Raw genomic sequence first — 57531 nt, 5'->3', positions numbered from 1 at the left:
CTCGCCCGGCAGCACGCGGTCGCGCGAGGAGACGAGCGTCACCCGGGAGCCCAGCGCCTGGTAGGCGCCGGCGAACTCGGCGCCGGTGACGCCGGAGCCGACCACGATCAGCTCCTCGGGCTGCTCCTCCAGGTCGTAGACCTGCGTCCAGTTCAGGATGCGCTCGCCGTCCGGGCGGGCGTCGGGCAGCTCGCGGGGCCGTCCGCCGGTGGCGACGAGGACGGCGTCCGCGGTCAGGACCTCCTCCTCGCCGCCGGCCGTCTCCACGACGACCCGGCGGGAGCCGTCGGGGGCCTGGTGCGGCTCCAGCCGGCCGCGGCCGCGCAGGACGCGGGCGCCGGCGCGGGTGACGGAGGCGGTGATGTCGTGGGACTGGGCGAGCGCCAGGCGCTTCACGCGGCGGTTGACCTTGCCCAGGTCGACGCCGACGACGCGGGCGGGCCGGTCGGGGTCGGGGGTGCCGTCCTCGACGATGATGCCCAGCTCCTCGTAGGAGGAGTCGAAGTTCGTCATCACCTCGGCCGTGGCGATGAGGGTCTTGGAGGGGACGCAGTCGGTCAGCACCGACGCGCCGCCCAGACCGTCCCGGTCGACGACGGTCACTTCCGCTCCGAGCTGGGCGGCCACCAGTGCCGCCTCGTAGCCGCCGGGCCCACCACCGATGATCACGATCCGAGTCACGTACTCCAGTCTCGCACGCGCCCCCGCCGTGCCCGCCACCACCTGCCGGTGCCCGCACGCCCCCGCCCCGGCCCCCGCACCCGTCCTCCCCGCCCCCCGCGCGGACGTGCCGCTACCCTCGTCGCATGTCGCTCTACGCCGCGTACGCCGGAAACCTCGACGCCCGGCTGATGTCCCGCAGGGCCCCGCACTCCCCGCTGCGCGGCACCGGGTGGCTCAGCGGCTGGCGGCTCACCTTCGGCGGCGAGCACATGGGCTGGGAGGGCTCCCTGGCCACCCTGGTCGAGGCCCCGGGGTCGACGGTCTTCGTGGCGCTGTACGACATCGCACCCATGGACGAGGACTCCCTGGACCGCTGGGAGGGGGTCGGCATGGGCATCTACCGCCGCACCCGTATGCGGGCGCACACCCTGGACGGCGACGTGGCGGCGTGGTGCTACGTGCTCAACGGCTACGAGGGCGGTCTGCCCTCGGCCCGCTACCTGGGCGAGATCGCCGACGCGGCGGAGTCGGCCGGAGCGCCCCACGACTACGTCACGGAGCTGCGCAAGCGCCCCTGCTGAGGAGGCGCGCGGCGGCGCCTCCGCGCCACGTCGCACACGCCATCTACGCGCGTAGGCAATTTGCGGTTACCCTCATCGCGTGAACGCATCTGCCACCACGGACTTCTCCGCCGACCCGTACGCCGCCGCCGACGCCGCCGCGGCCCGCCTGCGCGACCTGACCGGCGCGGAGAGCCACGACGTCGTCCTGGTCATGGGGTCGGGCTGGGTGCCGGCCGCCGACGCCCTCGGGGAACCGGACCACGAGTTCCCGGTCACCGACCTCCCCGGTTTCCCGCCGCCGGCGGTCGAGGGCCACGCCGGGCGGGTCCGCTCCTACCGCGTCGGCGACCGGCGGGCACTGGTCTTCCTCGGCCGCACGCACTACTACGAGGGCCGCGGGGTCGCCTCCGTCGCCCACGGCGTCCGCTCGGCCGTGGCCGCGGGCTGCAAGACGGTCGTGCTGACCAACGGCTGCGGCGGCCTGCGCCCCGGGATGCGCCCCGGCCAGCCGGTCCTGATCCGCGACCACATCAACCTCACCGGCGTGTCGCCGATCGTGGGCGCCAACTTCGTCGACCTGACCGACCTGTACTCGCCGCGGCTGCGCGCGCTGTGCCAGGAGGTGGACCCCTCCCTGGAGGAGGGCGTCTACGTGCAGTTCCCCGGCCCGCACTACGAGACGCCGGCCGAGATCGGCATGGTCCGGGCGATCGGCGGGGACCTGGTGGGCATGTCCACCGTCCTGGAGGCCATCGCCGCCCGCGAGGCGGGCGCCGAGGTGCTGGGCATCTCGCTGGTCACCAACCTGGCCGCGGGCATGACGGGCGAGCCGCTCAACCACGAGGAGGTCCTCCAGGCCGGCCGCGACTCGGCCGCCCGGATGGGCGGCCTGCTGGCCCGGGTCCTCGAACGCATCTGAGCCGGCGGACACCGGCCGCCGGCCGGTCCTCCCCCTCCCCCGGGCGTCCCGGCCGCCGCCCGGCGTGCGCCGCGCGCCCCGTCCGGCGCACGCCGGGCGGTGACCGCGGGCGTCCCGGGTAGGGGTGGGTCCGGAGGCGGAACGCGCCCCGCGCCGGATGCGGGGCACCGAGAGCGAGACGGGGCGGCGCGGCACGCCGCCCGTGAGCGACACGCGAGAGGCGGAGAGAGAGCGTGGCAACCGTGCAGCACGAGGAGCTGACCGCGCGGGCGAGGGCCTGGCTGGCCGAGGACCCGGACCCGCAGACCCGCGAGGAGCTGTCCCGGCTGATCGAGGCGGGGGACACCGAGGAGCTGGCCGACCGCTTCTCCGGCACCCTCCGGTTCGGCACCGCCGGGCTGCGCGGGGAGCTGGGCGCCGGCCCGATGCGGATGAACCGCGCGGTCGTGATCCGGGCCGCCGCCGGACTCGCGGCGTACCTGCGCGGGCACGGGCACGGCGGCGGACTGGTCGTCGTCGGCTATGACGCCCGCCACAAGAGCGCCGACTTCGCCCGCGACACCGCCGCCGTGATGGTCGGCGCCGGCCTGCGGGCGGCCCTGCTGCCCCGCCCGCTGCCCACGCCCGTGCTGGCCTTCGCCATCCGCCGGCTGGGGGCCGTCGCGGGCGTCACCGTCACCGCCAGCCACAACCCGCCGCGCGACAACGGCTACAAGGTCTACCTCGGCGGCGGCTCGCAGATCGTGCCGCCGGCCGACGCCGAGATCGCCGGCGAGATCGCCTCGATCGGCTCGCTGGCGGACGTGCCGCGCGCGGAGTCCGGCTGGGAGACGCTCGGCGAGGAGGTCGTCGACGCCTACCTGGAGCGGGCCGCCTCCGTCCTCACCCCGGGCTCGCCCCGGGACGTGAAGGTGGTGCACACCGCGCTGCACGGCGTGGGCGGCGCCACCCTCGCCGCCGCCTTCGAGCGCGCGGGCCTGCCCGCCCCGATCCCCGTCGCCGAACAGGCCGAGCCCGACCCCGACTTCCCCACCGTCGCCTTCCCCAACCCCGAGGAGCCCGGGGCGATGGACCTGGCGTTCGCCACGGCCCGCGCGCACCGGTCCGAGGGCGTGGACCTGGTCATCGCCAACGACCCCGACGCCGACCGCTGCGCGGTGGCCGTCCCCGACCCGGACGCGGAAGCGGGCTGGCGGATGCTGCGCGGCGACGAGGTGGGCGCGCTGCTGGCCACCCACCTGGTGCACAAGCGGGCCCGGGGCACCTTCGCCACCACGATCGTCTCCTCGTCCCTGCTGGCGAGGATCGCCCGGGCGGCGGACCTGCCGTACGCCGAGACGCTGACCGGCTTCAAGTGGCTGGCCCCCGTGGACGGCCTGCGCTACGCCTACGAGGAGGCGCTGGGCTACTGCGTGGACCCCGAGGGCGTCCGCGACAAGGACGGCATCACGGCCGCGCTGCTCGTCGCGGAGCTGGCCGCCGAGCTGAAGGCGGGCGGCCGCTCCCTGACGGAGCTGCTGGACGACATCGCCGTGGAGTACGGGCTGCACGCCACCGACCAGCTCTCGGTGCGGGTGGAGGACCTGTCGGTGATCGGCGACGCGATGCGGCGGCTGCGCGAGGCGCCGCCGGCGAAGCTGGCCGGTCTGACCGTGCTGTCGGCCGAGGACCTCTCCCGGGGCACCGAGGGCCTCCCGCCCACCGATGGGCTGCGCTACCGGCTGGCCGGCGACGCCGGGCGGGTCTCGGAGGCCCGGGTCGTCGTCCGCCCCAGCGGCACGGAGCCGAAGCTGAAGTGCTACCTGGAGGCGGTCGTCCCCGTGGCGGACGCCTCCGCTCTGGCCGCCGCCCGCGCCACGGCGCGGGAGGTGCTGGACTCCCTCAGGGCGGACCTGGCCGCGGCCGCGGGGATCTGACCGCGGCCGCGGGGGCTCCGGGTCCCGGTCGCGCGGCGGTTCCGCCGTGCCGGGCGGCCGGGGCGGCGGAACCGGGGGCGCGTCAGCCCAGGACGGTCAGGAGCAGCAGGGCCGCCCCGCCGGCCGCCGCCGGGACGAGGATCTCGTAGGCCCAGCGCACGCTCGGCGCGCCCTGCGCCGCCTCGTCGGCGGAGTGGCGCCCGGACAGCTCCAGGATCTCCTCCACCGCCTGGTCGGCCTGCGGCCGGGAGTCGCCGCCCCGGCCGCCGGGCACCGGGGCGGCGCCGGGCCGGGGCGGGACGAGCGGGGCCCGGCCGCCCCCGCTCTGGCGCAGCGCCTTCTTGCGCTGGCGCAGCGAGACGGGGATCGCCCACATCTGGTACTTGCGGCCGTCCGCGAAGACCTCGGTGGAGTACCCGGCCCGCACGTCGTCGACGGCGGCCCAGGGCAGCGTGATGGTGCGGAACGGGTTGCGCACCCGCAGCCGCTCCCGTCCCGCGTACACGGCGGGCCGCAGGGAGAAGGCAGTGATCAGCGGGGCGAGGAACAGGAGCCCGGCCGCCGAGAGCCAGCGGACGCGGCCTTCCCCGTTGACGATCCCGTCGCCGCACAGCAGCACCACGAGTGCCAGCAGCAGGGCGCCTCCCACCAGCGCCGATCCGGATCGGTAGACGTGGTCGGCGTAACCGGGCTGCTCGCTCATGACCCCGATTCTGCCCGATCCCCCCTCCTCCGCAGCCCGCCGGCCGGGGCCGATACGGAACCGGAATCCGGCCTACCGGTCGCGGGGGAGGGGATGACAGGTTGCTACGCGCGTAGATATGCTCCTCTGGTGACCATGCCTGCCACGTCTCCCACCACGCCCGCCGCATCGCCCCCCGCGCCGGCGGACGTCACCGCGTCCGACGCCGCGCTGCGCCGCTTCCTGCACGGCCTGCCCGGGGTCGACGCGGTCGGCCTCGAAGCCCGTGCGGCACAGCTCGGCACCCGCTCGATCAAGACCACGGCGAAGGCGTACGCCATCGACCTGGCCATCTCCATGATCGACCTGACGACCCTGGAGGGCGCCGACACCCCGGGCAAGGTCCGGGCCCTGTGCGCCAAGGGCGTCCGCCCCGACCCCACCGACCGCTCCGTGCCGAAGGTCGCCGCGATCTGCGTCTACCCGGACATGGTGGCCACCGCCAAGGAGGCCCTGGCCGCCGCCGGCGGCCGGGACGTCAAGGTCGCCTCCGTCGCCACCGCCTTCCCCTCCGGCCGCGCCGCGCTGGACGTGAAGCTGGCGGACACCCGCGACGCGGTGCTGGCCGGCGCCGACGAGATCGACATGGTGATCGACCGGGGCGCCTTCCTCTCCGGCCGCTACCTGCAGGTCTTCGAGGAGATCAGGGCCGTGAAGGAGGCGTGCGCCCGCACCGGCGGCGAGGACGCGCACCTGAAGGTGATCTTCGAGAACGGCGAGCTGTCCACGTACGACAACATCCGCCGCGCCTCCTGGCTGGCGATGCTCGCCGGGGCCGACGTCATCAAGACCTCCACCGGCAAGGTCGCGGTCAACGCCACCCCGGCGAACACCCTGGTGATGCTGGAGGCCGTGCGCGACTTCCGCGCCGCCACCGGCACGCAGGTCGGCGTCAAGCCCGCGGGCGGCATCCGCACCACCAAGGACGCGATCCGGTACCTGGTGATGGTGAACGAGGTCCTGGGCGACGACTGGCTGCACCCCGACTGGTTCCGCTTCGGCGCCTCCAGTCTCCTGAACGACCTGCTGATGCAGCGCCAGAAGCTGACCACCGGGCGCTACTCCGGGCCCGACTACGTGACGGTGGACTGATCGAGATGAGCCCCATGTTCGAGTACGCGCCCGCTCCCGAGTCCCGCGCGGTGGTGGACATCGCGCCCTCCTACGGCCTCTTCGTCGACGGCGAGTTCCGCGAGGCCGCCGACGGCCGGGTCTTCAAGACGGTCTCGCCCTCCACCGAGGAGGTCCTGGCCGAGGTCGCCCACGCCGGCGCCGAGGACGTGGACGCCGCCGTGGCCGCCGCCCGCCGCGCCTTCGGCCCCTGGTCGGCGCTGCCCGGCGCCGAGCGCGCCAAGTACCTGTTCCGGATCGCCCGGATCATCCAGGAGCGCTCGCGCGAGCTGGCCGTCCTGGAGACCCTGGACAACGGCAAGCCGATCCGCGAGACCCGCGACACCGACCTGCCGCTGGTCGCCGCGCACTTCTTCTACTACGCGGGCTGGGCCGACAAGCTCGCCCACGCCGGCTTCGGCCCGGACCCGCGCCCGCTGGGCGTGGCCGGCCAGGTCATCCCGTGGAACTTCCCGCTGCTGATGCTGGCCTGGAAGGTCGCCCCGGCCCTGGCCTGCGGCAACACCGTGGTCCTCAAGCCCGCCGAGACGACCCCGCTGTCGGCGCTGTTCTTCGCGGACGTCTGCCGCCAGGCCGGGCTGCCCGCGGGCGTCGTCAACATCCTCACCGGCGACGGCTCCACCGGTGCCGCGCTGGTGGCCCACGACGGCATCGACAAGGTCGCCTTCACCGGCTCCACGGCGGTCGGCCGGCAGATCGCCCGGACGGTCGCCGGCACGGCCAAGAAGCTCACCCTGGAGCTGGGCGGCAAGGGCGCCAACATCGTCTTCGAGGACGCGCCGATCGACCAGGCCGTCGAGGGCATCGTGAACGGCATCTACTTCAACCAGGGCCAGGTCTGCTGCGCGGGCTCCCGGCTGCTGGTCCAGGAGTCGGTGCAGGACGAGGTGCTGGACGCCCTCAAGCGCCGCCTGGCCACCCTGCGGGTCGGCGACCCGCTGGACAAGAACACCGACGTGGGGGCCGTCAACTCCGCCGAGCAGCTCGCCCGCATCACCGAACTGGCCGACAGCGGCGAGGCCGAGGGAGCCGAGCGCTGGTCGGCGCCGTGCGACCTGCCCGAGCGGGGGTACTGGTTCGCCCCGACCGTCTTCACCGGCGTCACCCAGGCCCACCGGATCGCCCGCGAGGAGATCTTCGGCCCCGTGCTGTCGGTGCTGACCTTCCGCACCCCCGACGAGGCCGTGGCCAAGGCCAACAACTCGCAGTACGGCCTGTCGGCGGGCGTGTGGACGGAGAAGGGGTCGCGCATCCTGGCGATGGCGAGCAGGCTCCGGGCCGGCGTGGTGTGGGCCAACACGTTCAACAAGTTCGACCCGACCTCGCCGTTCGGCGGTTACAAGGAGTCGGGCTTCGGCCGCGAGGGCGGCCGTCACGGTCTGGAGGCGTACCTCGATGTCTGACAGCACCGCTCGGCCGCGGCTGGGCGTTCCCAAGACCTACAAGCTGTTCGTCGGGGGGAAGTTCCCCCGGTCCGAGAGCGGACGGGTGTACGAGGTGACCGACACACGCGGCAACCGGCTCGCCAACGCCCCGCTGGCCTCCCGCAAGGACGCCCGGGACGCCGTCGTCGCCGCCCGCAGGGCGTTCGGCGCCTGGTCGGGCGCGACGGCCTACAACCGCGGCCAGATCCTCTACCGGATCGCCGAGATGCTGGAGGGCCGCCGCGACCAGTTCGCCGCCGAGGTGGCCGCCGCCGAGGGCCTGTCGAGGGCGAAGGCCGCCGCCCAGGTGGACGCCGCGGTCGACCGCTGGGTGTGGTACGCGGGCTGGTCCGACAAGGTCGCCCAGGTGGCGGGCGGCGCCAACCCCGTCGCCGGTCCCTACTTCAACCTCTCCACCCCCGAGCCGACCGGCGTGGTGGCCGTGCTGGCCCCGCAGGAATCGTCCTTCCTCGGCCTGGTCTCGGTGCTCGCCCCGGTGATCGTCACCGGCAACACGGCCGTCGCCGTCGCCGCCGAGCGCGCCCCCCTGCCCGCCCTGTCGCTGGCCGAGGTGCTGGCCACCTCCGACCTGCCCGGCGGCGTGGTCAACATCCTCTCCGGACGGACGGCGGAGATCGCCGCGCCGCTCGCCGCCCACCAGGACGTCAACGCGATCGACCTGGCGGGCGCGGACCCGGAGCTGGCGAAGGAACTGGAGACGGCCGCCGCGGAGAACCTCAAGCGGGTGCTCCGCCCGGCGGACGCGACCTCCGACTGGTCCGCCGACCCCGGCACCCGGCGGATGCTGGCCTTCCTGGAGACCAAGACCGTCTGGCACCCCATCGGCGTCTGACGCCCCCGCCCGCGGCTCCCGGCGGCCCCGCCGCCGGGAGCCGCGGCGGACGCGCGCCCGGCTCAGCCCGGCAGCGCCCCCAGCACCCCTCCCGCCACGGGCAGTTCGCGCAGCGAGCCGCCGCCGGAGAACAGCCCCGTGACCGCACCGGTGCCCACCGGGCGGAAGTCGGCGACCCGAGTGCCCACGGAGTTGTCCAGCGGGTCCACCGGCGTGCCGGCCAGCGGATGCAGCCGCTGGTCCTTCGCCGGGCGCAGCGCCCCGGCCGTCGCGACGTCCGCCGCCCCCAGCGCCGCGACCGCGCCGTCCACGCCCGGCTGGACCGACTGCGGCGAGAGCGGGGCGGCCGGGCCCGGTGCCGCGGACTCCGCCGCGGCGGCCGCCGTCGCCCCTCCGGTCACCGCGGCCCCGACGGCCGAGAACGTCAACCCGACCTGCAGCAGGGCGCGCGGGACGCCGGCCCGCCCCGTGCGCGTTTGCCTCTCCCGTGCGTGCCGACGGCGCTGAGCGGTCATGGGACACCTACCAAGGGAAGTCGATGTGCGTGTTCGTACGGTGACGCAGCGTATACGAGCCCGGCGTTCCGCGCACACGTGCACCGGACCGGCCGCGGATGGCGGACAATGGTCTCCCGTGACCTCTCCCGATCCCGCCCGCGTGATACTCCTGACCGGACCCTCCGGTTCGGGGAAGTCCTCGCTCGCCGCCCGCACCGGGCTGCCCGTGCTGCGTCTGGACGACTTCTACAAGGAGGCGGGGGACCCGTCCCTGCCCCTGCTCCCCGGCAGCGGCCTGGTGGACTGGGACGACCCCGCCTCCTGGGACGCCGGGGCGGCCGTCGCCGCGATCGCCGCCCTGTGCGAGCACGGCCGCGCCACCGTGCCGGTGTACGACATCTCCGCCAGCGCGCGCGCCGGCGTGGAGGAGCTGGTGCTGGACGGCGCGCGCCTGTTCGTCGCCGAGGGCATCTTCGCCGCCGAGATCGTCGCCCACTGCCGGGAGGCCGGGCTGCTGGCCGACGCGCTGTGCCTGCGCGGCCGCCCCTTCACCACCTTCCGGCGGCGGCTGGTCCGCGACGTGCGCGAGGGACGCAAGTCGCTGCCCGTCCTGGTGCGCCGCGGCTGGACCCTGATGCGCGCGGAGGGCGCGATCGTCGCCCGCCACGTCTCCCTGGGCGCCCACGCCTGCGGCCGCGACGAGGCACGGGAGCGGATCGCGGCCCTCCGCACCCCGTCGGCCGTGCACGCGTGAGGAGCGGGTCCGGTCGGACCCCCCGGCCGACCGGACCCGCTCCTCCTCCCCCGTGTTCCCCCGTCCCCCCGTTCTCCCGGTTCCCCCTCGGGTTCCTCCCCCGCTTCACCCACGTCCCGCGCGGGTCCCCCCGTCCCCGGGGACGGCCGCCCGTCAGGCGACCAGTTCCCCGAAGCTCTCCTCCAGGTCGCGGCCGAAGCTGAGCGACTCGTCGTCGCGCAGCCGGCGCAGGGAGCGCCAGATGCTGCTCTTGACCGTGCCGACGCTGATGTTCAGGATGTCCGCGATCTCCGGGTCGGTGCGGCCCTCGTAGTAGCGCAGGACCAGCATGGTGCGCTGGAGTTCGGGCAGCCGGGCCAGCGCCTGCCACAGCACGGCGCGCAGCTCGGTGCCGCGCATCGCGTCGCTCTCGCCCGCCGACTCCGGCAGCTCCTCGGTCGGGTACTCGTTGAGCTTGCGGCGGCGCCAGGCGCTGATGTGCAGGTTGGTCATGGTGCGGCGCAGGTACCCGCCGACGGCCGCCTTGTCGCTGATCCGCTCCCAGGCGCGGTAGGTGGAGAACAGCGCGCTCTGCAGCAGGTCCTCGGCCTCGTGGCGGTCGCCGGTGAGGTGGTAGGCGGTGGCGTACAGGGAGGCGCGGCGCTCCCGCACGTAGGCGGTGAACTCCGCCTCCGACACCCCCTGGCGCCGCTCCCCCGGCGCCTCCCCGTACACCGCCTCCCCCGCCGGGCCGCTCCCGCGGGCCGGCTCCTCCACGGCCGCGATGTGCACCGGCCGCCTGCGCCCGCCGCCCCGGACGCACGCTCCCCCCTGCTTCTCCGCGGGGCCCCGGTCGGGAACCGCAGGGGCGTGCGGGCGCGTGTGGATAACTGCGCTGGTGATGGTGCGGTGCAGTGTGTTCATCTCGCGCCCCCCTCTGGAGCCGGCCCGTGCGCTTGCTCGTGCCGAATACCTTGCCGGGGCAGTTTCATGGCGGGATCCCCCGACTGTCACAGGGGTGTCACAGGGGCGGGAGCGCGCGTGACCGCCCCCGCGGCCCCGGCCCGCACCGGCAGGTCGAAGTCCGGCCGCGCGATGGGCCAGAATGGCGCCCGTGCCTTTCCTGTTGCTGATCGAGGACGACGAAGCCGTCCGCACCGCCCTGGAGATGGGCCTGACCCGGCAGGGCCACCGCGTGGCGACGGCCGCCTCGGGCGAGGACGGCCTCAGGATGCTGCGCGAGCAGCGGCCGGACCTGATCGTGCTGGACGTCATGCTGCCCGGCATCGACGGTTTCGAGGTCTGCCGCCGCATCCGGCGCACGGACCAGCTGCCGATCATCCTGCTGACCGCGCGCAGCGACGACATCGACGTCGTGGTCGGCCTGGAGTCGGGGGCGGACGACTACGTGGTCAAGCCGGTGCAGGGCAGGGTGCTGGACGCCCGCATCCGCGCGGTGATGCGGCGCGGCGAGCGGGAGGCCAACGACTCGGCGACGTTCGGGGCCCTGGTCATCGACCGCTCGGCGATGACGGTGACCAAGAACGGCCGGGACCTCCAGCTGACCCCGACGGAGCTGCGGCTGCTGCTGGAGCTGAGCCGCCGCCCCGGTCAGGCGCTGTCGCGGCAGCAGCTGCTGCGGCTGGTGTGGGAGCACGACTACCTGGGCGACTCCCGCCTGGTCGACGCGTGCGTGCAGCGGCTGCGCGCGAAGGTCGAGGACGTCCCGTCCTCCCCGACGCTGATCCGCACGGTGCGGGGCGTCGGCTACCGGCTGGACCCGCCCGCGTGAGGCGGGCGGCGAGGAACGCCGGGGAGCGCCCGGCGGCGATACCCGCGGCATCGGCGGCCGCGCGCGGCGGGACGCACGGGGAGGCACGGTGAACGGCGGCGCGCAGCGGGAGCGCGGGGCGGACGCACCGCCGCAGGAGCGCGCGGCCGGCGCGGAGGAGGCGCCCGCGGACGAGCCGCGCGGGGAGCGCGAGGCGCCCGCCAGGTTCGCCGGGGCGCTGCGGCTGTCGAGTCTGCGGCTGCGGCTGGTGGTGGTCTTCGCGCTGGTCGCGCTGGTCTCCGCGGTGGCCGTCTCCGGCATCGCGTACTGGATCAACCGCGACGCCGTCCTCACCCGGGCGCAGAACGCCGCGCTCAACGACTTCCGCGAGTCGCTGGGCGAGAACGCCGGCGCGCTGCCGCGCACGCCCGCCTGCGACGCGGTGCAGGGCGCGGCCGACACCATGGCGGGCAGCACCCAGCGCTACGAGGTGGTGCTGACCGCCGGCCAGCGCGACGGATCGGTGTGCACGGCCTCGTCCGACCCGGAGTTCTCGCTGGGCGACGTGCCCGACGCGCTGCGCGCCGCGGTGGCCAGGAAGCGCCCGCTGAAGGGCCCCAACAAGGCCGAGTACCACATGTACTGGCAGCGGATCACGCTGGAGGGCGAGCCGTACCTGGTGAGCGGCGCGAAGGTGATCGGCGGGGGCCCGACGGGCTACATGTTCAAGTCGCTGGCGCCCGAGCGCGACGACCTCAACTCCCTGGCCTGGTCGCTGGCGATCGCCACCGCGCTGGCGCTGATCGGCTCCGCCCTGCTGGCGCAGGCCGCCGCCACGACGGTGCTGCGGCCCGTGCAGCGGCTGGGGGACGCGGCGCGGCGGCTGGGCGAGGGGAAGCTGGACACCCGGCTGCGGGTGTCGGGCACCGACGAACTGGCCGAGCTGTCCAGGACGTTCAACGACGCCGCCGCGGCGCTGGAGAAGCGGGTCGCCGAGCTGAGCGCCCGCGAGGAGTCCAGCCGCCGCTTCGTGGCGGACATGTCCCACGAGCTGCGCACCCCGATGACCGCGATCACCGCGGTGACGGAGGTGCTGGAGGAGGAGGCCGACTCGCTCGACCCCATGATCGCGCCCGCGGTCAAGCTGGTCGTCAGCGAGACCCGGCGGCTGAACGACCTGGTGGAGAACCTGATGGAGGTCACCCGCTTCGACGCGGGCACGGCCCGGCTGGTGCTGGACGACGTCGACGTGGCGGACCAGGTGACGGCCTGCATCGACGCGCGCGCCTGGCTGGACGCGGTGGAGCTGGACGCCGACCGCGGCGTCATGGCGCGGCTGGACCCGCGCCGGCTGGACGTGATCCTGGCCAACCTGATCGGCAACGCGCTCAAGCACGGCGGCTCGCCGGTCCGGGTGTCGGTGCGCACCGGCACGTCCGCGGCGGGCGAGGAGGAGCTGGTGGTGCGGGTGGCGGACAACGGGCCGGGCATCCCCGAGGAGGTGCTGCCGCACGTCTTCGACCGCTTCTACAAGGCGAGCGCGTCCCGGCCCCGCTCGGAGGGCAGCGGGCTCGGGCTCTCGATCGCGCAGGAGAACGCCCACATCCACGGGGGCGGGATCACCGCGGAGAACGCCCCCGGGGGCGGCGCGGTGTTCACGCTGCGGCTGCCGCGCGACGCCGGGCGTCCGGCACCGGAAGGGGACGGCGGCGACGCGGACGGCGGGAGCGGCCGCACCGGCCCGGACGGCGGCGCCGACGACGGGGAGGCGGGCCGATGACGGCAGTGCACCGCGGCGCCCGCGTCCCCCGCGCCGCCACGGCCGCCGCCCTGGCGGTGCTCGTGCTCGGCGGCTGCGGCATACGCTCCACCCCCGTGCCGGTGGACGCCGGCGAGGCGCCCTCCCGGGTGCCGTGCTCGGCGCCCGGTGCCGAGGGGGAGCCGCACCCGGGTGACGGGACCGTGCAGGCGGACGTCTACCTGGTCTGCGGCGGCGGGCTGGCCTCCGTGGAGCGCTCCGTGCCCGTGGACGGCAGCGGGACGGGCGCGCGGGTGCGGCTGGCGACGGCCCGCGCGCTGCTGGACGAGCTCCGGCGGACCCCCTCGCGCACCGAGCGGGACGCGGGCTTCAGCACCTCCGTCCCCAAGGGGCTGGAGGTGGCCGGCCCCGGCGCCGGCGACCCGGCGGAGGTGCTGCGGCTGAACAGGGACCCGGGCGGGCTGCCGCCCTTCGCGCTGGCCCAGATCGCGTGCACGTTCGCGGGCACGGCCGCCGCCGGGCAGCAGGCGTCGGTGGTGCTCGCCGGCCCGGAGGGCGGGGACGGCCGGCCGCTGGCCTACTCGTGCACCTCCGAGCTGCGCGGCAGTCCGGAGGCAGCGAGGACGGCGGGCGTCCCGCTGCCGTGAGGGAGGCCCGCGGGGGCGGGCGGGAACGGGCGGAACCGCCGCCCGTTCCGCGTGCGTCTCCGACGCCGTGCAGCGTCATCACCGCGGCGGCTCGGCCGTCCACCGCATCCGTACGGCGGGGCTCGTACTCCTGTGCTGCCATCTGCTCCTCGTCGGATGGCTGACGCTGCGTCCCCTGTCCGTGCCGTGGGTCGCCCCGGCGAACCTGCGGCCGTTCGCCTCCATCCACGCCGATCTGGCGGGCGGGCCCCGGGCGGCGCTGGAGGGCATCGGCGGGGGCCTGGCGCTGCTGGCGCCGCTGGGGGTGCTGCTGCCGATGGCGGCGGGGCGGCTGACGTCGCGGCTGGGTTCGTGGGCGCGCACGGTCTTCGCCGCGGCGATGATCTCGCTGGGCATCGAGCTGGTGCAGCCCACCGTGCCGGGGCAGGTCGCCGACGTGGACGCGCTGCTGCTCAACACCACCGGAGCGGCCGTGGCGCACCTGGTCTGCTACCCGGTGGTGCGCTCCCGGCTGCGCGCCGCGGCGCGGCACGGGGAGGCGTCCGGGCGGCTCCGGCGCTCCGGGGACGCGGATCGGGGCACGACCCCGAGAACTCCCAGGGTCGGAATGGCACCGTAGACCGACGCTTTGCCCGTATCGCTCTCCTACGGTGGATTTGAAGTCGTTGATCCGCGGTATCCGGAAGGGACACCCGGACCACCGGAAGCCACGCCGAGCGAAGGAGCCCCACCATGGCCGCACTTGTCCGTCCCAGCGACAACCGGATGATCGGCGGCGTGTGCGCCGGCCTCGCCCGCCGGTTCGGCTACTCCGCGACCACGGTGCGGGCGGTCTTCCTCGCCTCGTGCCTGCTGCCGGGCCCGCAGTTCCTGCTCTACCTCGTCCTGTGGGCCGCGCTGCCGGACGAGCGGAAGGCCCACCGCGCCGGCGGCTGGTGATCCGGCCGCGGCGGGGCGGGGCGGGGTACCGCGCGCCGAACGGGCCGCGCACCGGGATCGGTCCCCGGTGCGCGGCCCGTTCGTGTCCCCGGCGGGGAGGAGGCGGGAGACGAGGGTGCCGCGGGGCGGCGGGCGGCTTCGGGGGTGTCAGCCCAGGAGCCCGCCGACGGGCAGGGAGCCGGTGAGGTTGCCGGCCGGCGCGTTGAGCGCCGTCAGCTTCTCCGCCGCGCCGAGCGGCAGACCGCCGAGCAGGGATCCGACCGGGCTCTTGGGAGCGGACGGGCTCTTGCCGTTCTGCTCGGCGGGGAGCGTCCTGGCCTGCTCGCCCGGGGCGGGCAGCGTCCGGGCGGCCTCCTGGACGGGCAGGGTCTTCAGCAGGCCGCCGGCGGTCTTCCCGGCCGCCAGGGGCTGGGCCGCGCCGGCGCTTCCGGTGCCGACGGCGGCGAAGGCCGCGCCGAGCACGGCGATGCCGATCATCTTCTTCGTTCGCTGCTTCATGGTCTGGCACGTCCTCGTGTGGGTGGCTTGAGCGGCCTCGCGAACGTAGCCAGGGCCCCGCACCGCCCGCAAACATCCCGCGGCGGCCGCGCGTCCGGCGCCGAGCTGTCCGCGGACACCCCGCCCTTTCCCCCGCCGGTCGACGGAACCGCAGGTCACAGCCCCTTGCCGGAGGCCTCCCGGAAGAGCCACTCGGACTTCAGTTCGGCGTAGCCGGGCTTGATCACGTCATTGATCATGGCCAGACGTTCATCGAAAGGGATGAACGCCGACTTCATCGCATTGACGGTGAACCACTGCATGTCGTCGAGGGTGTAGCCGAACGTCTCCACCAGGTGCCCGAACTCGCGGCTCATGCTGGTGCCGCTCATCAGCCGGTTGTCGGTGTTGACCGTGACCCGGAAGCGGAGCCTGCGGAGCAGGCCGATGGGGTGCTCGGCGTAGGAGGGCGCCGCCCCGGTCTGGATGTTGGAGGTGGGGCACAGCTCCAGCGGGATCCGCTTGTCCCGCACGTACGCCGCCAGCCGCCCCAGTTCGACGGTGCCGTCCCCGGCGACGCGGATGTCGTCGATGATCCGCACACCGTGGCCGAGCCGGTCGGCGCCGCACCACTGGAGCGCCTGCCAGATGGAGGGCAGGCCGAAGGCCTCGCCGGCGTGGATGGTGAAGTGGTTGTTCTCGCGCTTGAGGTACTCGAAGGCGTCCAGGTGCCGGGTGGGCGGGTGGCCCGCCTCCGCCCCGGCGATGTCGAAGCCGACGACGCCCGCGTCGCGGTGCCGGTTGGCCAGTTCGGCGATCTCCAGCGAGCGCGCGGCGTGCCGCATGGCGGTGAGCAGGACGCCGACGCGGATGCGCCCGCCCCGCTCGCGGACGCGGCGCTCGCCCTCGCGGAAGCCCTCGTTGACGGCCTCGACCACCTGCTCCAGGGTCAGCCCGCCCTCCAGGTGCTGCTCGGGGGCGTACCGCACCTCGGCGTAGACCACGCCGTCGGCCGCCAGGTCCTCCGCGCACTCGGCGGCGACCCTCACCAGCGCCTCGCGGGTCTGCATCACGGCGCAGGTGTGGGCGAAGGTCTCCAGGTAGCGCTCCAGGGAGCCGGAGTCGGCCGCCTCGCGGAACCAGGTGCCCAGCGCCTCGGGGTCGGTCTCGGGCAGGCCGTCGTAACCGCACTCGCGGGCGAGTTCGGCGACGGTGGCCGGACGGAGGCCCCCGTCGAGGTGGTCGTGCAGGAGCACCTTGGGAGCGCGGCGGATCTGGTCCGCGGTGGGGACGGTGGTGACAGTCTCGCTCGTCATTGCCGCACTCTAGCGCCTACGCGCGTAGATATCACCCCGTCCCCGTCTCGCGTACCGCTCCCGGGCCGCCTCGGGCGACGGTCCACGCCCTTCGATACGCAATGGTGACCGCACGGCACCGCCCGTACACCCCGGCTTCTGTCATCGTTCTGCCATGGCTCAGCAGGCGTTGCCGCGCCGGGACGCGCGGCTGGGGCGGACGTTCGGTGAGGACCACGCGGTGCAGGGGGTGGTCCTGCTGCTTCCCGGAGGGCTGCCGAGGAGCACGCGCCGCCGCTCCTCCCGGGCCGCGGCGGCGGTGCTGCCGCTGGCCCGGCGGCTGGTGCGGGCGGGCGCGTCGCCCGCGGGGCACCCCCGGGGCGGCCCGGGAGCGGCGCGGCGCGGGGAGGCGCTGGTGGCGCACGTCGTCCACTACCGCTACCGGGGCTGGAACGGCGCCGAGGCCCATCCGGTGCGGGACGCCGAGTGGGCGCTGGAGGAGGTCCGGCGGCGCTACGGCGACGTCCCGGTCTGCCTGGCCGGCTGGGACATGGGCGCCCGGGCCGCGCTGCGGGCCGCGGGCCACCCGTCCGTCGCCTCCGTGCTGGCGCTGGCGCCCTGGCTGCCGGCGGTCGCCGAGGACGGCGGCGCCGAGCCGGTGCGGCAGCTGGTGGGGCGGCGGGTGCTGCTGGTGCACGGCACGGACGACGAGCACACCGACCCCGACCTGTCGTACCGCCTGGCCGCCCGGGCCAAGAAGATCAACCCGGACGTCTGCCGCTTCGAGGTCCACACCGACGGGCACGCGCTGCGCCAGCACCGCTCCGAGGTGCTCGCCCTGGCCGAGGACTTCGTCACCGGGACGCTGTGCCACCGGGACTTCTCCCGTCCGGTGGCCGACGCGCTGGCGGCCCCGCCGCCGCTGGGGCTGCGGATGCCGCTGGCGGCGGGCTTCGGGCGCTCCCTGCGCCCCTGAGCGCGCCCCGGCCCGGCTAGGCCAGCAGCCGCCCGCGCCGGCTCAGCAGGAACGCCCGGAACGCCGCCACCGGCGGGGTCTCCGGGCGGCCGTCCACCCAGGCCACCCCGATCTCCCGCACCGCGCGCGGCTGGGTGACCGCCAGCTCGCGCACTCCCGGGCGCGGCACCGCCGGGGGCGGCAGCAGCGCCACCCCGAGCCCCGCGGCCACCAGGCCGCGCAGGGTCTCGGCCTCCTCGCCCTCGAAGGCGATGCGGGGCCGGAAGCCCGCCTCGGCGCAGAGGGCGTCGAAGATGCGGCGCATCCCGTAGCCCGGCTCCAGGGTGATGAACGCCTCGTCGGCCGCCTCCACCAGCCGGACCCGGCGGCGGCGGGCCAGCGGATGCTCCTCGGGGACGACCAGCCGCAGCCGCTGCTCGTCCAGCCGGCGCGCGGCCAGGTCCGGGGCGTCCGGCACCGGGGAGGTCAGGCACAGGTCGAGGTCGCCCGCGCGCAGCCGCTCGATCATCGCCTCGCCGTACGTCTGCACCAGTGAGAACCGCACCCTGGGGTGGTCGACGCGGAAGGAGCGGATCAGGCCGGGGACGGTCTCCGAACCCAGGGTGTGCAGGAATCCGAAGGCGACCTTCCCCGCCGCCGGGTCGGCGTCCGCCCGCACCGCCTCCGCGGCCTGCTCCACCGAGGCCAGGGCCCGCTCGGCCGAGGCGAGGAACGTGCGGCCGGCCGGGGTGAGGGAGACCGTCCGCCCCCTGCGGGCGAACAGCGCGACCCCCAGGTCCTCCTCCAGGCGCACCATCGCCCGGCTGAGCGTGGACTGCGGAACGCCCAGCTCGTGCGCGGCGCGCGTGACATGCTCATGGCGGGCGACGGCCACGAACTGCGCCAGCCGGGGGGTGAGCGCGACCGCCCAGGAGCCGGGGTCGACATCGGCGGCCACGTGGGATGTGTCGGATGTAACCGAGATGTCTTTTCTGTTGCCGGACGGTGACACGGCCTCCTCCCACCTGCCTTCATGCGTCAGCGGATGAGAAACCTGCCTCTTGTGCATTGGACGCATCAGATGGCTGATCGTACGTTCGAAGCATGCCTTCCGTCGATACCGGGGCACCCGCTCGCACGGGTGCCTCTCCCGAGCGTTTCCCCTCGTCCCCCCGCCGCATCAGCCTGGCCCTGTTCGCCGTGGGCCTGGCGACCTTCACCCTGCTGTACGCCACCCAGCCCCTGCTGCCCGCCCTCACCACCGACCTCGGCGTGACGCCGGGGCAGGCGAGCTGGACCGTCTCGGCCGCCACCATCGGTCTGGCGGTGGCCGTGCTGCCGCTGTCGGCGCTCTCCGAGCGCTTCGGGCGGCGCACGGTGATGACGTGCTCGCTGGCGGTCGCCGTCGCCGTGGCGCTGGTGCTGCCCTTCGCGCCGAACATCGAGGTCCTGATCGCCCTGCGCGCCCTCCAGGGCGCCGCGATCGCCGGCATCCCGGCCTCGGCGATGGCGTACCTGGCGGACGAGCTGCACCCCCGGGCGCTGGTGGGAGCCGTCGGGCTGTTCGTGGCGGGCAACAGCGTCGGCGGGATGTCCGGCCGCGTCCTGACCGGCTGGGCGGCCGAGGCCTGGGGATGGCGCGCCGGTCTGGCGTCGGTGGCCGCGGTGTCGCTGGTCTGCGCGGTCGTCTACCGGCTGCTGATCCCGAAGGCGCGCAACTTCACCCCGGCCTCGATGCGGCCCACCGCGGTGCTGCGGACCGTCCGCGGCCACCTCTCCGACGGGCTGCTGCTGCGGCTGTACTCCCTCGGCCTGCTCTTCATGACGGTCTTCGGCGCGGTCTACACGGTGATCGGCTACCGGCTGGTGGCCGAGCCCTTCGGGCTCTCCCAGGGCCTGGTCGGCTCCATCTTCGTGATCTACCTGGTCGGCACGGTCTCCTCGGCCGCCGCCGGGCGCCTGGTCGAGCGGCTGGGCCGGCGCGGCGCCCTCTACCTGGCGATCGGCACCACCGCCACCGGGCTGCTGGCGAGCCTGGGCGAGAGCCTGGCGGCCGTCCTGGCCGGCCTGGTGCTGATCACGGCGGGCTTCTTCGCCGGGCACGCGGTGGCGTCCAGCTCGGTGAGCCGCACCGCGCAGACGGGCAGGGCCCAGGCGTCCGCGCTGTACCAGATGGCGTACTACCTGGGCAGTTCGGCGGGCGCCTCGCTGGGGGCGGTCGCCTACCACGCGGCGGGCTGGTCCGCGACGGTCGCCCTCGCGCTGGGCGCCCTGGTCTCGGCGGCCGGCGTCACGCTCTACGCCACCCGCCGGGCGCTGGCCCGGCGGCGGGTCGAGGTCGCGCGGAGCTGCTGACGCGGCGGCACCCCGCCGCGCCGCCGGTGCGGACGCGGGGCCGGAGCGCCTGCCGGAACGAGTGGTTCGGGAACGGCGGGCGCCTTCTCCGTTAACAGCGGGGGACGGGCTCCACCACGCCGGGAGAATTCCTCCGGGAGTTCACCGAACCACCGGGGAACGGCCGCCGCGGCGATGTCGCGCGTCGTTACTCTGAGGCCGCTTCGCGCAGTGCGGAGCGGCCGCGGACGCACCCGGGGGAAGGGTGCCGGCCGCGGTCACCAGGGGGCACGGCGGGGGAGAGGGGGGCACGTCGGCCTGCGGGGACACCGCCGGCCGGCCGTACCGCGAGGCGCGGCGCACGCCGGGACGGACCGTCCCGGCGCACGGCGGCCGCGTTCCTCCGCCGCCCCGCGACTCCCTTTGTGGAAGGTGAGGAACACCCGTGCGACGCATGAACTCCGTTCTCCTGTCCCTGAGCGCCCTGCTGGCGGCCTCCGTGCTGGCCGCCCCGGCCGCCGCCGCGGCCCCGGCCGACGGCCGTCCGGCCGCCGCCGTGCCGGCCGGCTGGGAGGCCCTCGACGGCGCCGAGCTGGCGGCGATGGCCGACGGCGAGGGCGCCCGCCAGGCGCCCTTCGCCGCCTCCCCGGACGGTGCCGCCGCCACCTCCGCCGCGGAGGAGGAGCTGATCGTCATGCAGTCGGAGCGCAACGGCCGGTTCGTCGCCACCGAGGTGACCTACCCCGCACCCCACACCGGTGTGCTGCGCGCCCGCTCCACCGACGTCGGCGGCTGGGAGACCCTCGCCTTCGAGTGGGACGAGACCACCGAGTCCCACGCCATCCGGTCCACCGCCAACGGCCTGTACGTGGCGGTGGAGAAGAACCTCACCGGCGCCTCCCAGAACGTGCTGCGCGCCCGCTCCACCTCGGTCGGCGGCTGGGAGCGGTTCACCGTGTACTACAACGAGGAGCTGGACCTCTGGGCCCTCCAGTCCCAGCTGAACGGCCTCTTCGTGGCCATGGAGAACAGCTACACCGGCTCCCTGCAGTACGTGCTGCGCGCCCGCTCCGCCGACGTCGGCGGCTCCTGGGAGCAGTTCCGGCTCTACGGTCTGGAGGGCTGACGCCCGTACGGCGGCCGTACCCCGCGCCGCGCGGGGTACGGCCGCCGTGCCGTGACGGGCGTGCGGCCGCGTCACCCCGTCACGGCGTGCGCTCCTTGATGCGCAGGAACGTGATCGAGTGGGGCGGGAAGGTGTGGGTGAAGGCGGTGTCCACGCCCCGGAGCAGTGAACGCTCGGGTCTGACGGGCCGCTCGTCGGCGGTGTTGACCGCGTCCGGGTCGCCCTGGAGGACGGTCAGGCGTGCGGTCGGTGCGACGCGCGCCCCCTTGCCGAGGTCGATCGCGGTGCGGGCCGGGGCCTCCTGGGCGTTGACGACCTTGACGATCAGCTCGCCCCGCTCCTCGTCGCGGGTGACGACCTGGCGGAAGGGCTCGGCGACCTTGTCGTCGGTGAAGCTCCCCCACTTCCGGCCGTCGAGGTACAGGGTCACCGTCCGGCCCCGCACCTCGATCCGGACGGCGTACTCGCGGCCGGTCTCGATCACCGTGTCGTCCTCGACCATGGTCTGCCTGCCGCCGCCCCCGGTCTTCTCCACGGCCGAGCGGGTGTTGCCCCAGCCGCCGAGGTTCCACCAGTAGTGGTGGCCGGTGTCCCTGACCCCGAAGGCGATCAGGAAGCCCTCGCGGCCCGCCTTCTTGGTGGCCCTCACGTGCAGGTCGTAGTCGCGCCAGGCGGGGTCCCCGGCGGTGACGAGGGTGTCCTCGGCGGCCGTGTCGCTCTGGAGGTAGGCGCCGTCCGCCACCGTCCAGGTGCCGCGTCCGGCGGCCGCGGTCCACTTCCCCGCCCCCGCCGAGAAGTCGTCGGCGAACAGCTCCCTGCCGTCCGAGGAGACGACCCGCACGTCGTCGTAGGCGGCGCTGGTGGCCCAGGTGGACAGGCCGACGGCGCCGGTGATCGGGCCGGAGGCCACCGGGGTGGAGGACGCCTCGCTGGGCACGACCCGGTCGCCGGTGTTGGTCATGAACAGCTTCTGCGTCTCGTAGCTGGTCGACCCCCAGGAGCGGGCGTTGTCGAACCAGATCAGGTCCGGGCTCCACTGCACGGAGCCGGTGTGGGCCAGCAGCGGGGCGTAGGACGCCATCTCCACCACGTCGGCGTTGCGCTCCAGACCGGTCATGAACGCGGCCTCGGCGAGGGAGTTGCGGAAGCGGTTGTCCTGGGAGGCGTACTCGCCGAGGAACACCTTCGGGCCGGAGCGGTCGTAGGAGTCGTAGCGCCCGTTGTTCTCCAGGAACCAGCCCGGGCTGTTGTAGTAGTGCTCGTCGACCATCGCCACGCCGGAGGCGCGGGCCAGTTCCCATGCGCGGTCGAAGGTGGCGCCGGCGTCGTCGGGCCCGGAGTTGGCGATCACCGTGATCTCGGGGTGCTCGGCCTCGATCGCCGCGCGGAAGACGGCGAGACGCTCGTAGTAGGCGTCGGGCAGGTTCTCCTCGTTGCCGACCGCGAGGTGGGTGAGGCCGAACGGCTCCGGGTGGCCCATCTCGGCGCGCTTCCTCCCCCACGGGGAGGTGACGGGTCCGTTGGCGAACTCGATCAGGTCCAGGGTGTCGCGGACGTGGCGGCGCAGCAGTTCGGGGTCGTCGGTGGCCCGGTTCTCCCCGCAGCCGGTGACCAGCGCGGGGACGACGGGCAGCGGCATGGCCCCGATGTCCTCGGCGAACCGGAAGTACTCGAAGTACCCCAGGCCGTAGGACTGGTTGTAGCCCCAGAAGTTGGCGTTGGTCGCCCGCTCCTCGACGGGCCCGACAGTGTCCTTCCACTGGTAGGAGCGGCGGCGCTCCCAGTTCGGGGCCTCGTACGCCTCGTGGCTGCCGGTGTTGACCAGGCAGCCGCCGGGGAAGCGCAGGAACCCCGGCTTCAGCGCGGCGATCTTCTCGGCGAGGTCCCTGCGCATCCCGTTGGGGCGGCCCTTGTAGGTGTCGCGGGGGAAGAGCGAGACCATGTCGAGGCGGAGCGTGCCGGCACCGCCCGCGGCCACCGTCAGGCGTCCGGTGGTGCCGGTGGCGCGGGCGGTGAGGGTGCCGGTGTACTTCCTCCAGCGGTCGCCGCGCACGGTCAGCCGCAGGGGCTGCGCCAACTCGGCGCCGCCTTCCGCGCCGTGGAGGGCGACGGTCAGCGGGGTGCCGCCCGGCCGGTCGGTGCGGGCCCACACGGAGAAGTCGTACCGCTCGCCCTCCTCGACGGCGATGCCGGAGCCGTAGCCGGCGTTGGCGACACCGAACCGGGCGCCGTCACCGCCGGTGCCGTCGAGGTCCAGCCGCAGGTGGGCGCGGTTGCGTTCGTTCAGGCGGTGCGCGTCGTCCACCACCTGCGCGGTGCCGGTGGCACCGCCGGCGGCGGTCTCGGTCCAGGCGGTCAGACCGGTGTAGGAGGGGTGGTCGGCGGGGGCGTACTCGAAGGAGCGGTTCTGGACGAGTTCGGCGTACAGTCCGCCGTCGGCGGCGCGGTTGATGTCCTCGTAGAACACCCCGTACATCCGCTCGCCGATCCGCGGGCCGGTGCGGGTGCGGTCGACGGTGAGGGTGTGGTCGGCCGGTTCCGCCGCCGAGGCGCCCGGCGCGGGTGCGGCGGCGAGCGCGCCCGCGAGGAGGGCGCCGGCGAGGAGGCCGACGGCGGCGGCTGGTCTGGGTCGTGTGCGCGGCATGAGGCTCCTGAGCCCTTCGTCGTTCGAAATTTCGTACACTGACCAGAACTTCGAACGGGAAAGTAGGCGTGCGCGGCCCGGCCGTCAACACCCCTCGCGGCGATCGCCCGGTGCGTCCGGGGCGTCGGCCGTGTGCGCGCCGCCGGGCCTCACTCCTCCCCGGGCGCCTTCCGGGGCCCCAGGATCTGCCCCAGCAGGATCAGCACCACCCCGCCCAGCATGAGGGGGAGTTGGACGGCGACCGGAGCGAGCCGTCCCGCCATCAGCCCCACCGCCAGCAGCAGCGCCCCGGCGCCCCACACCCCCGGGCGCCGCACGCTGCCGCGCAGCCACGGGAGCGCGACGCGCCCGGTGACCGCGGCCAGCACACCCGACACTCCCAGCATCAGCACCAGCACGGCGCCGAACACGGCGAAGAACCCCGACACGTACCCCCCTGTGGTCCCCTCCGGCGCCCTGCGGGCGCCCGCCGGGAGGTTCCCCCGTGCCCCGCGGGCGCCGCGATGCCGGAAGCCGGCAATGTACACGCCCCGTGCACGACTTGGGCGCCATGGCCATGGATCGTACGGTTCATCGGTTTGGTGCCCGGCTCCGGGGCGCACGCCGGGGGGCCGCCGCCCGGGGGCGCGGCCCCGGAAGACGGCACCGGGGGCGGCCACGGTCTCCCGTGGCCGCCCCCGGTGCTCCGGTTCCGGGCGGATCCGTCAGGCGATGCGGTCCAGGACCAGCGGGGTGGGCTCGTGGGAACCCGCGTCGGTGATCTCGATCGCGTCGCCGGCCAGCGCCTGGAGCGCGTAGTCGAAGCGCTCGGGGGTGTCGGTGTGGAGGGTCAGCAGCGGGGCTCCGGCGGTGACGCGGTCGCCGGGCTTGGCGTGCAGCTCCACCCCGGCCCCGGCCTGCACCGGGTCCTCCTTGCGGGCTCGGCCCGCGCCCAGCCGCCAGGCCGCGACGCCGACGGCGTACGCGTCCAGCCTGGTGAGGACGCCGGAGGTCTCGGCGCGCAGGACGTGCCGCTCGCGGGCGACGGGCAGGGGCGCGTCCGGGTCGCCGCCCTGGGCGGCGACCATGCGGCGCCAGTGGTCCATCGCCGAGCCGTCGGCCAGCGCCCTGGCGGGGTCGGCGTCCGGCAGGCCGGCCGCGTCGAGCATCTCGCGGGCGAGCGCCAGGGTGAGCTCCACGACGTCGGCCGGACCGCCGCCGGCCAGCACCTCCACCGACTCGCGGACCTCCAGGGCGTTGCCCGCGGTCAGCCCCAGCGGGGTGGACATGTCGGTGAGCAGCGCGACGGTCCGCACGCCGTGGTCGGTGCCCAGACCGACCATGGTGCGGGCCAGCTCGCGGGCGTCGTCGAGGTTCTTCATGAACGCGCCCGAGCCGACCTTGACGTCCAGGACCAGCGCGCCGGTCCCCTCGGCGATCTTCTTGGACATGATCGAGGAGGCGATCAGCGGGATGGCCTCGACGGTGCCGGTGACGTCGCGCAGCGCGTAGAGCTTCTTGTCGGCCGGCGCCAGCCCGTCACCCGCCGCGCAGATCACGCAGCCGACCTCGTCCAGCACGCCGAGCATCTCCTCGTTGCTCAGCAGCGCCCGCCAGCCGGGGATGGACTCCATCTTGTCGAGCGTGCCGCCGGTGTGGCCCAGGCCCCGCCCCGAGAGCTGGGGGACGGCCGCGCCGCAGGCGGCGACCAGCGGCGCCAGCGGCAGGGTGATCTTGTCGCCGACGCCGCCGGTGGAGTGCTTGTCGGCCGTCGGGCGGGGCAGGGAGGAGAAGTCCATCCGCTCGCCGCTGGCGATCATCGCGGCGGTCCAGCGGGCGATCTCCTCGCGTTCCATGCCGTTCAGCAGGATCGCCATGGCCAAGGCCGACATCTGCTCGTCGGCGACCTCGCCGCGGGTGTAGGCGTCGATGACCCAGTCGATCTGGGCGTCGCCGAGGCGGCCCCGGTCGCGCTTGGTACGGATGACGGAGATGGCGTCCATCGTCGGGTGCGGCTCCTTGTGGGGATGGCTGGGGCGGGGTCTGGGCGGGAGCGCCGGCGTCAGCGGTCCGCGAGGTCGTCGGGGCCGAAGGCGTCCGGCAGCAGTTCGGACAGGGGGCGGATGCCGGAGGCGGTCTCGACCGCCAGGTTCGGTCCGCCGTGCTCCCACAGCAACTGGCGGCAGCGGCCGCACGGCATCAGCACCCGGCCCCGGCCGTCGCAGCAGGTGAAGGCCACGAGCCGGCCGCCGCCGGTGGCGGCCAGCTCCGAGACCAGGCCGCACTCGGCGCACAGGACGACGCCGTAGGCGGCGTTCTCCACGTTGCAGCCGGCGACGATCCGGCCGTCGTCCACCAGCGCGGCGGCGCCGACCGGGTACTTCGAGTAGGGGGCGTAGGCCCGGGACATCATCTCCCGGGCCTTCGCCCGCAGGGCGGCCCAGTCGGCGGCGTCCGCCGTGCGGGGGGTCTGCGGTCCGTCCACTACTTGCCCTCGCCCTTCCGGTAGGACTTGCCGTTGGCCTTGGGCATCCGCAGGCGCTGCGCGGACATCGCCAGCACCAGCAGGGTGGCGACGTACGGGGCGGCGCTCACGAACTGGCTGGGCACCTCGTCCACGGAGGCGTACCAGACGAACAGCACCGCTGCGGTGACGGCGGAGACCGCGCCCGTGAGGTACTTCTTCCGGTACACCGCCCAGGCGGCGGCCAGGACCAGCAGGATGGCCAGCAGCAGGAGCAGGGCGTGGACGTTCTGGCCGCCGCCGCGCAGGTTGAGGCTGTCGGTGTAGCCGAACAGGCCCGCGCCGAGCGCCAGTCCGCCGGGCATCCAGTTGCCGAAGATCATCGCGGCGAGACCGATGTAGCCGCGGCCGCCGGTCTGGCCCTCCAGGTAGATGTTGGAGGCGACCTCGGCGAGGAAGGCGCCGCCCATGCCGGCGAAGCCGCCGGAGATCATCACCGCGATGTACTTGTACTTGTAGACGTTGACGCCCAGGCTCTCGGCCGCGGTCGGGTTCTCGCCGCAGGAGCGCAGCCGCAGGCCGAAGCCGGTGTTCCACAGCACCCACCGGCTGAGCGGGATCATGGCGACGGCCACGATCGTCAGCAGGGAGAGGTTGGTGACCAGGCCGCCGAGGAGCCCCGCGACGTCCGAGACGACGAACCAGTGCTTGGCGTTGAGCGTCGCCAGGGCGTCGGAGACCCCGGGGACGGTGATCTGCCCGATCGACTCGATGGGCGGGGACTGCTTGCTGGTCCCGCCCTCCATGTGCTCGAAGGTGAAGCTGGACAGGTAGCGGGTGGCGCCGACGGCGAGGATGTTGATGGCCACGCCGGAGACGATGTGGTTGACGCCGAAGGTGACGGTGGCGATCGCGTGCAGCAGGCCGCCCAGCGCACCGCCGACGATGCCCATGACCACGCCCGTCCACGGGCCCCACTGCACACCGGCCCAGGCGCCGAACCAGGTGCCCAGGATCAGCATGCCCTCCAGACCGATGTTGATCACGCCGGCCCGTTCGGCCCACAGGCCGCCCAGGCCCGCGAGGCCGATCGGGACGGCCAGCCGCAGGGCGGTGGAGGTCTGGCCGACGGAGGTGATGCCGTGGGCGCCGGTGATCAGGCGCACGGCGGAGACCAGCACCAGGAAGCCGGCGATGACGAGCATCCACTCGGCCAGGGTGAGCCGGCGGCGGGCGGTTTTCCTCGGCTGCTGCGCGGCCGGCCTGGGCTTGGCGAGGGCGGTGCTCATGCCGACACCTCCTTGCGGTTCTTCGGGCCGTCGCCCCCGTCGGCAGCGGCGGCCTCGGCGGCGAGCTCCTCGCCGACCTTCTGCTGCTGGCGGCGCAGGCCGTAGCGGCGCACGGACTCGTAGCTGATGACGACCGCCATCACGATCAGGCCCTGCATGATCGTGGCGATCTCCTTCTCGTACCCGTTGTAGTCGAGCGTCGGGGACGCCTTGTCCAGGAAGGCGATGAGCAGGGCGCCCAGGGCGATGCCCACCGGGTGGTTGCGGCCGAGCAGGGCGATGGTGATGCCGGTGAAGCCCACGCCCGCGGGGAAGTCGAGGCTGTAGGTGTGGGCGTCGCCGAGCAGGACGGGCATGCCGGCCAGGCCGGCGACGGCGCCGGAGATCAGCATGCTGGTGAGCACCATGCGCTTGGCGTCGACGCCGCTGGCGGTGGCGGCGCTGTCGCTGGCGCCGGTGGCGCGCAGGTCGAAGCCGAACCGGGTCCGGTTCAGGACCAGCCAGTACAGGAGGCCGCAGAGCGCGGCGACGACGGTGAAGCCGTAGACCTCGCCGGCCGCGCCCAGGTCGATGCCGGGGAACCAGCCGGACTCCGGGATCTGCCCGGTGGTGAGGTTGTTGCCGCGCGCCTCACCGAACTGGCCGGGCAGGACGAGGTAGGCGATGAGGCTGGTGGCGATGGAGTTGAGCATGATCGTCGAGACGACCTCGCTCACGCCGCGGGTGGTCTTGAGGATGCCCGCGATGCCGGACCAGAAGGCGCCGACGAGCATCGCGACGACCAGGATCAGCAGGATGTGCAGCGGTCCGGGCAGGGTGACCGAGGCGCCGACGAGGGCGGCGGCCATCGCGGCGAGCCGGTACTGGCCGTCGACCCCGATGTTGAACAGGTTCATCCGGAAGCCGACGGCCACCGCCAGCGCGGCGAGGTAGTAGGTCGCGGCCTGGTTGACGATGAGCACCTGGATGTCGGAGTGCATCGCGTACTCGGCCATCAGGGCGTACGGCTGCACGGGGTTGCGGCCGGAGGCGAGCAGCACCACCGACGTCAGCAGCACGGCGACGACGATGGCCAGCACCGGCCCGCCGGCTGCCAGGATCAGCCGGTCCTTGTCGAACTTCTTCATCGGTCCTCTCCCCCGTCCCGGCCCTCGGTCCGGCCGCCGGCGGAGGAGGAGCCGCGGGGCTCGTCCTCCAGGTGGCCGGAGGCCGCGCCGGTCATGGCGGATCCCAGGGCTTCCGGGGTGATCGTGGCGGGGTCTGCGTCGGCGACCAGGCGGCCGCGGTACATCACGCGCAGGGTGTCGGACAGGCCGATCAGCTCGTCCAGGTCGGCGGAGATCAGCAGGACGGCCAGTCCCTCGCGGCGCGCGGCGCGGATCTGGTCCCAGATCTGGGCCTGCGCGCCGACGTCCACACCGCGCGTGGGGTGGGCGGCGATCAGCAGCCGGGGGTCGTGGCTCATCTCGCGGCCCACGATCAGCTTCTGCTGGTTGCCGCCGGACAGGGACGCCGCGGTGACGTCGATGCCGGGGGTGCGCACGTCGTACTCGGCGACGATCCGCTCGGTGTCGGCGCGGGCGGCCCTGATGTCCAGCCACGGGCCCCTGCTGTTGGGGGCCTCGGTGACGTGGCCGAGGATGCGGTTCTCCCACAGGGAGGACTCCAGCAGCAGCCCGTGCCGGTGCCGGTCCTCGGGGATGTAGCCGATGCCGCCCTCGCGGCGGCGGCGGGTGGGCCAGGAGGTGATGTCCTCGCCGCCGAGGGTGATGGTGCCGCCGTCGGCGTGGCGGATGCCGATCAGGGCCTCGATCAGCTCGGTCTGCCCGTTGCCCTCGACACCGGCCAGGCCCAGCACCTCGCCCTTGCGGATGGTGAAGGTGACGCCGTCCAGGATGGTGCGGGCGCCGTCGACGGCGTCGTGCCCGGTGAGGGTGAGGTCCTTCACCTGGAGCATCGGGGTGTCGGTGACGGTGGACTCGCGGGTCTGCGGGGACGGCAGTTCGGCGCCGACCATCAGCTCGGCGAGCTGCTTGGCGGTGACGTCGGCCGGCTTCACGGAGGCGACGGTGGTGCCGCGCCGTATGACGGTGATGTCGTCGGCGACCGAGAGCACCTCGCCCAGCTTGTGCGAGATGAAGATGACGGTCAGGCCCTCGGCCTTGAGCTCGCGGAGGTTGTCGAAGAGGGCGTCGACCTCCTGCGGCACGAGCACGGCGGTCGGCTCGTCCAGGATGAGGGTGCGGGCGCCGCGGTAGAGGACCTTGAGGATCTCCACGCGCTGGCGGTCGGCGACGCCGAGGTCCTCGACCAGGGCGTCGGGACGGACGCCCAGTCCGTAGGCGTCGGAGATCTCCTTGATCCGCGCGCGGGCTCGGGAGCCGATCCCGTACAGCTTCTCGCTGCCCAGGACGGTGTTCTCCAGGACGGTGAGGTTGTCGGCCAGCATGAAGTGCTGGTGGACCATGCCGATGCCCCGGGCGATGGCGTCGCCGGGGTCGGAGAAGCTCACTTCCCGCCCGTCGACGGCGATGGTGCCCTCGTCCGGCTTCTGCATGCCGTAGAGGATCTTCATCAGGGTCGACTTGCCCGCGCCGTTCTCGCCGACGATGGCGTGGACGGTGCCTTTGCGGACGGACAGGTGGATGTCGTGGTTGGCGACGACACCGGGGAAGCGCTTGGTGATCCCGGCCAGTTCGACGGCGGGAGGGCTGGACGCGTTGATGGTGCACTCTCCTCGGGCTAAGGAGCGGCTCGTAGGGCGGACCGGCGGGAGCGGGTGACCACTGGGGCCGGGAGGTGGCCGCCGGGCCGTGCGGGTGGGGGCGACGCTACCGCCTCGGCGGGTGGCTACGCGCGTAGAGGATGTTCTGCACTTCGGGCCCGGCCAGAAGACCTCGCTCGGTCTTCGCCGCCGGGCCCGAAGCGGAGCCGGGCGGGCGGGCGGACGTCCGGGAGGCGGACGTCCGGCCCCGCGCCGCTCCGGCCACCGGGCTGGATCGGTCGGGGCGGATCAGGCCCCGGTCTCGACCTCGATCTCGCCGCTGACGATGTCCTCCTTGGCCTTCTTCACGGCCTCCTGGAGCTCGGTCATCCCGGTGAAGGCCGGGTTGGAGTCGGAGAGGCCGACGCCGCCGGACTCCAGGTCGAAGCGGGTCTCGCCGCTCAGCGGCTTGCCGTCCTGGACCGACTTGACCAGGTCGTAGACCGCGCCGGAGACGTCCTTGGTCATGGAGGTGAGGATGCGCTCCTTGTACTTGGCCAGCGTCTTCTGCGCGTACTGGTCGGAGTCCACGCCGATGACCCACTTGTCCTGGGCGGCGACCGCCTCGATGACGCCCTGGCCCGCCAGGCCGGCCGCGTGGTACACCACGTCCGCCTTGGCGTCGAGCTGGCCGCGGGCGGCCTCCTTGCCCAGGTCGGGCTTGGAGAAGCCGTCCATGTTCGGCGGCTGGGTCAGGTACTGGGTCTTGACCTCGATGGACTTGTCGGTGTCCTTGACACCCTGGACGAAGCCCGCCTCGAACTTCTTGATCAGCGGAACCTCGACACCGCCGACGAAGCCGACGACCTTGGTCTTGGTCGCCTTGGCGGCCGCCACGCCCGCCAGGTAGGAGCCCTGCTCCTCGTTGAAGACGAGGTTGGCGACGTTCTCCGCCTGGACGGTGTTGTCGTCGATCAGGCCGAAGGTGGTCTTCGGGAACTTCTCGGCGACCTCCTCGATGGGCTTGGCGTAGGCGAAGCCCACGCCGATCACCGGGTTGTAGCCCTGCCGGGCCAGGTCGGTGAGGCGCTGGACCTTGTCGGCGTCCGACTCGCCGTCGGACGGCTCGACGTCCTCACCGCCGAGGCCGAAGTCCTTCTTGGCCTTCTCGAAGCCCGCGTAGGCGGCGTCGTTGAAGGACTGGTCACCGCGGCCGCCGACGTCGTAGGCGAGAGCTATGCCCTTGCCCTTGGAGGATTCGGAGGAGCCGGAGGGGGACTCGGTGGAAGTGCTGCCACACGCGGTGGCACTGACGGCGAGGGCCGCGGCGGTCCCGACCGCGGCGGCGAGCTTGCTTACCCGGCGCAAGAGGACTTCCCTTCGCTCGAAGCGCCTCCGTTGGCGCTGGCTTCCGCCGCATCGTAACGCGCGTAGATGTCGGGAAAAGGCCTTGCGTCAAGCCGTTATCAGTTCGGTGTTAACAGGCGGTGTCCACACCCTTGTCATGGGTGACGCGACGGCTTCCGCCCGGGGTCGCGGACGGGGCGGGACGAGGGGGCGCACCCCTGGCCCCGGACCGCCGCAGCACCCCCTGACCCGGTTCGCTCAACCGATCCCACCTGCGGCTTTCGGTGAACAGCAGGCGGTGGGGGCGGCGGGGGCAGCGGGGTCGGCCGTGCCCGCCGACCGCCGCCGGGCACCGCCCGCCGCTCACCGGGGCGACGCAGTGGCCCCGGTGAGGGAACCGGCGTGAGCCTGCTCACGCGCCCGCGCCCTCGACGGTCCGGGCGTGCGCAGGTGTCCGCGCGGCCGGCCGTCCACGGCGCCGCGGTCGCACGCCCGCGCGGGCCCGGGGCGCAATCCGGCCAGGGTCGCGTCGCGTTCCCCACCCGCGGGGACGCCCCGGCCGCCGGCCTACTCGCGGACGGCGTCCAGCAGGGCGGCGGCGGTGAACAGCTCCACACCCGCGGCGATGGCGCTCTCGTCCACGTCGAAGTCGCCCTGGTGGAGGTCGCGCGGGGTGCGGTCGCCCGGCGGACGCACCCCGAGGCGGGCCATCGCGCCGGGAACGTGCTCCAGATACCAGGAGAAGTCCTCGCCGCCCAGGCTCTGCTCGGTGTCCTCCACCGAGCCGGCGCCGCGGCGGGCGACCATGGCGTCGCGCAGCAGCTCGGCGGTGGTCCGCTCGTTGACCACCGGCGGGACGCCGCGGATGTAGTTGATCTCGAACTTGGCGCGGTGCAGGGTGGCGACCTCGTCGATCGCGGCGTGCACCAGGTCCGGCGCGGCCCGCCACGCCTGGATGTCCAGGCAGCGGACGGTGCCGGACAGCTCGGCGTGCTGCGGGATGACGTTGGGGGCGTGGCCCACCTCCAGCCGTCCCCAGGTCAGGGCCAGTCCGGCGCGGGTGTCGACGCGGCGGGAGAGCACCGCGGGGACCTCGGTGACGATCTTGGCCGCCGCGGTGACCAGGTCGGTGGTGAGGTGGGGGCGCGCGGTGTGGCCGCCGGGACCGTCGAGGGAGACCTCCAGGCGGTCGCAGGCGGAGGTGATGGGTCCGGCGCGCAGGCCGATGCGCCCGGCCTCCACCTTGGGGTCGCAGTGGACGGCGACGATCCGGCCCACGCCCTCCAGCACACCGGCCTCGATGGCGTCGGTGGCGCCGCCCGGCAGGACCTCCTCGGCCGGCTGGAACAGCAGCCGCACCGGGTGCGGCAGCACACCGCGGCGGGCCAGGTCGGCCAGGACCAGGCCGGCGCCGAGCACGGCGGTGGTGTGCACGTCGTGGCCGCAGGCGTGCGCGCGGTCCGGGACGGTGGAGCGGTAGGGCACCGTCTTGGTGTCCGGGATGGGGAGCGCGTCGATGTCGGCGCGCAGCGCCAGCATCGGCCGCACGCCGTCGTCCGCGGGTCCGCCGCCGGGGTGGATGTCGCAGACGAGTCCGGTGCCGCCGGGGAGCACCCGGGGGCGCAGCCCGGCCTTCTCCAGCCGCGCCCTGAGGGAGGCGGTGGTGCGGAACTCCTGGTGCCCCAGCTCCGGGTGCATGTGGAGGTCGCGGCGGAAGGCGATGAGCTCGGCACGGAGGGCCTCCGGCAGGGCGCCGGGCAGCGGCGTCTCACCGGTGGTCCGGATTCTGGACTCAGGCGACAACAACTGGCTCACCCTGTCGAGGGTAAGCCCAGGTGACAGCGCCCTGCAGAGGGAATGGCGAAAGTTCACCCTCCAGGGACGTGAGAAAACAGACTCACAGCCGCATACGGCCAGGTGCGGATGGGTATGACCTCGGATTCTGCTCGTTCCACTATGTGGGCAGCGAGACGATCACGTCGTGGACGGCTCCGGCTGCAGGGCCGGCGGAGGGGGGTCCGGAGGCAGCCGCCGGACCCCTTGCGCCGTCCCGGTGACGCCCGAGAGGAAGCCGTGGGCGCGGGGTGAGGCGTTCTCCGTGAGCCAGGCCGGGTCCACGTCGCACACCGCCACCGTCACACCGGTGCCGGCCAGGGCCAGGGGAAGGGTGTGCACGACGGTGGAGGGGAAGCTCAGGACCGTGTGCCCGACGGGGCCGCGGCGGGCGACCAGTTCCAGCGGCAGGTCGGGGCGGACGATCTCCAGGCCCGCCGCCGCGGCGATGCGCTGGAGCTTGTCGGGGCTCTCCCGGCGGTGGGCGAAGTAGCGGGTGGCGCCGTGGGCGCGGGCCAGGGAGACGACGGCCTCCAGGTACCGCCCGGGATCCACCACGCCCGTCTCCACCAGCGAGGTGCCCACCAGGTCGGTGCCGTCGGTGAGCGTGGGCGGGCCGAAGCGGGCGCGGGTCCAGGAGAAGTCGTTGCGGACGACGGCCACGTGCCCGGGCGCCTCGACCGGCATCGCGCTGAACACCTCGACCCGCCGCCCCGCCGCGGGCGACATCCGACGGCGCGCCGCGGCCGAGACGGGAGCGAAAAGCGCGGCGCGCGCTCCCCCCGCCCCCCGCCGGTGCCAGCGCACCAGGCGCTCGCCGCGGGCGAGTTGCGCGACGAACTCCATGGTGGCCGTCCCGTCGTCGACGACCACCACCTCCCCGGGCACGCCCTGCGGCGGCTCCTCTCCCCCGCCCCCGGACCGGGCGAGGGAGAGCAGCAGCTGCACGTACCGGGAGAACGGATCGCCCACCACGATCCGCTCGGCGCGGCGCAGCGGCCCCAGCAGGGAGGCGACGGTCCGCAGCGGGGCGCCCGCCCCGCCGCGGGCCTCCTCCCAGCGGACCGCGATGCCCTCGTCCCGGGCCAGCTCCGCCATCCGCCGCAACTGCCCGCGCGTCATGGCCTCGCGCGGCGGCAGGACCACCACGGTGAGTCCGGCGACCCCCTCCTCCCCGGCGCCGTCCGCGCCGCCCCGGAGGACGGCGTGCGCCCACTCCAGGACGTTGAGGAGCTGTACCGGGCTCTCGACGAAGGCGAGGGTGCCCGCGCGCCGGGGGGCGGGGGCCCGGCGCGCCCCCCGGCGCGCCGTGCCCTCGCCCGCCCGCGGCGGATCTCGGAAGGGGCTGCCTGCGCTCACCGTGGCGGCCCGTCAGACCGTCGCGGGCTCGCGGTCGGTGGTGGCGGCCTCCTCGGCCTCGGCCACCACGCCCTTGACCCGGCGCAGCTTCTTCATCGGGCCGATCTCGCTGTCGTAGACCCTCTTCACGCCGTCGCCGAGGGACTCCTCGATGGTGCGGATGTCGCGCACCAGGCGCTGCAGGCCCTGCGGCTCGACGGAGGCGGCCTGGTCCGAGCCCCACATCGCGCGGTCGAGGGTGATGTGGCGCTCGACGAAGCAGGCGCCGAGGGCGACGGCCGCGAGGGTGGTCTGCAGACCGGTCTCGTGGCCGGAGTAGCCGATCGGCACGTTCGGGTACTCGGCCTGCAGGGTGTGGATCATCCGCAGGTTCAGCTCCGCGGCCTTGGCCGGGTAGGTGCTGGTGGCGTGGCAGAGGACGATGTTCTCGCTGCCCAGCACCTCCACCGCGTGCCGGATCTGCTTCGGGGTGGACATGCCGGTGGAGAGGATGACCGTGCGGCCGGTGGCGCGCATGGCGCGCAGCAGCTCGTCGTCGGTCAGGGAGGCGGACGCGACCTTGTAGCAGGGCACGTCGAACTTCTCCAGGAACTCGACGGACTCCACGTCCCACGGGGAGGCGAACCAGTCGATGCCGCGCTTCTTGCAGTACTCGTCGATCGCCCGGTAGCCGTCCTCGTCGAACTCGACGCGGTGGCGGTACTCGATGTAGGTCATCCGGCCCCAGGGGGTGTCGCGCTCGATCTCCCACTGGTCGCGCGGGGTGCAGACCTCCGGGGTGCGCTTCTGGAACTTCACGGCGTCGCAGCCGGCCTCGGCGGCGGCGTCGATCAGCGCGAACGCGTTCTCCAGGTCACCGTTGTGGTTGATGCCGATCTCGCCGGTGACGTAGACCGGGTGGCCCGGTCCCACGACCTTGCTGCCGAGGGTACGGAGGCGGGGGCTGGTCATGGTCAAGACAGTTCCTTTCCGAGAATCCACGAGGCGATCTCGCGGATCGCACCGGCCCCTCCCGGGACGGAGGTGACCGCGCGGGCTGCGCCGCGTACGACGTCGTGGGCGCTGGCAACCGCGACGGGCCAGCCGACCAGGCCGAAGCACGGCAGGTCGTTGACGTCGTTTCCGACGTAGAGCACGCGCTCCGGCGCGATGCCCTGCTCCTCGCACCACTGCTTCAGGGCGAGGTCCTTCCGGTCGACGCCGTGGAGCACGGGGATCCGCAGCTTGCGGGCCCGAGCGGCGACCACCGGGTTCTCCTCCGTGGACAGGATCAGCAGCGGCAGCCCCGCGCGGCGCAGGGCGGCGATGCCGAGCCCGTCACCGCGGTGGACCGCGACGGTCTCCCGTCCGTCGGAGTCGACGTACACCCGGTCGTCGGTCTGGGTGCCGTCGAAGTCGAGTACGACCGCGTCGACGTCGTCGCGGGTCGGGAGCGCACCGGACCGCGCGCCGTCCAGCAGCGGCGCGAGCGCGCGGGCGCGGGCGAGGTCGTGCGGGTCGTCGACCTCCAGCACGCGCGCCGGGTCGGTGCGCACCGGCTCGGTGCGGCCGAAGAAGCGGTGCCCGGCCGCGCGGAAGCCGTCGGCGCGCATCGCGTACGCGGCGCCCGTCTCCAGCAGGTCCTGCGGCCGGTCCTGGCGGCGCGGGCGGTGGGCCTTGTCGTGGTTGACCCCGTGGCCGCCCGCCCCCGGCTCCCCGTCGCGCCAGACGAAGCCGTGGAAGGGGGCCACCGTCAGCGCGCTGTCGGCTCCGCCCTCGACCACCGCCGCGGTCACCGCCTCGACGTCCTCGCGGACGAGGAAGGGGCTGGTGCACTGCACCAGCAGCACCACGTCGGCCTCCCGGCCGTGCCGCTCGGCGTGGACGTCCATGGCGTGCAGGACGGCGGCCTCGCTGGTGGCGGTGTCGGAGGCGATGTCCGAGGGCCGCTCGACGACCTCGGCGCCCGCGCCCCGGGCGGCCTCCGCTATGGCCGGGTCGTCGGTGGAGACCACCGTGTGCGTCACGCCCCGGGCCGCCAGGCACTCCCGTACCGCGCGCACCACCAGCGGCACGCCGCCGACGGTGGCGAGGTTCTTGGCGGGCACGCCCTTGGAGCCGCCCCGGGCGGGGATCACGGCGAGGACGGTGGGGGCGGTGGGTGGCACGTCTGCGGCTCCTTGCTGGGCTGTGGTGTCGGAAGTGGCGCGTGCGTCGCTCACGGCGTTTCCTCCGTTCGCTTCTCCGCCCGCGCGGCGGACGGCGCGGCCGGCACCGACGCCTGCGGCCCGGTGGCCGCGCGTGCGTCGCTCACGGCGTTTCCTCCGTTCGCTTCTCCGCCCGCGCGGCGGACGGCGCGGCGGACGGCGCGGCCGGCACCGCCGGGAGGCGCCCGCGGCTCACAGCTCCCCCATGCGGCGGATGACCGGAGCCACGCGCTGGACACCGTGGCGGTAGGCGCCGCGCGCCGCGTCCCGCACGGCGGCGCGGACGGCCCGGCGCAGCCCGGAGGCGGGCCGGTCGGCGGCGGCGTCCGGCCCGGGCGCGCCCGAGGGGTCGAGCCCGTGGCGGGCGAGGACGCCGGGGAGGTAACCGGGCGCGGTGGCGAGCGTGTAGTAGGGGGTGATCGGCGGCAGGGTCGCGCGGGCGGCCAGCTCCGCGACGCGGTCGCGGGCGGCGTCGAAGGCCGCCTCGTAGGAGCCGTCGGCGACCACGCCCTGCCGGGCCGTCCACTCCGGGTCGGCCTCGGGCAGCAGCCCCTCGTCGAGCTGGTCCCAGGAGGCGAGGCAGCCCGAGCCGAGGAAGTGGTGGTTGCCCAGTGCCTCGCGGATGCCGAGGTCGGTGAGGATCGCGGTGGGGATGCCGCGGTGCAGGGCCTCCAGCGCGGCCGTGGAGCTGACGGTGACCAGCAGGTCGGTGCGGTCCAGCACCTCGCCCATGTGGCCGTAGACCAGGCGGCAGTTGTCCGGCAGCCCGCCCGGCAGCCGCGCCGCGAGCTTCTGGTACGGCTGCTCCTCGATGTGGGTGGTGTGCTCGCCGGGCTTGCTGCGCAGCTTGACCAGCACCTCGCGGTCGGGGTGGCGGCGGGCGTGCCCGGCGGCGCGGCGCAGCAGGTACTCGCGGTCGGCGCGGCCCGCGGGAACGGACGGCTGGACGGCGAAGACGACCGTGTGCGGCCTCTCCTCCGACTTCTCGTACGGGGCGCCGCCGAGGAAGGGCAGCGCGCACTCCACGACGCTGCCGGCATCCGCGCCCACGCCCTCGTAGACCGCGCGGAAACGTTCCGCGTCGTAGGCGGAGTTGGCCAGGACGACGTCCGCGCCGTGCCGCAGCAGCAGCCCGTCGGCGAGCTTCTCGTAGACGACGCCGACGTAGCCGGTGACGGTCACCGGGCGGCGGCCGTCCGCTCCGCCGTGCCGGTGCGCCAGGCCGTGCAGCATCGCCTGCACCGTGCCGCCGACGCAGGAGAGCACCACCACGTCGTACGTGTCGCGGTCGGCGGCGCGCAGGAACTCCGCGGCCGTCACCTCGCGCAGCGTGGCGGCGCGCACGCCGACCTCGCCGAGCTGCCGGGCCGTCGGGGTGGCCCGGCCGCGCAGCAGCAGCCCGTCGACGCTCGCGCCGGGGGCGATGCGCTGCGCGGTGAGCGCGCCCCATTTCCAGCGCGTGTCGGAATCGGCGAGCACGGCGACGCGCAGCGGCGGCGGCGGGGAATCCGAAGTGGTACGTGATGGCACGTCGCTGACGCTAGGAAGGCATTCCGATTCTCGGCCCAACGGGAATGCAACAGACGGTTAACAGCACACCGACGGAAGGCCAACCAGCCTTCCGGTAAACGGGGTTCACCGTTCCGACACCGCGATTTCACCGAGCATTGTGTCTCAGTACAGCGCCGAAGCCTTGCGGACCCCTAATCTCTCCGGAGTGGTCAAGCTCTCCGTCATCGTGCCGTTCCGGAATGTTCGGCCGTACGCCCCCGACGCACTGCGAAGTCTGCAGGTGAACTCCGCGGACTTCGAAAAGGGGGAGATCGAATTCGTCCTGGTCGACGACTCCTCGACCGACGGCACCTCCGATCTCCTCGACCGCGCCGAAAAGGAGATCCCCCACGCGGTCGTGGTGCGGCGCGGCCGGCAGGGCGGGGTCGCCGCCGCGCGCAACAGCGGACTGGACGCCGCGCGCGGGGAGTTCCTCACCTTCCTCGACGGCGACGACTGGGCCGCCCCCGGCCACTACCGACGGCTGCTGGCCGCGGCCGAGTCGCTGGGCTGCGACTTCGTCCGCACCGACCACGTCAGCTGCACAGGCCGCCGGCGCACCCTGGTGCGCGCACCGCACGGCCTGCGCGGCACCGTGCTCGATCCGCGTGACGCGATCCTCCCCGCCCACCGCACCACCTCCGTCGACTACGCCTACGCCTGGGCGGGCGTCTACCACCGGCGGCTGCTGGAGAGCGGCGTGCTGCGCTTCGACGACGGGCTGCACACCGCCGAGGACCGCCCGTGGATCTGGCGGCTGCACCGGGAGGCGTCGTCCTTCGCGGTGGTCGGGCTGACGGGCGTCTTCTACCGGCGCGGGGTGGCCGACTCGCTCACCCGGATCGGCGACGAGCGGCAGCTGGACTTCATCCGCGCCTACGACCTGCTGGTCGAGGAGACCTCCCGGGACCGGGACGCCGCGGCGCTGCTGCCCAAGGCCGTCCGCACCTACTGCGCGGTCGTCCACCACCACCTCACCGGCGACCGCTTCGAGCCGCGCCTGACCCGCACCCTGCGCGCCCGCTGCGCGGAGGCCCTGCGGCGGCTGCCGGACGACCTGGTGCGGGAGGCGCTGGACTCGATGGACGCCGGGCGTTCGGCACGGCTGCGCCGGCTGCGCCGCCGCCCCGTCCTCTCCCCCGGGCCCCGCGCGGAACCGACCGCCCCCGGCACGGCCGCCGCGGCCTCCACGACCGCCGCGACCTCCGGGGAGGACGCCCGATGAGCCCCCGCCGCGTCCAGCTCCTGGCCGCCGACACCCCGCACGGCATCGCCCTGCTGGCGGCCGCCGCCGACGCGGGGCTGCTCGGCGGGGGACGGGAGCGGGTCCTGCTGACCGCGAGCCGCGCCCCCGCCCCCGAGACCGTCCCCGCCCCGGAGGAGACACCCGGTCCGGCGGCCCTGCTGAACCGCTTCGACCGGGTGGTCTCCTGGTCCCGCCTCATCCGCCCCCTCCACCCCGCCGCCTGGGCCCCGCGCCCGGACGACGCGCCCCTGTGGGAGCGGCAGCTGCGCTCGCTGTGGGGGCTGGAGGACGCCGAGGTGGAGCTGGTCGTGGAGCGGGTCGGGACCGGCCCGGCACGGGCGCTGGCCCGGATCTTCCCCGACGCGCCGCTGACGGTGTACGCCACCGGGCTGTCGGCCTACGGGCCCACCCCCGGCAAGCTGGACCCGCTGGTGGGCACCCGGGTGCGGCGGCTGCTCCACCCCCCGCTGCTGCCGGCCGCGCGTCCGCTGCTGCTGTCGGAGTTCGGCGTCCCGGCCGAGGCCGTGCCCGCCGGGGCGCTGCGGGAGGCGGCCGCCGCGGCCGCGCGGGCGCTGCCGTCCCCGGACGCCCCGGAGGGGGCCGCGGTGCTGCTCGGCGCGGACCCGCAGGCGCCGGGCGCGCTCCCGGCGGCCGAGGAGGAGCAGCTGTACGTGCGGATGCTGCGCGGCGTGCGGGAGGCGGGTCACCGCGCGGTGGTCCTGGCCCCGCACCCGGCGGCCCCGGCGCCCCGGACGGCGGCCCTGGAGGAGGAGGCGGCCGCCCTCGGCGTGGAGCTGCACGTCCCCGAGGAGGCTCAGCCGGTGGAGGCCCTGTACGAGCGGCTGCACCCGGCACTGGTGGTCGGCTGCGCCTCCGGCGCACTGCTGACGGCCGGTGCCGTGCACGGGCTGCCCGCCGCCCGGTGCGGCACGGGGTCGGTGCTGGAGCGGATGGTCCCCTACGAGAACGAGGACCGGGTGCCGGCGGTGGCCGTGGACGCGCTGCTGCCGGAGCTGGGCACCCCGGGGGACGGGCCGTTCGCACCGGAGGAGGCGGCGGCCCTGCTGCGGGCGGTGGCGTTCTGCATGTGGCCGCGGGTGCTCCCGGAACTGCGCGGTGAGACCGAGCGCTTCCTGGCCGACCACCCCGACGGGCGCGTGCGGCGGTACTTCGCGCGCCGCCGGCTGGTCTCCCTGGGCCTGCCCGGCGGCCTCCCCGCGCCCCTGACGCCCGTCGTGCGCAGCCCGGTCGTACGGCACACGGCGCACCGGGCCCGCGCGCTGGGGGACCTGCGGGCGCGCCGGTGAGCGGAGGGCTCGGACGGCCGTACGGGGGCGTGTGCCCGGGCCGTGACCGCCGTCCGCGCGGGGCCCGGCCGGAGCCGCGGGCCGGGTGCCGTTCGTCACATCCCCGCACGCCGCCCGCCGCCCGCGGACCCGTTTCCCCAGCGTGGACGGTCCGTTGGGGACGGCTGCGCCGCGTCCGCCCGGCACCGGGGTGATCCACGTCTCTGTCGGATCGGCGCGCGGCCCCGCATGCTGGAGTCCCGCGTTCCCTCCGCGGCGGACGCGGCCGGACCGGACGTACCCCACGACGCGAGGCAAGGACACACCACCATGGGCCACACGATGGCGGCGAGCATCCCGACCCCCCTGGTCCGCACGGGCGGACCGTCGGACGAGGAGCGGGAGAAGCTGATCGAGCAGGTGCTCGGCTGGACCCTCACCGTCCTGGTCTCCGTGATCGTCACCGGGCTCGGCCTGCTGTAGGCGCCGCCCGCGCGGCACACGCGAACGGGGCGCCCCGGTGGCGGACACCGAAGGCGCCCCGTTGCCGTGTCCGCGCCGGGACGGCGCGGACACGGGGGCGCGCGGACTCAGAAGGCGTCGGTGGGGACGTAGGCGCCCCACACCTCCCGCAGGGTGTTGCAGACCTCGCCGACGGTGGCGCGCGCCCGCAGCGCCTCCTTCATCGGGTAGAGCACGTTGTCGCTGCCCTCGGCGGCCTTGCGCAGCGCGGCCAGGGCCCCGTCGACGGCCGCCCGGTCGCGCTCGGCGCGCAGCCTCGCCAGCCGCTCGGCCTGCTGGGCCTCGATGGCCGGGTCCACCTTCAGCGGCTCGTAGGGCTCCTCCTCCTCCAGCTGGAAGCGGTTGACGCCGACCACGACCCGCTCCCCGGAGTCGGTCTCCTGGGCGATGCGGTAGGCACTGCGCTCGATCTCGCTCTTCTGGTAGCCGCGCTCGATGGCGGCCACCGCGCCGCCCAACTCCTCGACCTTGCCCATCAGCTCCAGCGCCGCGGCCTCGACCTCGTCGGTCAGGGACTCCACCACGTAGGAGCCGGCGAAGGGGTCGACGGTGGCGGTGACGTCCGTCTCGTACGCCAGCACCTGCTGGGTGCGCAGGGCCAGGCGGGCGGACTTGTCGGTGGGCAGCGCGATGGCCTCGTCGTAGGAGTTGGTGTGCAGCGACTGGGTGCCGCCCAGCACCGCGCCCAGGCCCTGGATCGCCACGCGCACCAGGTTCACCTCGGGCTGCTGCGCGGTGAGCTGCACGCCCGCGGTCTGGGTGTGGAAGCGCAGCATCATCGACTTGGGGTTCCTCGCGCCGAACTCCTCCTTCATCACCCGCGCCCAGATCCGGCGGGCGGCGCGGAACTTGGCCACCTCCTCCAGGATCGTGGTGCGCGCGACGAAGAAGAACGACAGGCGGGGCGCGAAGTCGTCCACGTCCATCCCGGCCGCCACCGCGGTGCGCACGTACTCGATGCCGTCGGCGAGGGTGAAGGCGATCTCCTGCGCGGGCGTGGCCCCGGCCTCGGCCATGTGGTAGCCGGAGATGGAGATGGTGTTCCAGCGCGGGATCTCGGCCCTGCAGTACTTGAAGATGTCGGCGATCAGCCGCAGCGACGGCTTGGGCGGGAAGATGTAGGTGCCGCGGGCGATGTACTCCTTGAGCACGTCGTTCTGGATCGTGCCCGTCAGCGCCTCCGAGGGCACGCCCTGCTCCTCGGCCACCAGCTGGTAGAGCAGCAGCAGGACGGCGGCGGGGGCGTTGATCGTCATCGAGGTGGAGACCTCGCCCAGCGGGATGCCGTCGAACAGCACCCGCATGTCCTCGATGGAGTCGATGGCCACGCCGACCTTGCCGACCTCGCCGTGGGCGATGGGGGCGTCGGAGTCGTGGCCCATCTGGGTGGGCAGGTCGAAGGCGACCGACAGGCCCATGGTGCCGTTGGCGATCAGCTGCTTGTAGCGGGCGTTGGACTCCACCGCCGTGCCGAAACCGGCGTACTGGCGCATCGTCCACGGCCGGCCGGTGTACATCGTCGGGTACACGCCCCGGGTGTAGGGGTACGAACCCGGCTCGCCCAGCTTCTCGGCCGGGTCCCAGCCGCCCAGTGCGTCGGGGCCGTAGACCGGCTCGATCGGCAGCCCGCTCTCCGTGAGCCGGGCCCTGCCAGTCCCGCGTGCCATGTTCGGTGCCTCCCGCTTCGTCGCCCTGTCCGATACGGACTGTAGCGATCGGGGGAAGAGCGGTGGGAGAGCCACGGCCTGGGACCTTTCTCACAGACGGGCGGGGCCGCGCACAGACGGGCGCGGCGGTCCGGGAGCGGTCCGGGGGCGGACGGTCCGGATGTGCGGGCCGGCCGGGTGGTGCGGGCGGCACGGGGCCCCGGGCGCGGGGCGCGGGGTGCGGGGCGCGGGGCGCGCAGGGCGCACGTACAGCGCACGGGAGGCACGTGGTCGGCGCGCGGGCAACCCGGAGGGCTTACGGATCGTCCTCCGTTCGGGCAGGGTGGCGGCCGGGAATCCCGACAGGGGGAAGGCCCGGCACGATCCGGCGGCCCGGAGGGGCCCGACGCACCGGGGGGAGACATGGCACACGGACCGAGGAGCCGGGCGGCGCTGGCCGCGGCGGCCGTCATGCTGCTGGGCGCGGGGTGCGCGGCGGACCCCGCGGGGGCGCGGCCGCGGCCCGCGGCGGCCACGGCGGTTCCCGTCGCACCGCCGCCCACGAGCGCCCCGCCGGCGCCCGCACCGACGCCGACACCGACACCGACGCCGACACCCACCCCGTCGGCGCCGGCGAGCCCGGTGACCCGGCCGCCGCACACCGAACCCGCGGAGCGGCCCGCGCCGACGGCGCCCGGGACGTCCGTCGCGCCCTCACCGTCCCGCCCGGCGGCGCCCCCGCCGATGCTGCGGGAGGGCGCGCGGGGCGAGCGGGTGCGCGAGCTGCAGGCGCGGCTGCGCCAGGCCGGCCACTTCGGCCTCAACCCGACCGGTTACTACGGGACGGTCACCAGCGCGTCGGTGTCCTCCTTCCAGACGGCCGGGGGCCTGCCGGCGAGCGGCGACGTCACGCACGAGACCTGGGACGCCCTGGTGGCCCGGACGAGGACGCCCACGCGGCAGGAGCTGTACCCGCCGACCACGCGGCCGGTCGCCGAACCCGACCCGCGGTGCCTGACGGGCCGGGCGATGTGTATCAGCAAGGAGAGCCGCACGCTGGCGTGGATGGTCGACGGCACGGTGCTGTCGACGATGGACGTCCGGTTCGGCTCGGAGCTCACGCCGACCCGCGAGGGCTCGTTCGCGGTCTCCTTCAAGAGCCGCCACCACCACTCGACGCTCTACGACACCCCGATGCCGTACGCGATGTTCTTCAGCGGGGGCCAGGCGGTGCACTACTCCGCGGACTTCGCGGCCAACGGCTACGGCGGTGCCTCGCACGGGTGCGTCAACGTACGGGACGAGAGGAGGATCGCGGCGCTCTTCGACCAGGTGAGGCCGGGCGACAAGGTGATCGTCTACTGACGGCCGCGCGGAGCCGGGAGGGCTCCGGGGCTCGCGGGTCCGGAAGCAAGGGGCGCGGGCGGGGCCGGGGGAACGTGCCCCGCCCGCGCCTACGCGCATCCCGCAGGTACGGGGGGAACCTCGGGTGGCGCGTTCGCCGATGACCAGTCGGCTCGTTCTGTACTGCGCCGCCGGGCCGGAAAGTGTCACACCTCCGGGGCGGGAATTTCCGTGACGTGGATCACGCCGACCCGGGAGCGCGCGTCAGCCGGTGGGAGCGCCCGCGGAGGAGCGCGCCCCGGAGTGCGCCGGGGCGGACGGGACGGACGGGACTCCCGCACCGCCGCTCGCGCCGCTGCCCGGACCGCCGTTCACGCCACCGCCCGCGCCGCCGCCCGGAACGCCGGAACCCGGACCGGTGCCGCCCGTACCGCCGTCCGCGCCACCGGTTCCGGCCGCCGGGGGCAGGGTGGGGAGGGTGTCGCCGCCCTCGTCCTCCTCGGGCAGCGCGTCGCCGCCCTCGCCACCGCCACCGGGCCCGCCGCCGCCACCGACCGCACCGCCTCCACCGACCGCACCGCCGCCGGAGTCGGCCTCGCCGCCGCCCGTGCCGCCGGGGTTCGCACCACTGCCGCCCGTGCCGCCGGAGGGGTCCCCGATCCCGGCGGCGCGACGGCAGAGCCGCTCGGCCTCGTCGGGGGTGCCGGCGAGCCGTACCAGCTCCGCGCGTTCGGCCCGGTCCAGGGCGTTCCTGTCACGTTCGCCGCACAGCGCGGCTATGCGGGGCCAGGACGCGGGAAGACCGTCGCCCGGGTCCGCCGGGGCCCCGCCGTCCGGGCCGAGCCCGTCCGACCCGCCGGGGCCGCCGGCCGCTCCGGTGTCCGCGGAGCCGCCGGAGCCCGTCCGCTCCCGGCCGCGCTCCTCCGGTCCGCCGGCCCCTGCGCCGTCCAGGTCCTCGGCGCCGCCGCGCCCGCCGCCGGACGAGGAGGCACCGGTGCCGCCCGGCGCCCGGCCACCGGGACCGCCGCCGGGTGTGTCCGACACCGCCGGCGAGGCGGACGGCGGATCGTCCTGCCCGCCGAACGGCCCGGGCAGCACACCACCGCCCGCTCCCACGGCGACGCCTCCCAGCACCCCGCCGACCACCAGGGCGGCGGCACCGATCCGCAGGGGGCGTCCGAGCGTCCGCAGGTACGCGCGGCCCCGCGGCGCACCGCCCGCCGGAGCCGTTCCGCTCCGGGCGCGGGCCGCCCGGAACGCCGCCAGGGCGGCGGCCTCTCCGGGGAGCTCGGCGTCGCCGTCGTGCGCGCCGGCGGCCGGGGATGCGGCGGCGAGCTCGTCGAGGGCCCTTTCCAGGGCCGGGGCCGTCGCGTCCGCGGGAGACGGATCGCCGGCCGCCCGGCCGCGCAGCAGACGCTCCGCGGTCTCCTCGTCCAGCCATCCGTACCGGTCGTCGTCGGCCCTCACGTTTCCCTCAGCGTCCGTCTGGCCTTTTCCGTCACACCGCGTACAGTTCCGGCCTTGGGTGCGGAGGCCCCGTCCCCGGGCGCGTCCTCGCCGTCCAGGAGCTCGGCCAGCTTCTTCAGCCCCCGGTGCGCGGCGGTCCGCACGGCGCCCGGGCGCTTGCCGAGCACCTTCGCCGCGCCCTTGGCGTCCAGGCCCACCACGACCCTCAGGACCACCGCCTCCGCCTGGTCGCGCGGCAGCCGCGAGATCAGGGCCATGGTGCGTCCGGTGCCGATCGACTCCAGGGCCTCGTCGAAGGTGTCGGACCCGGCGGGCAGCACGGCCAGTTCGCTGTCGTCGTCGGCGTGGCTGGAGACCGGCCGCCGGCCCCGTGCGCGGATGTGGTCCAGGGCGCGGTTGCGGGCGATCCGCGCCGTCCAGCCGCGGAAGCGGTCGGCGTCGCCGTCGAAGCGGTCGAGGTCCCGGGCTATCTGCAGCCACGCCTCGGAGACCACGTCCTCGGCGTCGGCGTCCGGCACCAGCGTCCGCACGTACCCCAGCAGGCGGGGATGCACTGCGCGGTAGACGGTGCGGAAGGCGCACTCGTCCCCCTCCTGCGCAGCGTGCACCGCTGCGGTGAGTTCCGCGTCTTCCCCCTGCACGCCCTGGTCCTGCCCCACTCCACGATGTAGCGCTCGCCCGCACCCCTGGCCGGGCGCGATCCCGCCGTGTTGCCTCGATCCGCGTCGATGCGAAGCAGCACGCTACGGCCTAGTGTGCGCCCGCGTCCATGCGGACGGACCTGCGGGCGGGCCCGCGACCCGCCCGCACGGGGCGCGGGCGAACGCGCCGGGGAGGGGGTGCGGGGAACGCGGGCGGGCGGTGTGGAGGAGCCGAGTAACAGATTTCGAGGTCCCGGCGCAGATGTGGTTGACGGGCCCCGCTCCGCGGCGGCCCGCACTCGACGACGGCCGGGGTCTCTCCTGTGGGGGGTGGCGACCCCGGCCGTCTTCGCGTTCCCGGGTGTCTTCGCGTCCTCCGGCCGTCCTCCACGTGTCCGGCGGACCTCCTCCGCGTGTCCGGCGGACCTCCTCCACGTGTCCGGCGGGCCTCTTGGGCGTGCCCCGCGGGCGTCCCCCGGGTGTCCGGCGGATTGCACCGCCCGCGGCCGCCCCGCCGGCCGGCTTCCCGCCGCTCTCCGTCTTTCCGTGTCCTTCTCGTGTCCGCATCGTGTCCTACCAGGCGTGATGCCGGGCCGCCCCGGTGCGCTGGATGAACGGAGCCCTTGGTTCCGGGGGGCGCCGGGCACACGACGCCCCGTCACCGGGACCATGGGGCCTTCCCCAAGGCCATCCGAGACGACAAGGGGCGGGACACGTGAGTCCGCGAAGAGAGAGAGCACGAAGAGCACCGGGTCTGCGCAGGAGGGCCTGGCTGACCCTGGCCGCCGTCGTGGCGAGCGGCGCCGGACTGGCGACCGTGGCGGTCGCCGGCCCGTCCGAGGGCCGGGGGCCGTCCGCGGCGCCGTCGCCGGTCAAGGTCTACTCCGTCAACCTCCAGCCCAGGGGCGAGGACAAGAGCGTGGTGACCCGCCGCGACACCAAGCCCTTCAGCCTGCTGGGCATCTCCTGGCCGCGGGTCACCGCCGAGCTGGAGGGGCGGGCCGAGGTGCGCACCCGCAGCGCCGAGACCGGCGAGTGGACGCCCTGGCGGGAGCTGGGCCTGGACCTGCACGCGCCCGAGGGCGCGGAGGGCCGCGAGTCCGCCGCCCGGGGCGCGACCGAGCCGCGCTGGGTGGGTCCCTCCGACGGCGTCGAGGCCCGTGTGGTCTCCGAGGACGGGCAGACCACCGCGGACTTCCCCGCCGGAATGCGGCTCGACCTGGTGGACCCGGGCGTGACGCCGCGCGAGGCGAGGAGGGCGGACACCTTTGCCGCCGCCCCCGCCGCCCGTGCGGCGGAGGGCCCGGCGCCCGCCGCCACCGGCAGCGGCCCGGCGCCGTCGCCCGAGCCCGCCGGGGCGCAGACCACCGACCCGGCCACGTCCGGGAGTTCCCCGGCGGTCCGGACCACCGAGCCCGCCGCCGCCGGGACGCCCGCGGAGGACGGCACCACGAGCCCGTCGCCGACCGCGGCCGAGCCGACCGTGCCGCCCGCGCCCGAGTCGACCGTCACCCGGCCCCCGATCGTCTCCCGCGCCGCCTGGGGCGCCGACGAGTCGATGGTCGAGGAGCCCTCCGGCTACCTGGAGGACGGGATCAAGGCCGCGTTCGTCCACCACACGGCGCTCGAGGACACCAACTACAGCTGCTCCCAGTCGCCCGCGATCGTGCGGTCGCTCATGACGTTCCACATCGAGAGCAACGGATGGAACGACCTGGGCTACAACTTCCTGGTCGACAAGTGCGGCACGATCTTCGAGGGCCGGCACGGCGGTGTGGACCTGCCCGTGCACGGAGCCCACACCTACGGCTTCAACAGCTACTCCACCGGCATCGCGGTGATCGGCAACTACGCCACCGGCGACGTTCCCAGCTCCACCGTGACCGACGCCGTCGCCCGGATCACCGCCTGGAAGCTCGGCCAGTACGGCGTGGACCCCACCGGCAAGGTCACGCTGACCGCCGCGGCCGACACCGGCGTGTGGAAGGCCGGTGAGCAGGCGACGCTCCACACGGTCTCCGGCCACCGCGACGGCTACGCCACCGAGTGCCCCGGCCAGGCCCTCTACGACGAACTGCCGGAGATCCGGCGCTTCGCCGCGAGCCCGGCCGCGAGCTCCGCCGCCCCGACCGCCGACGTCAACCGCGACGGCATGGCCGACATGGCGGCGGGCACCCACCGCGCCGCCGTCGACGGCAGGTCGGCCGCGGGCTCCGTCACCGTGGTGCCCGGCGGCGTGGACGGCCCGGTGGACACCGCCAGGATCGTCCTCTCCCAGTCCAGCCCCGGGGTCGCGGGCGCCTCCGAGGCCGGTGACGAGTGGGGCGCGGCCACCGCGTACGGCGACGTCGACGGCGACGGGTACGCGGACCTGGCGGTCGGTGCGCCGGGCGAGGACGACACGCTGGGCAACGGCGACTCCGGCGCGGTGACCGTCCTGTACGGCCCCGGTCTCGACCGGGGCACGTGGCTGGAGGCCGACGCCGCGGACCGCACGGGCGGGGCCCGGTTCGGCTCGACGGTCGCCGTCGGCGACTTCGACAGCGACGGCACCGCCGACGTCTTCACCGCCTCCCGCAACCCGGCCGGCTGGTGGGCGTTCGACGTCGCCGACGGCTCGGTGCGCAAGGGCGCCCTGCAGACCGGCGCGGCCGGCGGCGTCGACCACCTCTCCTCCACCACCGGCGACTTCGACCGCGACGGCTACGCCGACGTGGTCGTGAGCCACCTGGACTCCGGCGGCACCGGGCTGCTGACCCTGCTCAGCGGCTCGCCCGAGGGCCTGGAGTACGTCGGCCTGGCGTCCGTCCGGGGCGGCCGCTCGGTCGCCGCGGGCGACATCGACGGCGACGCCTACGCCGACCTGGTGGTCGGCCAGCCCTACGCCTCCGAGTCCGGCGCCTACGCCGGCGGTCAGATCACCGTGCTGCCCGGCTCGCCGGACGGCCCGACCACCACCGGCCGGCAGGTCTTCCACCAGGACAGCGCGGGCGTGCCGGGCGCGGCCGAGGCCGGCGACGCGATGGGCTGGTCCGTCGCGGTCGGCGACGTGGACGCCGACGGGTACGACGACGTCCTCACCGGCCTGCCCTTCGAGGACATCACCCGCGACGGCGCCAACCAGGCCAACGCCGGCATGACGATGCTGCTGTACGGCTCCTCCGGCGGGCTGAGCAGTTCCGGCGTGGCCTCCTTCCACCAGGACACCCCCGGCATCGACGGGGCGACCGAGACCGACGACCGCCTCGGCAGTGCGGTCCTGCTCGCCGACCTGTCCGGCTGGAGCCGCGCCGACCTCGCCATCGGCGCCGCCGGGGAGGACTCCTTCGACGGGACGATCCTCCAACTCGACGCCGGGAGCGCGGGCGTCTCCACCACCGGGGGCGTCTACTACCACCGCTGGAAGCTGAGCACCCCGGCGGGCGTCCAGCTGGGGCACCTGCTGGCGCCGTGACCGGGTGACCGGTTCGGAGCGGCCGGGGGCCGGGCGGGACGTCCCGTCCGGCCCCCGGCGCCGTCCGGCCCCGCCCCCGCGGACGGTCCGGCGGCCCCACGTCGACATGGCGTCAACCCGACGGTGTGGCCCGCATCGTGTCGACGTGCCGCGCGCGGGCGTGGAAGGATCCCCTCCGTGAGCGATGTGGCGGCTGGAGGCGGCAGGGGCGTCCCCCCGGAGTCCCCAGGGGACCTGAACGCCGCCGTCCGCGGTGTCCGGCGGGGCGACGAGGCGGCCTTCCGTGCCGTCTACCGCTCGCTCAACCCCGAACTCCTCCGGTACGCGGCCGTCATCGTCGGCCAGGACGCCGAGGACGTGGTGGCCGAGACGTGGTTACAGATAGCCCGGGACGTCCTGCGCTTCGAGGGCGACGGCGCGGCCTTCCGCCGGTTCGCCCTGGCGGTGACGCGGAACCGGGCCCGCGACGTACTGCGCCGCAGGAAGAGGCGGGTGCAGGAGATCTCCTTACCGACGGAGGAACTGCCCGAGCCGCGTGTCTCCGCCGCGTCCGGCGGCTCCGTGGCACCGGACGCGGCGGAGGTGGCGGGAACCGAACTGTCCACCCGTGAGATCGTCTCCCTGATAGCCACCCTGCCGGGCCCCCAGGCGGAGGCGGTACTGCTGCGCGTGGTCCTGGACCTGGACACGAGGAGCACGGCCGAGATCCTCGGCAAGCGGCCGGGCGCGGTGGCGATGGCGCTGTCGCGCGGTCTGAAGAAACTGGCCCGGTTGGTGGAACGGCCCGAGGCAACGGCGGTACGGAGGTGAACGATCCGATGCGGGACGGGGAGGAAGGCGCCCGTGTGACGGAGGCCGCGCTGCGCCGTCTGATCGCCGAGGGCGCCAGGCCGGGTCCCGGGCTCCGCGGATCCGACGACATGCCGCCGGACAGCAGCCTCCGCGCCCTCGCGGTCGCCCTCAACGCCGCGGCGGCGCCGGGCGCCGGTGGCCTCAAGGGCGAGGAGGAGGCGGTGGCGGCCTTCCGCGCCGCCTGCGAGGAGCGGGCGGCGCAGTCCGCCCCGACCGGCCTGCGGGGCCGGCTGGCCCGCCTGGCCCGGCGTCTGGGACGGACGCGCACGGGTGCGCTGGGCGTGGTCGTGGCCGCCGCGCTCGGCGGCGGGGTGGCGGTGGCCTCCGGCGGGGTCCCGCTCCTGCCCGGGAACGAGCCGCCGGCGGACACGGCCGCGGGCCCGCCCCCACCGGACGGCGTCTCCCCGTCGTCCCCCGCCCAGGGGCGCCACAACACCCCGTCGCCGGAGGACGGTCCGGGTTCGCCGGATCCGCACCCCGGCCGCGTGTCGCCCTCCGACGTCCCTCAGCGGATCGTCGCGCTGTGCCGTTCCCAGGTGCGGGAGCCGGACTCCGTACCGGGGAGGCCGCTGTCCGAGGCGGCCGGCGGCCGCGACCGGGTGGCCGAGTACTGCGTGCAGGTGCTGGCGGCCGCCGCGGCGCCCTCGGGCTCCGGCGGGGACCGGCAGGGTGGCGGCGGCGCTTCCGGGAGCGGTGGCGGTCCCGCCGGGTCCGGTGGCGGCAACAGCGGCGGCACCGGCAGCGCGAACGGCGGCGACCGGGGTGGCGCGAACAACGGGAACCCCGGGAGCGGCGGCACCGGCCGGGCCGACGACCGGGGAAGCAGCGGCACCGGCAACCCGAACAGCGGCAGCGGGAACACCGGCGGCAACCCGAACAGCGGCAGCGGAAACACCGGCGGCGACCGGGCCGGCGGCCCGGGGAACGGCGGCCGGGGCACCGCGAACGGCGGCGTCGGCTCCGGCGGCGGCACCGGCAGCGCGAACGGCGGCGACCGGGGTGGCGCGAACAACGGGAACCCCGGGAGCGGCGGCACCGGCCGGACCGACGACCGGGGAAGCAGCGGCACCGGCAACCCGAACAGCGGCAGCGGGAACACCGGCGGCGACCGGGCCGGCGGCCCGGGGAACGGCGGCCGGAGCGGCGAGGGCGCCCCTCGCCCGCGGGGAAACTCTGCGTGAACTTCAGCCGTACCCGTGGTCCGGTCGGGAGCCGGTCACATCGGGCCGCGTACTCCCCCCCGGCCTCTAAGCGGAACGGCTTCACCGGCCGAGTGACGCTGTTCCGGCGACGGTCCGCGATCTCGCGGACCGCCTGGTAACGCCCGGCGGCCCTTCCCGCCAAGGTGACTGGGAGGCGGGCGGCGCGTGCCGTAGCGGAACCGGCGGCCGGTCCGATCCGCGACCGTCCCCTTCTGGCCCGCCCGTCACTCCGCCCCCTTTTGCCCCCTTCATCCCCTCGATGACGCGCGACGACCGGCTGGGGTATAACCGGCCCGTTCAGCAGCGGACGAGTTGCTGCGCGTCGGCCTGCCCGTGCCTACCGGTCGCGGTGCCGCCCCGAGCCGGGGCACGTCACCGCATTTCCGCGGGCAGGAGAGCGCGTCGCGGCCGCGGTACCCGCGGCGGTCCCCACCGCTTTCCGTCACCGGCGCGCCCGGCGAGCCCCCGCACACGGCTCGCACGGGCCCTTCGTCCGTGCCCGCGCCCGGACGCCGCCGACCGCCGGACGAGGCGGAGGGAATCCGGCGGCAACCGGACGCACCGACTTCTTCCCGAAGGGGGATTGGGACACGTGAGATCCGCGAGAAGCCATGCCCGTCGATCGGCGGGCGTGAAGCGCCGGACCTGGCTGGCGGTCGGCTCCGTCGTGCTCGGGGGTTCGGCGGTGGCGACACTCGCCGTCGCCACCACCTCGGACGACCACGGGCGGGGCGACGACTTCCGGCCCGTGGCGGCCTACACCGAGACCTTCCGGGGCGGCGACCCGAAGAAGCGCTCGGTCCCGCGCACCGAGACCCGGCTCTTCTCCATGCTCGGCGTCTCCTGGAAGGACCCCGGGGCCGAGTTCGACGGCACCGCCCAGATCCGCACCCGCAGCGCGGAGACCGGAGCCTGGACGGACTGGCAGGACCTCGACCTGGACATCCGGCCGCCCGAGACCGAGGAGGGCCGGGACGGCGGGGTGCGCGGCGCCTCCGAGCCACTGTGGGTCGGGAAGTCCGACGCGGTCGAGGCCCGGGCCCTGGCGGACGACGGGGGGTCGGCCGAACTGCCCGGCGGCCTCCGCCTGGACCTGATCGACCCCGGCGAGCTGGGCGAGGACATCGGAGGCGGCTGGCGCAAGGTCGGCGACTTCGGCAAGGGCCGGGACACGCAGGAGCCGACCGAAGAGCCCAGCGGCGCGCCCTCCCCCACCGAGGAGCCCACCGACGAGCCCACCGAGGAACCCACCGGGGAGCCCTCTCCCACCGACGAGCCGACGGGGGAGCCCACCGAGGAGCCCACCGGCGCACCCTCCCCCACCGACGAACCCACCGACGAACCCACCGAAGAGCCCTCCCCCACCGAGGAGCCGACGGGGGAGCCCACCGGCGCGCCCTCCCCCACCGAGGAACCCACCGGGGAGCCCACCCCCACCGACGAGCCGACGGGCGAGCCCACCGAGGAGCCCACCGGCACACCCTCCCCCACCGGCGAACCCACCGAGGAGCCCACCGGCACACCCTCCCCCACCGACGAACCCACCGACGAGCCCACCGAAGAGCCCTCCCCCACCAACGAACCCACCAGCGAACCCACCGACGAACCCACCGGCAGCCCCACGAGCGAGCCGCCCGGGACGGGGGCGCCGCGGATCGTCAGCCGCGCCCAGTGGGGTGCCGACGAGTCGCTGGTCCAGGACCCGCCCTCCTACCTCGGCCGGGTGGACGCCGTCTTCGTCCACCACACCGCCGGCACCAACGCCTACGACTGCACCGAGTCGGCGGCCCTCGTCCGCGGCATCCTCACGTACCACGTCAAGACCAACGGCTGGAACGACATCGGCTACAACTTCTTCGTCGACAAGTGCGGCACGGTCTTCGAGGGCCGCGCCGGCGGCGTCGACCGGGCCGTCCGGGGCGCCCACACCTACGGCTTCAACGGCTACTCCACCGGCATCGCCGTCCTCGGCAACTACGAGGACGGCGGACGGCCCACCCAGGCCGCACTGGCGTCCGTCGCCCGGGTCTCCGCCTGGAAGCTCGGCCTGTACGGCGTCGACCCGGCCGGCAAGGTGACGCTCACCGCCGCGGGTGACACCGGCGTGTGGAAGAACGGCGAGCGAGCGACGCTCCACCGGATATCCGGCCACCGCGACGGCTACGCCACGCTGTGCCCGGGCGCGAACCTCTACTCCCAGCTCCCGGGCATCCGCACCCAGGCCGCCGCGGCGTCCTCCTGACCGCAAGGCGCACCGGAGCACCTCGCCGGAGCGCCTCGCCGGAGCCCTCCGGCCTCCCGGCCGACCACCGCGGCCCGGCCGTCCCGCACACCGGGGCGGGCGGGCCGCGGCCCGTCTCCGGCCCGCCGTCGCCGCCCGGGGTTCCGCCCGCGGGCGGCGCACACCGTAGGGTCGGGCCATGGATCTCCGACTGACCCGGTTCCGCGGCCGGTTGCTCGCGGCGGCCGCCGCCGTCGCCGCCCTCGCCGGGGCCGGCGTGTGGGCGGCCGTCCCGGAGGACGGGCCGGCGGTGCACCGCGTGGAGCGGGCGTTCACCGTGCCCGAGTCTCCCGGCGGCGACGGCACGGTCCGCGTCGACGCCTCCTACTTCACCGCCGGCGATCCGGACGGGCGCCGCCCCGCGGTCCTGCTGGCCCACGGTTTCGGCGGCAGCAAGGCGGACCTGCGCGGGCAGGCCGAGGAACTGGCGCGTGCCGGGTACGCCGTGCTGACCTGGTCGGCGCGCGGCTTCGGCGCCTCCACCGGCCGGATCGGGCTGAACGACCCCGAGCGCGAGGTGGCCGACGTCAGCCGCATGATCGACTGGCTGGCGGAGCGGCCCGAGGTGCGGCTCGACGGCGAGGGCGATCCCAGGGTGGGAGTGGCGGGCGCCTCCTACGGCGGAGCGGTCTCGCTGCTGGCCGCCGGGTACGACGACCGGGTCGACGCCATCGCCCCGAGCATCACCTACTGGGACCTCTCCGAGGCGCTCTTCCCCGGTGGCGTCTTCAAGGAGCTGTGGGCCGGCGTCTTCTTCACCACCGGCTCCACCGGCTCCGCGCCCTCCGCCGCCGGGGCGGTACCCGGCGGCGGCTCCGGGCCCGAGGCACCCGCCGGCTCCGGAGCGGGCACCGGCCCCGGGGCCGACACGGGCACCGCTCCGGAAGCCGGCGCGGGCACCGCCCCCGGCCCGGGGGCCGGCCCCGGCCCCGGTTCCCCCCGGGGAGCCGTCGGCTGCGGCCGCTTCTCCCCCGAACTGTGCGAGATGTACGAGCGGGTCGCCGTCTCGGGCGAGCCGGACGAGGCCGCCCGCACGCTGCTGCGCGAGCGCAGCCCGGTGGCGGTCGCCGACCGGATCGACGTGCCCGCGCTGATCGTCCAGGGCCGGTCCGACTCGCTCTTCCCCCTCGACCACGCCGACGCCATGGCCGAGGCGATCCGCGCCAACGGCGCACCCGTGGCGGTGGACTGGATCGCGGGCGGCCACGACAGCGGCTCGCAGACCGAGGCGGACCGGATCGGGGACCGGACGCGCGCCTGGTTCGACCGCCACCTCAAGGGCGACACCGGTACCGACACCGGTCCGGCCTTCCGCGTCACCCGCACCGGCGGCATGGACACCACCGACGGGGAGGTGCGGCTGCGCGCGGCGGACGCCGACCGGTACCCGGGCCTGTCGGCCGGCGACCGGACGGTCCCGCTGCGCGGACCCGGGCAGTCCTTCGCCAATCCCGCGGGCGGCGGACCGCCGGCCGTCTCCGCCGTGCCGGGCCTGGGCGGCCTGGGCGGCCTGCCGGAGCTGGGCGTGAGCCTGTCCCTGGACTACCCCGGCCAGCACGCCCGCTTCGAGTCCGCGCCGCTCCGGGAGGCCGTGCAGGTCACCGGCTCCCCCTCGGTGCGGGTGCGGGTGGCCACGGACGCCGGCGGCGGGGAGGCGGTGCTGTTCGCCAAGCTCTACGACGTCGGCCCCGACGGGCGGCAGGTCCTTCCCGCCCAGCTGGTGGCGCCGCTGCGGGTCACCGGGGCCGGGGAGGGCCGCACGGTGGAGGTGCGGCTGCCCGCGGTCGACCACCGCTTCGAGGCCGGGCACCGCATGCGGCTGGTGCTCTCGGCCACCGACCTGGCCTACGCCTCGCCGGCCGAGCCGGCCGTGCACACCGTCTCCCTGGCCGGGGGCGGGATGAGCGTGCCGGTCGTGCCGGGTCTGGAGGCCGAGGCCGATCCGCTGCCGTGGTGGGTGTGGGGCCTGCCGCTGATCGGGGCCGCGGCGGCCGCCGCGCTGCTGCTGACCGGCCGCCGGGCTCCGGCCGCCCCCTCCCCGGGCGCCGGCGCCGTGCCGGATCCGGCCGGTTCGGACCCCGGCCCGGAGCGGGCGGACGTCCCCCTGGAGATCACCGGCCTGTCCAAGCGGTACGCGGGCTCCACCGACCGCTACGCCGTGCGCGACCTGTCCTTCCGCGTCGAGCGCGGCCAGGTGCTGGGCCTGCTGGGTCCCAACGGCGCGGGCAAGACCACCACGCTGCGCATGCTGATGGGCCTGATCACCCCCGACAGCGGCGAGATCCGCGTCTTCGGCCGGCGCGTGCGGCCGGGTGCGCCGGTGCTGTCGCGGGTCGGGGCGTTCGTCGAGGGCGCGGGCTTCCTGCCGCACCTGTCCGGCCGGGCCAACCTGGAGCTGTACTGGCAGGCCACCGGGCGCCCCGGGAGGGACGCGCACCTGGAGGAGGCGCTGGAGATCGCCGGCCTCGGCGACGCCCTGGAGCGCGCGGTGCGCACCTACTCGCAGGGCATGCGGCAGCGGCTGGCGATCGCCCAGGCCATGCTGGGCCTGCCGGACCTGCTGATCCTGGACGAGCCGACCAACGGCCTGGACCCGCCGCAGATCCGCGAGATGCGGGAGGTGATGATCCGCTACGCCTCCGGCGGCCGTACGGTGATCGTCTCCAGCCATCTGCTGGCCGAGGTCGAGCAGACCTGCACGCACCTGGTGGTCATGGACCGCGGGCGGCTGGTGCAGGCGGGCCCGGTGGAGGAGATCACCGGTTCCGGCGACACCGTGCTCGTCGGGGTGCGGGGCCCGGTCCCCGAGGCGCTGCCGGAGAAGGTGGCGGCCCTGCCCGGCGTGGGGTCGGCCGTGCCGTCCGAGGAGGGGCTGCTGGTGCGGCTCGACGGCGCCTCCGTGACGGAGCTGCTGGCCGGGCTGCTGCGGCTGGAGGTCCCGGTGGTCGGCGTCGGGCCGCACCGCCGTCTGGAGGACGCCTTCCTCACCCTGATCGGAGGAGAGCGATGACCGCCACCCCCACCCCCGCTTCGCCCCCCGTACCCCCGGGCGCCCCGGCACCCGGGCCGTCGGGCGCGGCACCCGGCTGGCACCCGCGGCGCACCCTGCCGCTGCGCGTGGAGGCGGTGCGGCAGCTGCGGCGCCGCCGGACCCTGGTGACGGGGCTGGTCCTGGCCGGACTGCCGCTGGTGCTGATCGCGGCCTTCGCGATCGGCGGCGAGCCCGAGCGCGGCGGCCGGCGGATCAACCTGATGGACACCGCCACGGCCACGGGCGCCAACTTCGCGGCCATGGCGCTGTTCGTCTCGGCGAGCTTCCTGCTGGTGGTGCCGGTGGCCCTGTTCTGCGGCGACACGGTGGCCTCCGAGGCGAACTGGTCCTCGCTGCGCTACCTGCTGGCCGCGCCGGTGCCGCGCTCGCGGCTGCTGCTGAGCAAGCTGGTGGTGGCCCTGGCCTTCAGCGCCGCCGCGATGGTGCTGCTGCCGCTGG

The 57531-nt window shown here is 75.0% G+C and carries 48 protein-coding genes (2 of these 48 running past the window's edge); 25 read left to right on the top strand and 23 right to left on the bottom strand.

Going from position 1 to position 57531, the window contains the following annotated elements; genetic code table 11:
• On the bottom strand, nucleotides 1-690 hold the 5' portion of the coding sequence (locus ACFSJS_RS12795; RefSeq protein ID WP_380899689.1) for an NAD(P)H-quinone dehydrogenase. It extends 759 nt beyond the left edge of the window; the window shows 690 of its 1449 coding nt (coding positions 1-690); the start codon lies at nucleotides 688-690; the stop codon falls past the left edge of the window.
• Nucleotides 691-806: 116 nt separating this feature from the next.
• Between ACFSJS_RS12795 and ACFSJS_RS12790 the strand changes: the two genes are divergently transcribed.
• The 3 genes from ACFSJS_RS12790 to ACFSJS_RS12780 all read left to right on the top strand — a co-directional run bounded on the left by ACFSJS_RS12790 (nucleotide 807) and on the right by ACFSJS_RS12780 (nucleotide 4061).
• Entirely contained in the window at nucleotides 807-1244 is a 438-nt protein-coding gene (locus ACFSJS_RS12790) for a gamma-glutamylcyclotransferase family protein (RefSeq protein ID WP_380899558.1), read from the top strand.
• 79 nt (nucleotides 1245-1323) lie between these two features.
• Nucleotides 1324-2145 (top strand): purine-nucleoside phosphorylase, encoded by an 822-nt coding sequence (locus ACFSJS_RS12785; RefSeq protein WP_380899556.1) that lies wholly within the window; start codon nucleotides 1324-1326, stop codon nucleotides 2143-2145.
• Between the two features lie 233 nt (nucleotides 2146-2378).
• Complete coding sequence (locus ACFSJS_RS12780; RefSeq protein WP_380899554.1) at nucleotides 2379-4061, top strand: phospho-sugar mutase; 1683 nt, start codon at nucleotides 2379-2381, stop codon at nucleotides 4059-4061.
• Nucleotides 4062-4143: 82 nt separating this feature from the next.
• Here ACFSJS_RS12780 and ACFSJS_RS12775 read toward each other — a convergent pair whose 3' ends face one another.
• A complete protein-coding gene (locus ACFSJS_RS12775) occupies nucleotides 4144-4764 on the bottom strand; it encodes a PH domain-containing protein (protein ID WP_380899552.1) in 621 nt (206 codons plus the stop codon).
• Nucleotides 4765-4899: 135 nt separating this feature from the next.
• On the opposite strand from ACFSJS_RS12775, the gene deoC reads away from it, so the two are divergent.
• From deoC to ACFSJS_RS12760, 3 genes are read left to right on the top strand one after another with little or no spacing between them, the layout of a single operon-like run.
• Complete coding sequence (gene deoC / locus ACFSJS_RS12770) at nucleotides 4900-5895, top strand: deoxyribose-phosphate aldolase (RefSeq protein WP_380899687.1); 996 nt, start codon at nucleotides 4900-4902, stop codon at nucleotides 5893-5895.
• Nucleotides 5896-5900: 5 nt separating this feature from the next.
• Nucleotides 5901-7337 carry an aldehyde dehydrogenase family protein gene (locus ACFSJS_RS12765; RefSeq protein WP_380899550.1) on the top strand — a complete coding sequence of 479 codons (1437 nt, stop codon included), beginning with the start codon at nucleotides 5901-5903 and terminating at the stop codon, nucleotides 7335-7337.
• Nucleotides 7330-8211: an aldehyde dehydrogenase family protein gene (locus ACFSJS_RS12760; RefSeq protein ID WP_380899548.1), complete on the top strand. Its 882-nt coding sequence runs from the start codon at nucleotides 7330-7332 to the stop codon at nucleotides 8209-8211. The genes ACFSJS_RS12765 and ACFSJS_RS12760 overlap by 8 nt, the downstream gene beginning before the upstream one ends.
• A gap of 62 nt (nucleotides 8212-8273) precedes the next feature.
• Here the strand turns inward: ACFSJS_RS12760 and ACFSJS_RS12755 are convergent, their stop codons facing one another.
• Nucleotides 8274-8726 carry a hypothetical protein gene (locus ACFSJS_RS12755; RefSeq protein WP_380899546.1) on the bottom strand — a complete coding sequence of 151 codons (453 nt, stop codon included), beginning with the start codon at nucleotides 8724-8726 and terminating at the stop codon, nucleotides 8274-8276.
• 118 nt (nucleotides 8727-8844) lie between these two features.
• Between ACFSJS_RS12755 and ACFSJS_RS12750 the strand changes: the two genes are divergently transcribed.
• Nucleotides 8845-9462, top strand: a complete 618-nt coding sequence (locus ACFSJS_RS12750; RefSeq protein ID WP_380899544.1) for a uridine kinase family protein — start codon at nucleotides 8845-8847, stop codon at nucleotides 9460-9462.
• Between the two features lie 153 nt (nucleotides 9463-9615).
• On the opposite strand, the gene ACFSJS_RS12745 is transcribed toward ACFSJS_RS12750, so the two are convergent.
• Nucleotides 9616-10365 (bottom strand): SigE family RNA polymerase sigma factor, encoded by a 750-nt coding sequence (locus ACFSJS_RS12745; RefSeq protein ID WP_380899542.1) that lies wholly within the window; start codon nucleotides 10363-10365, stop codon nucleotides 9616-9618.
• 190 nt (nucleotides 10366-10555) lie between these two features.
• Between ACFSJS_RS12745 and ACFSJS_RS12740 the strand changes: the two genes are divergently transcribed.
• The 5 genes from ACFSJS_RS12740 (at nucleotide 10556) to ACFSJS_RS12720 (ending at nucleotide 14557) form a co-directional block, all read left to right on the top strand.
• A complete protein-coding gene (locus tag ACFSJS_RS12740) occupies nucleotides 10556-11233 on the top strand; it encodes a response regulator (RefSeq protein WP_380899540.1) in 678 nt (225 codons plus the stop codon).
• Between the two features lie 217 nt (nucleotides 11234-11450).
• Nucleotides 11451-12992, top strand: coding sequence for an ATP-binding protein (locus ACFSJS_RS12735; protein WP_380899686.1), 1542 nt, complete (start codon nucleotides 11451-11453; stop codon nucleotides 12990-12992).
• On the top strand, nucleotides 12989-13618 hold the full coding sequence (locus ACFSJS_RS12730; protein WP_380899538.1) for a hypothetical protein: 630 nt from the start codon (nucleotides 12989-12991) through the stop codon (nucleotides 13616-13618). Before ACFSJS_RS12735 ends, ACFSJS_RS12730 begins: the two co-directional genes overlap by 4 nt.
• Before the next feature lie 67 nt (nucleotides 13619-13685).
• Complete coding sequence (locus ACFSJS_RS12725) at nucleotides 13686-14237, top strand: VanZ family protein (RefSeq protein ID WP_380899536.1); 552 nt, start codon at nucleotides 13686-13688, stop codon at nucleotides 14235-14237.
• Between the two features lie 113 nt (nucleotides 14238-14350).
• Nucleotides 14351-14557 (top strand): PspC domain-containing protein, encoded by a 207-nt coding sequence (locus ACFSJS_RS12720; protein ID WP_380899535.1) that lies wholly within the window; start codon nucleotides 14351-14353, stop codon nucleotides 14555-14557.
• A gap of 147 nt (nucleotides 14558-14704) precedes the next feature.
• On the opposite strand, the gene ACFSJS_RS12715 is transcribed toward ACFSJS_RS12720, so the two are convergent.
• Complete coding sequence (locus tag ACFSJS_RS12715; protein ID WP_380899533.1) at nucleotides 14705-15055, bottom strand: ATP-binding protein; 351 nt, start codon at nucleotides 15053-15055, stop codon at nucleotides 14705-14707.
• A gap of 155 nt (nucleotides 15056-15210) precedes the next feature.
• The gene (locus ACFSJS_RS12710; protein ID WP_380899531.1) at nucleotides 15211-16350 is read right to left on the bottom strand and encodes an adenosine deaminase; all 1140 of its coding nucleotides are present in this window, start codon (nucleotides 16348-16350) and stop codon (nucleotides 15211-15213) included.
• 154 nt (nucleotides 16351-16504) lie between these two features.
• Between ACFSJS_RS12710 and ACFSJS_RS12705 the strand changes: the two genes are divergently transcribed.
• Complete coding sequence (locus ACFSJS_RS12705; RefSeq protein ID WP_380899529.1) at nucleotides 16505-17305, top strand: alpha/beta hydrolase; 801 nt, start codon at nucleotides 16505-16507, stop codon at nucleotides 17303-17305.
• Nucleotides 17306-17321: 16 nt separating this feature from the next.
• Here ACFSJS_RS12705 and ACFSJS_RS12700 read toward each other — a convergent pair whose 3' ends face one another.
• Nucleotides 17322-18353, bottom strand: a complete 1032-nt coding sequence (locus ACFSJS_RS12700) for a LysR family transcriptional regulator (RefSeq protein ID WP_380899527.1) — start codon at nucleotides 18351-18353, stop codon at nucleotides 17322-17324.
• 35 nt (nucleotides 18354-18388) lie between these two features.
• Between ACFSJS_RS12700 and ACFSJS_RS12695 the strand changes: the two genes are divergently transcribed.
• Both ACFSJS_RS12695 and ACFSJS_RS12690 read left to right on the top strand, forming a co-directional pair.
• The gene (locus ACFSJS_RS12695) at nucleotides 18389-19639 is read left to right on the top strand and encodes an MFS transporter (protein ID WP_380899525.1); all 1251 of its coding nucleotides are present in this window, start codon (nucleotides 18389-18391) and stop codon (nucleotides 19637-19639) included.
• A gap of 433 nt (nucleotides 19640-20072) precedes the next feature.
• The gene (locus tag ACFSJS_RS12690) at nucleotides 20073-20744 is read left to right on the top strand and encodes a fascin domain-containing protein (protein ID WP_380899523.1); all 672 of its coding nucleotides are present in this window, start codon (nucleotides 20073-20075) and stop codon (nucleotides 20742-20744) included.
• 79 nt (nucleotides 20745-20823) lie between these two features.
• Here ACFSJS_RS12690 and ACFSJS_RS12685 read toward each other — a convergent pair whose 3' ends face one another.
• From ACFSJS_RS12685 to ACFSJS_RS12625, 13 genes are all read right to left on the bottom strand, one after another.
• The gene (locus tag ACFSJS_RS12685) at nucleotides 20824-23388 is read right to left on the bottom strand and encodes an alpha-L-arabinofuranosidase C-terminal domain-containing protein (RefSeq protein WP_380899521.1); all 2565 of its coding nucleotides are present in this window, start codon (nucleotides 23386-23388) and stop codon (nucleotides 20824-20826) included.
• A 149-nt stretch (nucleotides 23389-23537) separates the two neighbouring features.
• Entirely contained in the window at nucleotides 23538-23816 is a 279-nt protein-coding gene (locus tag ACFSJS_RS12680; protein WP_380899519.1) for a hypothetical protein, read from the bottom strand.
• A gap of 276 nt (nucleotides 23817-24092) precedes the next feature.
• On the bottom strand, nucleotides 24093-25370 hold the full coding sequence (locus ACFSJS_RS12675) for a thymidine phosphorylase (protein ID WP_380899517.1): 1278 nt from the start codon (nucleotides 25368-25370) through the stop codon (nucleotides 24093-24095).
• A gap of 59 nt (nucleotides 25371-25429) precedes the next feature.
• Complete coding sequence (locus ACFSJS_RS12670) at nucleotides 25430-25852, bottom strand: cytidine deaminase (protein WP_380899515.1); 423 nt, start codon at nucleotides 25850-25852, stop codon at nucleotides 25430-25432.
• Nucleotides 25852-27120 carry an ABC transporter permease gene (locus ACFSJS_RS12665; protein WP_380899513.1) on the bottom strand — a complete coding sequence of 423 codons (1269 nt, stop codon included), beginning with the start codon at nucleotides 27118-27120 and terminating at the stop codon, nucleotides 25852-25854. The genes ACFSJS_RS12670 and ACFSJS_RS12665 overlap by 1 nt, the downstream gene beginning before the upstream one ends.
• Nucleotides 27117-28247: an ABC transporter permease gene (locus ACFSJS_RS12660; RefSeq protein ID WP_380899511.1), complete on the bottom strand. Its 1131-nt coding sequence runs from the start codon at nucleotides 28245-28247 to the stop codon at nucleotides 27117-27119. Before ACFSJS_RS12660 ends, ACFSJS_RS12665 begins: the two co-directional genes overlap by 4 nt.
• Nucleotides 28244-29845, bottom strand: coding sequence for an ABC transporter ATP-binding protein (locus ACFSJS_RS12655; RefSeq protein ID WP_380899685.1), 1602 nt, complete (start codon nucleotides 29843-29845; stop codon nucleotides 28244-28246). The genes ACFSJS_RS12660 and ACFSJS_RS12655 overlap by 4 nt, the downstream gene beginning before the upstream one ends.
• Before the next feature lie 288 nt (nucleotides 29846-30133).
• Nucleotides 30134-31192 (bottom strand): BMP family lipoprotein, encoded by a 1059-nt coding sequence (locus tag ACFSJS_RS12650; RefSeq protein ID WP_380899509.1) that lies wholly within the window; start codon nucleotides 31190-31192, stop codon nucleotides 30134-30136.
• Nucleotides 31193-31738: 546 nt separating this feature from the next.
• Complete coding sequence (locus ACFSJS_RS12645; protein WP_380899507.1) at nucleotides 31739-32986, bottom strand: M20 family metallopeptidase; 1248 nt, start codon at nucleotides 32984-32986, stop codon at nucleotides 31739-31741.
• Nucleotides 32987-33145: 159 nt separating this feature from the next.
• Complete coding sequence (locus ACFSJS_RS12640; RefSeq protein ID WP_380899505.1) at nucleotides 33146-34363, bottom strand: hypothetical protein; 1218 nt, start codon at nucleotides 34361-34363, stop codon at nucleotides 33146-33148.
• Between the two features lie 12 nt (nucleotides 34364-34375).
• Entirely contained in the window at nucleotides 34376-35314 is a 939-nt protein-coding gene (locus ACFSJS_RS12635) for an N-acetylneuraminate synthase family protein (RefSeq protein WP_380899503.1), read from the bottom strand.
• Between the two features lie 2 nt (nucleotides 35315-35316).
• Complete coding sequence (locus ACFSJS_RS12630) at nucleotides 35317-36510, bottom strand: cytidylyltransferase domain-containing protein (RefSeq protein WP_380899501.1); 1194 nt, start codon at nucleotides 36508-36510, stop codon at nucleotides 35317-35319.
• A 231-nt stretch (nucleotides 36511-36741) separates the two neighbouring features.
• Nucleotides 36742-38028 carry a DUF6716 putative glycosyltransferase gene (locus ACFSJS_RS12625; protein WP_380899683.1) on the bottom strand — a complete coding sequence of 429 codons (1287 nt, stop codon included), beginning with the start codon at nucleotides 38026-38028 and terminating at the stop codon, nucleotides 36742-36744.
• Nucleotides 38029-38266: 238 nt separating this feature from the next.
• On the opposite strand from ACFSJS_RS12625, the gene ACFSJS_RS12620 reads away from it, so the two are divergent.
• The 3 genes from ACFSJS_RS12620 to ACFSJS_RS12610 all read left to right on the top strand — a co-directional run bounded on the left by ACFSJS_RS12620 (nucleotide 38267) and on the right by ACFSJS_RS12610 (nucleotide 41115).
• Nucleotides 38267-39325 (top strand): glycosyltransferase family 2 protein, encoded by a 1059-nt coding sequence (locus tag ACFSJS_RS12620; RefSeq protein ID WP_380899499.1) that lies wholly within the window; start codon nucleotides 38267-38269, stop codon nucleotides 39323-39325.
• Nucleotides 39322-40653, top strand: a complete 1332-nt coding sequence (locus tag ACFSJS_RS12615; RefSeq protein ID WP_380899497.1) for a polysialyltransferase family glycosyltransferase — start codon at nucleotides 39322-39324, stop codon at nucleotides 40651-40653. Before ACFSJS_RS12620 ends, ACFSJS_RS12615 begins: the two co-directional genes overlap by 4 nt.
• Before the next feature lie 309 nt (nucleotides 40654-40962).
• Nucleotides 40963-41115, top strand: coding sequence for an SCO1431 family membrane protein (locus ACFSJS_RS12610; protein WP_380899495.1), 153 nt, complete (start codon nucleotides 40963-40965; stop codon nucleotides 41113-41115).
• A 107-nt stretch (nucleotides 41116-41222) separates the two neighbouring features.
• Here the strand turns inward: ACFSJS_RS12610 and ACFSJS_RS12605 are convergent, their stop codons facing one another.
• Nucleotides 41223-42821: an acyl-CoA mutase large subunit family protein gene (locus ACFSJS_RS12605; protein WP_380899493.1), complete on the bottom strand. Its 1599-nt coding sequence runs from the start codon at nucleotides 42819-42821 to the stop codon at nucleotides 41223-41225.
• Between the two features lie 402 nt (nucleotides 42822-43223).
• On the opposite strand from ACFSJS_RS12605, the gene ACFSJS_RS12600 reads away from it, so the two are divergent.
• Complete coding sequence (locus ACFSJS_RS12600; RefSeq protein WP_380899491.1) at nucleotides 43224-44165, top strand: L,D-transpeptidase family protein; 942 nt, start codon at nucleotides 43224-43226, stop codon at nucleotides 44163-44165.
• Between the two features lie 243 nt (nucleotides 44166-44408).
• On the opposite strand, the gene ACFSJS_RS12595 is transcribed toward ACFSJS_RS12600, so the two are convergent.
• Entirely contained in the window at nucleotides 44409-45611 is a 1203-nt protein-coding gene (locus ACFSJS_RS12595; protein ID WP_380899489.1) for a hypothetical protein, read from the bottom strand.
• A complete protein-coding gene (locus ACFSJS_RS12590) occupies nucleotides 45608-46252 on the bottom strand; it encodes an RNA polymerase sigma factor (protein ID WP_380899487.1) in 645 nt (214 codons plus the stop codon). The genes ACFSJS_RS12595 and ACFSJS_RS12590 overlap by 4 nt, the downstream gene beginning before the upstream one ends.
• A gap of 715 nt (nucleotides 46253-46967) precedes the next feature.
• Between ACFSJS_RS12590 and ACFSJS_RS12585 the strand changes: the two genes are divergently transcribed.
• From ACFSJS_RS12585 to ACFSJS_RS12560, 6 genes are all read left to right on the top strand, one after another.
• Complete coding sequence (locus ACFSJS_RS12585) at nucleotides 46968-49706, top strand: FG-GAP-like repeat-containing protein (protein ID WP_380899485.1); 2739 nt, start codon at nucleotides 46968-46970, stop codon at nucleotides 49704-49706.
• 177 nt (nucleotides 49707-49883) lie between these two features.
• A complete protein-coding gene (locus ACFSJS_RS12580) occupies nucleotides 49884-50516 on the top strand; it encodes an RNA polymerase sigma factor (protein ID WP_380899483.1) in 633 nt (210 codons plus the stop codon).
• Between the two features lie 35 nt (nucleotides 50517-50551).
• On the top strand, nucleotides 50552-51739 hold the full coding sequence (locus tag ACFSJS_RS12575) for a hypothetical protein (RefSeq protein ID WP_380899481.1): 1188 nt from the start codon (nucleotides 50552-50554) through the stop codon (nucleotides 51737-51739).
• A 652-nt stretch (nucleotides 51740-52391) separates the two neighbouring features.
• Nucleotides 52392-54002: an N-acetylmuramoyl-L-alanine amidase gene (locus ACFSJS_RS12570; protein ID WP_380899479.1), complete on the top strand. Its 1611-nt coding sequence runs from the start codon at nucleotides 52392-52394 to the stop codon at nucleotides 54000-54002.
• Nucleotides 54003-54180: 178 nt separating this feature from the next.
• Nucleotides 54181-57051 (top strand): alpha/beta fold hydrolase, encoded by a 2871-nt coding sequence (locus tag ACFSJS_RS12565; protein ID WP_380899477.1) that lies wholly within the window; start codon nucleotides 54181-54183, stop codon nucleotides 57049-57051.
• A protein-coding gene (locus ACFSJS_RS12560; RefSeq protein WP_380899475.1) for an ABC transporter permease crosses the window boundary here: on the top strand, nucleotides 57048-57531 show its 5' portion. It continues 422 nt past the right edge of the window; 484 of the gene's 906 nt are visible here — the first part of the coding sequence; the start codon lies at nucleotides 57048-57050; its stop codon lies off the right edge, out of view. Before ACFSJS_RS12565 ends, ACFSJS_RS12560 begins: the two co-directional genes overlap by 4 nt.

Origin of the sequence: Streptomyces desertarenae (genome assembly GCF_042681365.1) — a bacterium.
Lineage (GTDB): Bacteria > Actinomycetota > Actinomycetes > Streptomycetales > Streptomycetaceae > Streptomyces > Streptomyces desertarenae.
The sequence above is the reverse complement of the archived record's forward strand: the minus strand, read 5'-3'. Positions and strand labels throughout refer to the sequence as shown.

What these genes read in the sequence shown, in the direction of transcription:
- ACFSJS_RS12745 (WP_380899542.1), bottom strand. Translation starts at nt 10,365, where the DNA reads ATGAACACACTGCACCGCACCATCACCAGCGCAGTTATCCACACGCGC.
- ACFSJS_RS12605 (WP_380899493.1), bottom strand. Translation starts at nt 42,821, where the DNA reads ATGGCACGCGGGACTGGCAGGGCCCGGCTCACGGAGAGCGGGCTGCCG.
- ACFSJS_RS12775 (WP_380899552.1), bottom strand. Translation starts at nt 4,764, where the DNA reads ATGAGCGAGCAGCCCGGTTACGCCGACCACGTCTACCGATCCGGATCG.
- ACFSJS_RS12695 (WP_380899525.1), top strand. Translation starts at nt 18,389, where the DNA reads ATGCCTTCCGTCGATACCGGGGCACCCGCTCGCACGGGTGCCTCTCCC.
- ACFSJS_RS12610 (WP_380899495.1), top strand. Translation starts at nt 40,963, where the DNA reads ATGGGCCACACGATGGCGGCGAGCATCCCGACCCCCCTGGTCCGCACG.
- ACFSJS_RS12715 (WP_380899533.1), bottom strand. Translation starts at nt 15,055, where the DNA reads ATGAAGCAGCGAACGAAGAAGATGATCGGCATCGCCGTGCTCGGCGCG.
- ACFSJS_RS12660 (WP_380899511.1), bottom strand. Translation starts at nt 28,247, where the DNA reads ATGAAGAAGTTCGACAAGGACCGGCTGATCCTGGCAGCCGGCGGGCCG.
- ACFSJS_RS12755 (WP_380899546.1), bottom strand. Translation starts at nt 8,726, where the DNA reads ATGACCGCTCAGCGCCGTCGGCACGCACGGGAGAGGCAAACGCGCACG.
- ACFSJS_RS12685 (WP_380899521.1), bottom strand. Translation starts at nt 23,388, where the DNA reads ATGCCGCGCACACGACCCAGACCAGCCGCCGCCGTCGGCCTCCTCGCC.
- ACFSJS_RS12730 (WP_380899538.1), top strand. Translation starts at nt 12,989, where the DNA reads ATGACGGCAGTGCACCGCGGCGCCCGCGTCCCCCGCGCCGCCACGGCC.
- ACFSJS_RS12710 (WP_380899531.1), bottom strand. Translation starts at nt 16,350, where the DNA reads ATGACGAGCGAGACTGTCACCACCGTCCCCACCGCGGACCAGATCCGC.
- ACFSJS_RS12565 (WP_380899477.1), top strand. Translation starts at nt 54,181, where the DNA reads ATGGATCTCCGACTGACCCGGTTCCGCGGCCGGTTGCTCGCGGCGGCC.
- ACFSJS_RS12765 (WP_380899550.1), top strand. Translation starts at nt 5,901, where the DNA reads ATGAGCCCCATGTTCGAGTACGCGCCCGCTCCCGAGTCCCGCGCGGTG.
- ACFSJS_RS12720 (WP_380899535.1), top strand. Translation starts at nt 14,351, where the DNA reads ATGGCCGCACTTGTCCGTCCCAGCGACAACCGGATGATCGGCGGCGTG.
- ACFSJS_RS12615 (WP_380899497.1), top strand. Translation starts at nt 39,322, where the DNA reads ATGAGCCCCCGCCGCGTCCAGCTCCTGGCCGCCGACACCCCGCACGGC.
- ACFSJS_RS12665 (WP_380899513.1), bottom strand. Translation starts at nt 27,120, where the DNA reads ATGAGCACCGCCCTCGCCAAGCCCAGGCCGGCCGCGCAGCAGCCGAGG.
- ACFSJS_RS12675 (WP_380899517.1), bottom strand. Translation starts at nt 25,370, where the DNA reads ATGGACGCCATCTCCGTCATCCGTACCAAGCGCGACCGGGGCCGCCTC.
- deoC (WP_380899687.1), top strand. Translation starts at nt 4,900, where the DNA reads ATGCCTGCCACGTCTCCCACCACGCCCGCCGCATCGCCCCCCGCGCCG.
- ACFSJS_RS12690 (WP_380899523.1), top strand. Translation starts at nt 20,073, where the DNA reads ATGAACTCCGTTCTCCTGTCCCTGAGCGCCCTGCTGGCGGCCTCCGTG.
- ACFSJS_RS12635 (WP_380899503.1), bottom strand. Translation starts at nt 35,314, where the DNA reads ATGACCAGCCCCCGCCTCCGTACCCTCGGCAGCAAGGTCGTGGGACCG.
- ACFSJS_RS12790 (WP_380899558.1), top strand. Translation starts at nt 807, where the DNA reads ATGTCGCTCTACGCCGCGTACGCCGGAAACCTCGACGCCCGGCTGATG.
- ACFSJS_RS12705 (WP_380899529.1), top strand. Translation starts at nt 16,505, where the DNA reads ATGGCTCAGCAGGCGTTGCCGCGCCGGGACGCGCGGCTGGGGCGGACG.
- ACFSJS_RS12760 (WP_380899548.1), top strand. Translation starts at nt 7,330, where the DNA reads ATGTCTGACAGCACCGCTCGGCCGCGGCTGGGCGTTCCCAAGACCTAC.
- ACFSJS_RS12700 (WP_380899527.1), bottom strand. Translation starts at nt 18,353, where the DNA reads ATGCACAAGAGGCAGGTTTCTCATCCGCTGACGCATGAAGGCAGGTGG.
- ACFSJS_RS12600 (WP_380899491.1), top strand. Translation starts at nt 43,224, where the DNA reads ATGGCACACGGACCGAGGAGCCGGGCGGCGCTGGCCGCGGCGGCCGTC.